The sequence below is a fragment of the Nitrosomonas marina genome (genome assembly GCF_900111605.1).
In the GTDB taxonomy this organism is placed as follows: Bacteria; Pseudomonadota; Gammaproteobacteria; order Burkholderiales; family Nitrosomonadaceae; genus Nitrosomonas; species Nitrosomonas marina_A.
Genome location: NZ_FOIA01000014.1, coordinates 1 through 57,671 on the forward strand (window position 1 = coordinate 1; position 57,671 = coordinate 57,671).

Here is a 57,671-nt window from a genome sequence, read left to right on the forward strand (position 1 = left end):
CATGAAGCGAAAAGCGAATGCGGCATGGCCGATTATCAAGTACGCCGGTGGGATGCATGGCATCATCACATGGCGCTGGTCATGCTGGCAACGCTGTTCTTGGTCAAGCAAAAGATGCTTGGGCGCAAGCAATGGCCGATGTTATCCTTCAATGACCTGGTGACCGCATTAGCGCACATGCTACCGCAAAGACAACTTACCACCGAGGATCTGGCTGATATTATTCATAAGCGACACCGACGACGGCTCAGCGCTAAAAAGTCTTCTGCCAGGCAAAAAGTGGCTTTTGAGTAATCTGACAAAGTAGAATTATGTAATATGTATTCTAAATCTTAGATCAAAAGAGAAAAGGAGAGATTATGTCAGTCAGTGAATTCTGTCACCGCGAAGTCGTTACCATACAAAAAGATGAGTGTGCTCAGGAAGCTGCCAAGTTAATGCGTAAGCACCATGTCGGTAATGTCATTATCGTTGCCGAGGAAAAGGGCATTCAGAAACCCGTTGGCATTGTAACCGACAGAGACCTTGTAGTGGAAATCATGGCGACAGAGCTTGATCCTACCGTTATCACCGTAGGCGACATTATGAAGCCCGATCTTGCCGCAATTAACAAAAATACCGACATACTGGAGGTTATCCGATATATGCGCCGCAAGGCTGTCAGGCGTGTACCGGTAGTCGACGATAATATGCAATTATTTGGTATCGTAACGCTCGATGATCTGTTGCAAGTGTTATCTCAAGAGTTCTCCAGCCTGGTAAAACTAGTTGAACGCGAAATCAGCAAAGAAATCCAACAACGTCCTTAACAGATTTCATTTAGTCAAGCGAGCGACTATCCAAAACGGACTTTCAATGCGCGGATAACAACTTCACAAGTTGATTGATCATTTCTTTTATGTCATAGTCAACAGGCAACAGTTATCCCGACCTATACAAAAGCCGCTGATTTAATATAGTTTTTCAAATAAATTAAACCTTAAAAGGGGAATATTATGAAAAAAAGACTTTACACCATGTTTGCAGTAGCCAGCATTACAGGCTTGGCGTCGGCAATTACGGGTTGCGCCTCTAATGGAGGCGGTCAAAACGCTCTCGGCACAATCGATAGCGGTTTAGCATCGGTAGAACAGTCTGCTCAGTCAGGACGCCAGGCTATTCAAACCGGCACTACGGCCGCGACGGAAATGACAAATCAAGCCAACGCGGCAATTGCATCTGGCGCTGCAGCGGCTTCAGGAATGACTAATATGGCAGGAACTACTGCTGGACAGGCCGGATTGATTAATATGCTCACCCAGCAGCTCGGCGTATCGCAACAGCAGGCCTTGGGCGGTGCCGGTGCGATTTTCCAGGCAGCACAGGCCGGTATGGATCCACAAGCATTCTCTACACTATCTCAATCGGTTCCCGGCATCAACGAAATGCTCAATGCTGCTCCCGTTGCATCGCCTCCCCTTGGAGGCATGGGTAGCGGCGTATCTTCTATGCTCGGCGGTGCTGGCAACACATTAAACAGCGCAGCTTCTCTGGCTGCTTCGTTTCAACAGTTGAATCTGTCACCAGACATGGTCGGCCAGTTTATCCCGATAGTTACAAACTATGTACAAAATACCAGCGGCCAAGTTACAGCGAATCTGCTACGCTCCGCATTAACCGCACCATAAGTATAGCGAGCACAGAGCACAAACTAACGAGAAGACTAATATTACCACTCTCTCGTTAGTTTCCCTGACAAGCATTATTTCAATATAAATTCTACGCGGTGGCCCTCCCCGTTTTCGCTTGCTATATTTTTTTGTATACCCAGAACAAACAAACGATCACCGGAAATATCTCCTTTTTTCATTAACCAGTTTTGTGCTGCCAAAGCTCTATCCTGAGCCAATTCCTGCATATCATCATCACTCGCCTGGATATTCGTGATCAGCAATTGCTCCATATCCTCATCCGGCAGGCTTTTTGTTAAACCCAGGAAGTTAGTTGGTTTTTCAAAATCCGATTCCTTGTAGACAATTTCGAGATATTTACTATACTCTTCCGGCGTCAAAACCACGTCTGTCAGAGAACCGCCTGCTTTTCCCTTTTTGGCATCTGCCGAGAGCTTTCTTGCCTTGATTTGCCGTTGCAGAATGGCTTGTTTCAAACCTTCGCGGTCTTTCACGGGATCAACATGACCAGCAATCTCAAGACGCAGGGCTGGCCGATCCTTAAGTACATCGGATAGAGCCTGAAGACGGCTCTCCGCTTCAGGATTGATTATTGCAAAGCCCGGAGTAAAATCGATTTCAGATAACTCCTCGCCATCTCCGAGCATTGTGCCCAGCAACGCGAACGGCGCTGTGACGGCTCGTGTGATGAGATTTATAAAAGCATCCAGGATGATTCCGCCCAGACTGAACTGTGGATCATCTATGGAGCCTTTGATCGGTAAATGAATGTCAATTTCACCGCGCCGGTTTTTGAGCAGAGCAATTGCCAACTCGAGCGGCGCCGATATAGCTTCCTCGCTGTCAACACGCTTTCCAAGCGTAAACTGATCCAGAAAAACATTATTTTCAGCGGTCAGCGTTCCTTTTTCAACATGATAATGTACATCAACAGACAGTTTTCCCTTTTCAATGGTATACCCTACATACTTGCCTGAATACGGACTAAATGGCGGCAGATCGATTTCTTTTGCTCTTGCGACAATATCGAGCAACAGCTCAGAACCAAGTGGCTCAATATCACCCTGAATCTGCAATGGTGCATTGCCATCAATTCTCCCTTTGATATCAACTGAGCCAGAGCGCTCAGCATGAATCGGGCCGATCTGTCCCGTCAAACCGGTCAAGTTCGCATGGTAGTTAGGCTTTACAAAGCGATCATGGAAATCAACATCACCGTTTTGCAGCATGATTTTACCAATGCGCAATGGCATCGGCTTGCTGTCGTCTTTTTTCTCGGCTGTTGACTGAATTTGTTCATCCCCAGAAACCTGCTTCTTTTCCTGTCGAACGATTTGCTTAAGATTCAATTCTCCATCTGGCAGCAACATCACGCGCGCGAAAAAGTTACCTATCTTTACGGTATCAACATTAATTTTCAACGGATTATTGACGAAGTCCAGATTGTCGATATCGAGATATTTCCAGCGAACCAGATCTCTGGCACTGCCTTGATCAATAACATTGAAATTACCTAATCGGCTCTGTCCGCTAACCACCACCTTGAGTGGTTCGTCTTCAGCCCTGACAACACCCTGAAAGGAAATATCGCCACTGGTCAACAGAACACTTAACGTATCAGCCACCCATCCTTGTAAAGAAACCAAATCCACCATTTGCAAATTCAGATTTAAATCCGCTGTTGGCGGCGACCATGACAGCTGACCTTCAGTCTCGATCACACCATCTTCATTTACTCTGGCAGACAGCTTCAAATCAAGCGGTTTATTCCCCCTGATATCAATATTTTTTGCTGTCAAATTCAAAGGCTCCACCACCATAGGTGCAACATCATCTAACGTCAAATCAGCAAAATATATGGCAGCATTATTTAATCGAAACTGTTCTATTTGTACAGCCCACGAACCGGCCTTTTCTTTCGTTTGTTTGTTTTTACTGTTGCTTTCTTTGGCTGCCTGCCCGGCTAACTCAAGCCATGCTTCATACGCAGGCTTCCTTCCTGGGAACGGCACAGAAATCCCGGCCTGCAGCATTTCATCAGGCCGCATATCTTTCTGGTTTGCCAGCTGCCAGGCTTGATAAGCTTCGTCAGAAGGCTTTTTACGGGGTTTCGGTACAGAAATTTTTTGTTTGTATTCGGATTCATTCGCTGGCGCACTTAGGTCAGCATTTGAGTTTGAAGATTTCAAATAACGCGCCAGGTCAATGCCACCATCAGCTTCACGATGAATACGGCCGCGCAGGCCATCAATTGCCACATTCTTCAACGCTAGCGTTTGGTTAGCTAATTCAACCACGCTGTTCACGGTTATTTTTAGTAACGAAACCGTAGCTTCCGAATTTTTCGATTGCGACGAAACAGGTTGTACCGCAATATCACTTAAACTTAAAACTACAGGAGAAGGGTCTCTGCCTGTCACATCAAACCGGTTCAAATCGAAGTGAAGCGCACCCAGATTCAATTGATACGGAATCTGGACAGATTCATTCTCAACGACAACCTGTCTTAACTCTGTTTGCCCTGATAACGTGATCTCGGGCATACCATCGCCGGATTGCGTAAACGATAACATTAAATCACTGTCGAAATAACCGGATTTCAGACTGATTCCGACAGGCAGTGGAACATATTCATCAATACGCGTTATATCAATATCACCGACTTTAAAGGTCAACGTTGCTTCGCGTTTATTTGCAAAAGGACGCAATTTGCCATCCAGTTTCAATGGCGCGCCATTAACGCTGGCACTGAAATGAGGTTCCACCCAGCTGTCTTTTACCTTGTCCAGATTGGCAACAAAAGGAACGGCAAAATTGACCTCGGTTATTTCCTGATGATTTTGTTTGAAACGATCAACCCATTCAATATGGCCGTTCTTCAATACAATATTACTGATCGAGAAGAGCGCAGCAGATTCTTCCTCATCATCTGGAAGCTGCAGGAATTTCTCGATTAGATCTGAGAAATTAAATAGATGCTCGCCTTCTCTTACCAATCGAACGTGCGGCATATCCAGCATGACTGTACTGATTACAGGTGCCCGTTGTGTGATTGATTTCGAGCTGATGTCAATATGAAGCGTATTAAATGACACGAAAGTTTCAGAAGCATCGACGCTATCCGCTCGTTCACCAATATGCAGACCATGTACAAACAGCTCCAGTGTATAAGGCTTGATTTCTATCGACCGCACGCTGACCGGGCGATCCAGAAGCTCTGCCAGTTGCAGTTCAAGCTTGGATTTTGCATACCCGGGAAGCCAATAATAGCCCAGCACACCAAAAAGTGCGATCGTCCCTATTAAAACAGACAATCCAATGCCCAACCGTTTCCATGTTTTAAAACGGGTGCCCGATGCTTGAATCTGTTGTTGTGCCTGATGGCGCACATTCTTCATGGCAACATCCTAGTTTAATGGATTTTACGGTTCTCTGGCGTTTGCAAAGATATCGTGATTACATAAATCTACCGTGTGCGGTTCTTCTATCAAAAAGACCGGGTATAACTAACTATACAAACCCGGCTTGTTTTTATACCTCCGCCTGACAGGAATCAATAAGGTGATTCTGCCTGAATTCCAACCAGTTCAACATCAAAAATCAATGTGGCATTCGGTGGAATCACCCCACCGGCACCACGCTTACCATAGGCCATGGATGACGGTATGATAAGCGTGCGCTCACCACCGACTGTCATACCTCTTACCCCTTGGTCCCAGCCTTTAATCACTCTGCCGGCTCCTAACATAAAAGAAAAATGCGCTTTTCGGTCATGCGAGCTATCAAATTTTCTTCCTTTTTTGTCTGGTGCGCTTTCATCGTACAGCCAGCCTGTGTAATGAACATTGACAGTGTCACCAACATCCGCTTCTTTACCCTCTCCTATTTTCCGGTCGATTTTTTCAAACTGAGGCTCCGGATTCTCCGTCTGTTCCTGATAGGCGAATAATGTTTGTGATAACAGAAACATCATCAGAAAAACAATACAAACAACGGGAAATAATGATTTTTTAATTACAGACATACGATTCCTCAAAAATTTTTTAAACTTTGATCAGATTGTATACTCTCATGTATCATATACCCTAGCATGAATTTATTCATTTTGACGAATCCTTTTTGGACAGTTTTAATTGACTGAACTATGCAGCTTTCCGAAAAAAATGACATCAATACAAGTAAGCAAACATTGCTTGCTGCTGAGGCGGCCGGTCTTTTGCGCTTGCACCATTCACCGATAATCCGCAGTTTTTATCTCGCTGGAGGCTGTGTCGCACTCATGCTGGGTGGTCTCGGCGTTATATTACCAGTATTGCCGACAACGCCTTTCGTGCTACTGGCAGCCGCCTGTTTTGCTCGCGGATCTGAACGATTTCACACTAAATTGTTGACCAATCGTTATACCGGTCCCGTGATTCTTCAATGGCGCATGCACAAAAGCATACCACGCAAGGCTAAACGGTTGGCCTATATTATGACAGCACTGTCTTTCAGTGTGTCTATACTTATAGTTCCGGAAATGTGGCAAAAGATAATGCTCGCCACCATTGCCTGTATATTGGCATTCTTCTTATCACGCATACCTGTTCGGTAGTTCAATATCACAGCATTTACGCGATCGAAACGCAATTCTGAAAATAAATGGCATTTCCATTCTTTAAAGCACGTAGATCGCCTACAATATAGCCTTTTTGGTATTTAGTCTTCTTCACTGTATGGAACTATCGCTGATTGCGTTAACACCATTTCTGGGCGCAGGTTTTGTTTCAGCCATCTCACGCCTTGGGCGTTTGCATGCTGCCTGGGGAGCAGGAATCGTTACTTTGGTTGCATTACTCATTCTGCTTCCGTTCATCACCGACGCCTTTTCAGGCCACGTGCTGGTGCAAAGCATTCCGTGGATTCCATTGCTGGGTATGGAATTTGCCTTTCGCCTTGATGGGTTGGCTTTGCTATTCGTGCTACTGATACTTTGCATCGGCCTGCTGATCATTTTGTATGCACGATATTATCTATCCGAGCGTGATGATATGGGACGGTTTTACGCCTATTTGCTCATGTTTATGGGTTCCATGCTGGGCATTGCCACCTCGGAAAACATTATCCAGCTTTTAATTTTCTGGGAATTAACCAGCCTGTCATCGTTTTTGTTGATTAGCTACTGGCAAATGCGGCACGAATCCCGCAGCGGTGCCCGTATGGCGCTAGCCGTTACAGGCGGTGGCGGCCTGGCATTACTCGGCGGCTTTCTACTATTGGGTGAAATAGTCGGTAGCTACAATTTGACGGATATACTGGCTTCGGGCTATCTGATACGCAATCACGAACTGTATCTGCCTATGCTGATTCTAGTGCTGTTGGGCGCTTTCACCAAATCTGCCCAATTTCCTTTCCATTTCTGGCTGCCCAATGCAATGGCTGCTCCGACACCTGTTTCTGCCTATCTGCATTCAGCAACCATGGTAAAAGCTGGGGTCTTTCTGCTGGCTCGCCTGTTTCCGGCACTATCAGGTACCTCGGCGTGGTTCTGGCTGGTTTGTTTTACCGGACTCGTTACACTGGTTGTTGCAGCCTATATTGCAATGTTCAAACATGATTTGAAAGGATTGCTTGCCTATTCAACCATCAGTCATCTGGGCCTGATCACGTTATTATTTGGCATTGGCACGCCCATGGCCGCACTGGCAGGTGTTTTTCATATCATCAATCACGCAATTTTCAAAGCTTCGTTATTTATGGCCGCAGGTATTATCCATCACGAAACCGGCACTCGTGATATGCGCATACTCAGAGGCTTATGGAAACATATGCCACACACTGCGCTGCTTGCGATGGTAGCGGCCGCATCAATGGCCGGTGTACCATTATTCAATGGTTTTTTATCCAAGGAAATGTTTTTTGCCGAAACCCTGTTTGTCATAAACCAACCCTGGGGGTGGCTGTTGCCGACTATGGCCACGCTGGCAGGTATATTCGCCGTAGCGTATTCGTTGCGCTTCATACACAATGTATTTTTTGATGGCGAATCAACTGATTTACCCAAGCAACCACATGAGCCACCTCGCTGGATGAAAGTACCGGTCGAAATTCTGGTTGCCTTATGTCTGCTGGTAGGCATCTTTCCCGCACTGACGGTTGAACCCATATTGGCCGCCGCTGCATCCAGTGTTCTACAAGGTCCTGTACCTGACCATGACCTGGCAATATGGCACGGATTCAATACCGCATTATTCATGAGCATGACCGCATTGATTGGCGGAGTCATTGTTTACCTTGCACGCAAGCCCCTGTTTTCACTACAGGAGCGAGTGGAAAGCTTGCTAGATTTCAGAGCGCTTTACGAATTTCTGATAGAAAAACTGTTTGCAGTTGCCGACACTATCACACATTTCCTCAATAAGAATTCACTGCAACGCATGCTGTTTGTGTTTATGCTGTTTGTGTTGACGCTGGGAATCTACGGCGCAATGGCAACCGATAACGATTATGGTCTGACGGGCGAGCGCGACATATTGCCGATTGATGGTGTCAGTCTGTTGATTGCCGCGGTGCTGGTTGTTGCCACAGCAGCCACGGCGGTGATGCACCGGCAGCGGCTAATTTCGCTTATACTACTGGGCACGGTAGGTCTGGGTATATCGCTCATTTTTGTCAAATTCTCTGCGCCTGATCTTGCCTTGACGCAGCTTTCCGTTGAGGTGGTCACAATAGTGCTCATGCTTCTTGCTCTGTATTTTCTACCTCAGCAGTCACCTATTGAATCGGGAAATTGGTTGCGTAGCCGTGATGCCCTTATTGCAGCGACAGCTGGCGGGGGTGTTACGTTGCTTGTATGGGCGGTATTAACGCGGCCTTATGAGAGTATCTCAAACTATTTTCTGGAAAACAGTTTACCAGGTGGCGGTGGTACCAATGTCGTCAACGTGATACTGGTCGATTTCAGGGGATATGATACACTCGGTGAGATTACTGTGCTGGCTCTGGCGGGGCTGGGCATATACGCCATGCTGGAGCATTTGAAAATCGCCGGCGCCAGCCATGACAGCGAAGGGCGCGCCTGGGATGAAGATTTGCACCCAATCATTATGGCGTCTTTTACTCGACTGCTGTTACCGTTAGCACTACTGGTTTCGATGTTTATTCTGCTGCGCGGACACAACTTGCCCGGCGGTGGTTTTATTGCCGGACTGGTCACGGCGGTTGCGCTGGTGATGCAGTATCTGGCCAATGGTGTTATCTGGACACAACAACGCTTACCTATCAACATGCATAAGGTTATTGGCTACGGACTGCTAATCGCTACTTGTACCGGATTGGCCAGCTGGATTTTCAAATATCCTTTCCTGACTTCAGCATTTAGTCACATACACTGGCCAATTATCGGCGAATTCGAACTGGCCTCTGCCATGGCTTTCGATCTGGGTGTTTATTTGGTCGTTGTCGGCGCTACATTACTAATTCTGGTTTATCTCGGTCTGATACATCATCAAAGTCACCAGATGAAACACAGAAAACGGATTCGTTAATGGAACTACTCATTGCAATTATCATTGGTGTACTGACGGCTTGTGGCGTTTACTTATCACTGCGTGGTCGTACTTTTCCAGTAGTGCTTGGCCTGACATTTTTATCATACGCCGTTAATCTGTTTTTGCTGGTCATGGGCCGTCTTACCATCGGCAGCCCACCGATTATCAGTGACAAAGTTGCTAATTATGCCGACCCATTGCCACAGGCGCTGGTATTAACCGCCATAGTCATCAGTTTCGGCATGACTGCTTTTGTGATTATTCTGTCTTTGAAATCCTTTCTGGAAATGGGTAACGATCAAGTCGACGGGAAGCACAGACCATGACAAGTCACATCGTTATTTTTCCAGTTGTTTTACCGCTGCTTGCGGGAATATTATTGTTATTACTGCCGAGGCAGCATCTGCCGTTAAGGCGCACAACCAGCCTGACATCGGTTTTTCTACAGCTTGCAACCGCTGGCTTTCTCCTTAATACAGTCAATAACGGTGAGATTCTGGCATATGCCCTGGGTAACTGGTCGCCACCATTTGGTATTGTTTTGGTAGCAGACCGTCTAGCAGTCTGGATGCTCGTGGTTACTGCACTGGTTGCTGCAAGTGCATTGCTATACGCGCTGCGCGGCACTGACAATAGCGGTGCGCATTTTCATGCGCTGTTCCAGTTACAGCTATTTGGTTTGAATGGTGCGTTCTTAACTGGAGATTTGTTTAATCTATTTGTGTTTTTCGAGATTCTGCTGCTGGCATCCTACAGTCTGCTGCTGCATGGAGGCGGCCGGTTAAAAACCAAGGCCGGATTGCATTTTGTCGTTATCAATCTTGTCGGCTCAACACTCTTCCTGTTTGCTGTGGGCACGCTATATGGTTTGCTTGGTACTCTGAATATGGCCGATCTCGCAGTCAAGGTCACTCAGGCGCCTGCGGAAGATATTGCGCTTATTCATATAGCAGGCCTGCTGCTGTTTGCGGTATTTGCGCTCAAAGCAGCACTGTTACCGCTTTATTTGTGGCTGCCAGCCGCCTATGCTTATACCACGGCAACCGTGGCAGCATTGTTTGCCATCATGACCAAAGTAGGTGCATACAGTATATTACGTGTTTACACACTGATTTTTGGCGCACAGGCAGGTTCTGTATCCAATTTGATTGAATCATGGCTGCTACCTCTGGCTTTACTGACCTTAACAGTTGGCGTGCTTGGCACACTGGCCAGCACACGATTGCGTCAGCAGATAGCGTATCTCGTCATTGCTTCAATCGGAACGTTACTTGCAGCTTTTGGAATGAATACTGAAGCAGGCATTGCTGCAGGGTTGTTTTATTTGCCGCACTCAACATTTGCAGCCGCAGCTTTGTTTCTCCTTGCAGATTGTATTTCCAACCGACGCGATGTGATGGAAGACCAGTTTGAACCAGGGCCTGTCATTCAACAGCAGCGACTACTGGGCGCTCTGTTTTTTATATTTGCAGCATTGATTGCCGGTCTGCCGCCATTATCCGGTTTTATCGGTAAATTTTTAATTCTGAACGCCGCCATGTCTCACTCAGCCCTACCATGGATAATGGGCACTATATTAATTACCGGTCTTTTTACGTTGATCGCGTTGGCACGTGGTGGCAGCATGATGTTTTACCGAGCACAGGCTCCTCATATCTGCCGTATTGATACCAGTAGCGATATGCCACGAAGCGGTATGTCAGTAACAGCTGAATTGACACCAGTTTTGTGTCTGCTTGTATTATGCATTGCCCTTGTAATCTGGGCAGGCACCATTACCGAATTTACTACAGGCACTGCCAGTCAGTTGTTACAACCTGAGCTGTATATCCAGTCAGTTTTAAATCTGGAGGTTAAACCGTAATGACCCGACTGCTACCGCACCCCGTTCTGACACCGGTACTTGTCTTAATCTGGTTGTTACTCAACAACAGCATTAACACCGGACAAATATTGTTGGGCTTGATTTTCGGCTGGGCCATTCCGGTACTCACAATTCATTTCTGGCCGGAAGCAGTATCCATCCGAAAACCACTTGTTTTGCTTCGATATATCACTGTACTGTTTCACGACATCATTATGGCGAATTTTACCGTAGCAAGACTGATACTTGGCAATCCTGATAAACTTCACCCTATTTTTATCAAAGTACCGTTGGATCTGACTTCCGATCTGGCCATCAGTCTACTGGCCAACAGTATCACCTTAACGCCGGGCACGTTATCGGCGCGACTTTCAGATGATCAGAGTTATCTGCTAGTGCATGCACTCAATGAAACAGATCCGGACACACTGGTAGCGACAATCAAACAACGGTATGAAAACCCGCTGAAGGAGATTTTTGAATCATGCTAGCGATTTCAATTCAGATAGCATTTGCATTGGTCACCGCCGCAGTCGCGATGAGTTTCTGGCGGCTGTTACGCGGTCCCGATGCACCCAACCGCATACTGGCGCTGGACACATTGTATATCAACACCATTGCAATACTCGTGTTGCTGGGTATTCACCTGGGCAGCGCGCTTTTTTTTGAAGCAGCGCTGCTGATCGCACTGATGGGTTTCATCGGTACCGTCGCTTTGTGCAAATACCTGTTGCGTGGTGATATTATCGAATAAATTATGCTGGATTTTCTTCTGTCCATACTGGTGCTGACCGGCGCCAGTTTCGCATTCATCGGTTCTTTAGGCCTGATCAGGCTAAAAGACTTATATACCCGCCTGCACGGACCGACCAAGGCAACCACACTTGGCGTAGGCAGTCTGTTGATCGCCTCGGCGATTTATTTCAGCATCTATAGCGAACAGATCAGCCTTCACGAATTTCTAATTACTATTTTCCTGTTTATCACAGCACCAGTAAGTGCACATCTGCTGGCTAAAGCAGCCTTGCACCTGGGTCTGCCTTCACTGGCTGAAATACCGAAAGCGGAAGAAGCCGATCAGACAGAAATGACTGAAACGGTTCAAACCGGTGCAACAGAAGCATTTGAAAAAAATGAACGCATTGGCAGTGATAATGCCAGCCCTGATGAAAAAGCAAGACCGGCAGAATCGAAATCGATCACCAAAACACCAAGAACACCCGATCAAACACAATCATAGACTGCATACAAATATTTATTGCTTTGGTTTTTCAGGCAGTTCGGCAATGCTGTCTGAAGCCATACATTAGCGGAAAAGCGTACGTTAACTGTCATACGTGTCACACTAGCCGCAAAAAAAGTACCGGCTTTTTATAATAATTCCACCAGACGCTATTCGTTTGCTTTATACACCTCGATACGGCTGATCAGACCGTCAGGCTCAAAGTAAATACATTCACGCCCCTGTCTTCTAACAGGTTCATCAGCCGCTGCATCTGTCGCTGTCATGAGAAAATCAAACTCGACGCCATCTGTTCCAATCGGTCGATAATTCGTCACTTCCCAGTGCACATCCGGATAACGCGCAAAAAAACTCAGCATCATTTCATGGATGGCAACACTGCCTTTGTATTCACCAAAATACGCTGAGTGATATGTCGCCTCTCCCAGAAACATCGTTTCAATGCGTCTCAAGTCGTGTTTATTGGATAATTCAATATAATTCTTAGCCAGTTCGATATTTTTTTGAACATTCATTAACAGCTCCCAGTAACAAACCGATTAATTATATAAATTAATTTTTTACAGCTCGGCCAGCAGATTCTTTGCGCATAAATATCCATTCATGATCATTGCTCTCAGCTGCAGCAAATTGATAACCTGCCACATCGAATTGCTTGATATCCTCAGGCGTACTTAATTTATTCATAAAAATGAAGCGACTCATCAATCCACGGGCTTTTTTTGCAAAAAAACTGATGATTTTATATACCCCGTTTTTTTCATCCTTAAAAATCGGTGTAATCACTCTGGCATTCAATTTATCCATTTTAAGCGACTTAAAATACTCTTGGGATGCAAGGTTGATCAATGTGTCTGCTCCCTGCTTTCGTAATTCCTGATTAATGGCGTCTGTCAGAATATCGCCCCAGAATTCATACAGATTGTCGCCGCGTTGATTTTTCAACTGCGTACCCATTTCAAGTCGGTACGGCTGGATGAGATCGAGCGGGCGGAGCATGCCGTACAAGCCAGACAGAATTCTTAAATGGTTCTGCGCAAATTCCACAGTCTGCGCATCCAGCGTTTCCGCATCCAGCCCAGTGTATACATCACCTTTGAATGCATACATTGCCTGTTTGGCGTTATTCCGATTAAATGGGCGCTTCCATTCATAATAGCGATTGGAATTCAGCACAGCCAGCTTTGGGCTGATAGACATCAGTCGACCAATTTCATCGGGTTCCATTGCCTGCAACTGAGTGACCAGCATCTCAGACTCATCAAGAAAATCCGGTAAGGTAAATTTCTCAGTGCGGGCAGGCGTTTCAAAATCAAGTGTTTTGGCGGGCGAAATAACGATAATCATGCATTTTTATCCTGAGAATATCTGAACGGGGTAACATAATTCCGGACAAGTATACTAAAATCTTGCTTGGCCATTTTGCAAGTACGCAGTAAAACTACATTTATTATGACAAAATATGCCAGACAGGCCTTCCTGGGCATCACGATCGGCCTGTTAGGCATGACTTTCTACCTGTCGCCACAAGGCTGGTACCTGGAAGAGAAATACGGTCTGGACTGGTTGTTTCAGTTGCGCGGAGCGTTGCCAGCACCCGACGATGTGATGATTATTACCATCGACAGCCAATCGGCCAACAAGCTGGGTTTAGCGCTTGCTCCGCCAGATTTCTGGCCATGGCCGCGTAACTTACATGCCCAGCTGATTGACCGGCTTCATCAGTCAGGCGCACGTGTCATTGTGTTGGATCTTATTTTCCGCAAAGCTGGCGCAACACCAGAACACGATCTGCAACTGGCACAGGCGATTAAAAATGCTGGCAATGTCATTGTTGTAGAAAGGTTATTCACCAAAGAATACGATCTGGCAGACAGCCCCGACAATCCCTCTGGGTTTAAATTGATCGAGGAAAAAAGCATCCCGCTGCTGAAAGAGATCTCGGCAGCAGTATTGGCGCATGCCCCCTTTCCGCTACCAGATAAATTTCCCATTCCCATCAATGCCTACTGGGCATTTAAACCAGGTATAGGCGACTCTCCAACAATTCCGACCGTGGTGTTACATGCCTATGCACATGAAGTTTATGATCATTTGATCGCTCTATTGCGCAAGATACATCCGTTCAACACCGCACATTTTCAACAATACCAAGATCAGACCAACGATCTGGAATCAGCGATTCTTTTCTTGCGGCAATTATTCATCAATCACCCTGAAATCAAGCCCAAAATAATGTCTGAATTACGTCACAACACTACATTCAATACCCGGCAGAAACAATTGATTCAGGCACTGGTCAATCTTTACGCCGGTCAGGAGGCATATTATTTAAATTTTTATGGGCCGCCACGCACGATCCAAACTATTCCTTATTATCAATTTTTGCAACCGGTAGCAAAAGAAAAAAAACAACCCGACGCATTGCTCGATCAGGTCCGCGGTAAAGCGGTTTTTGTAGGATTGTCTCAGTTAACACATGCTGAGTACGAAATTACACGAGATGCATATGACACTGTTTTTACCGATTCGAAAGGTGTAAAAATAAGCGGCGTCGAGATTGCCGCCACAGCATTCGCCAATCTGCTTGAAAACAGACCGGTCAGGCCTTTTCCCGATGCAGGCAGTCTCGTATTAATATTTGCCATGGGCTTGACACTTGGCTTTGTTTTTCCGGTGTTATCCAATCAAGCTCTGTCAGCAGCCAGTATCATCACGGCAGTCGCCTATACTGCTATTGCCTGGTTGATGTTTAAACAAGCCGGTATCTGGCTGCCGCTGATTATTCCACTATTCATTATCATCCCCGGTGCAATTTTTGGTTCTGTCCTGCTCAATTACTTCACGGCCAGACAAGAACGCGATCAGCTTTTGGAATTGTTCGGCCAGTTTACGCCTGATCGTGTAGTGGGTGATTTAACCAGGAATATCGATGCCAGTCTGAGCAAAGATCAACTCGTTTTTGGCGCCTGCATGTTCACCGATATACAAGGTTATACAACGCTGGCGGAAAAAATGGATGTCCGCGAACTAAGACGGCTGATAGACGACTATTTTCAGGTCCTGTCCCGTTCGGTGAGACAAAACAATGGTGTTGTCTCTGAAAAAATCGGCGATGCCATGCTGGCGATATGGGAAACCACCTCTGTTAGCAAAACACTTCGGGAAGAAGCTTGCGAAGCAGGTCTGGCTATCGTCAACAATCTTGACAGCTTCAACCGGGAGAGTAACCATCCAGCATTGCCAACGCGTATTGGTATCCACTTTGGCAAACTGCTGGTCAGCAAGCTGGGAGCTATGGACAACTATATCTACCGCGTCATCGGCGATCTTGTCAACACAACCAGTCGTATCGAAAATGCCAACAAATTTCTGGGTACCCATTTACTGGTCACCGGCGAAGTGATTGCCGGCATAGACCGTTTCTTGACACGTCCATTGGGCAGCTTTCAGCTTGCCGGCAGATTAAAACCAGTCTGTCTGTTTGAATTGATTGATTATCAGCAAACTGCCAGTGACAAGCAACGGCTGTTATGCGCGCTGTTTTCAAATGCGCTTGATGCCTATAGCCAGCAGCATGAAAACGCGGTCCGGCAATGGACTGAAATTCTTGAACTATTCCCGGATGATGGTGCTACAAAATTCTATCTGCGTCTTTGCGCGCAATCGTCACCCGATCAATGGGAGCCTGTAATAAAATTTACCAAAAAATAATTCATATACTTCTGAAGCTGATGTGTAGATTATTTCAACTGTAACTCAGGAAACAAGATGTTATATGTAGTTTCTGCCTGGCATCATCCTTGAAAAAATACTATTCACAACAAATTCTCTTACAAGAGGAAGAGCAAGCACTATCCCTGCTTAATCTGCCCTTCTTCCAGAATAAATTCAGGATGATTTTGTGCACCTAAATCCGGTGGCAATCGGAAAACACAGCATTTTGCATCAGACTGTCGTATAACCGCCTTATATGTGTTTCCCCCTAATGAGACTTCACCATTACTATCACTGATTACTGTTTCACTGCCATTACTTCCTATTTCTATAATTTGACATTGGTTATTAATTTTTTTAACAGTATAAGCTGCCATTGTTACCCCCTGATTAATAGTTTAAAGTGAGTCTTGCAAAAAACGTTCTTTCCGGAATAAATCTTGGGCTGATTGCTTCAGCCTGTTCGAAATTAATATTTCTGTAATAAAAATGCTGATCTAGCAGATTTCTGGCTTCCAGGCTCAATATACCTATGCGTTTGGGTAACCTGAAACCAATAAATGCATCCATCAAGAAAAAAGAATCAATCCCGGAATTGGTAGATGCAGGGCTTCTTTTTTGCATGCTGATTATGTCTTGTTTTCGTGTTAGGTCTTGCCTGACAAAAGTACCTGTTATACCTGAAAATAAACCGGAAGGATGAAAATATTTGACGCTTACCGGAGCAATCAGTCTGTGAATACGTACCGGTTCTCGGTCTAAAAATATTGTGTCATCTGTTTTGCGGCTAAATTGTTCATATTGGAATTCTCCTTTGATGGCCCAATATTTGTGCGGTGTCCAGTACAAATAAGCACGATACATGTTTTCATTTTGCTTCTGAGAAACCTCATCGTTCTCAAAATTTATCTTTGGAACACGCAATCTACGCTTAGAGGCTTCGAGTCCACTATATAGTGTGTGGCCCAGATAATAATCCAATCCAACACCCATGCGCTCTGATCGTGTTCCGTTAAAATCATCAAAAAACTGATTAAATCCAGCCACCTGTGTCGGTTCAAGTGTTTGTTGCGCAATCAGATGCGATTTGGTTGTCTTAAACCATGCGGCCCGTAATCGCAGATTATCAAATAAATTCCACTGCACGCCGACCTTGGGATTGGTCTTGTTTGTCCGTTTTCCGGATAATGTGCTTGTAAATGTGTCATAACTCAAACCAAGTGTTAAATTAACGTCGCGCAGGTAGTTGATGTTGGTATATGCGTATACATTCTCACGGTCCATATGCCTGAAAGGCAGGTCTCTACGTTTGTTATCTGTTTTATCAATCCAGCTAAACCGATACATGCTTCCGCCAGCAACCGTATTGAAATATTCGTGACGTAATTGATGCTGTGTTTCAAACTGAAAACCTTCATTCTTCAGTGTGTCCATATTAACTTTTTCAAAACGGTCTATATATTTTCCAGAAACAATCAAACTTTGGTCTGGAGAAATTTCATACCTGGCACCCATACGTGCTATATCCTCTTGAATATTGCGCAGATAATTTTTTCTAAACTCATAGGCATCAAAGTCGAGCAAAAGATCTCCATGCTTGGTGTTACGCGTGCGTATTTCAGCCTGAACATTGAGTTTGGGCGTAAAGGCATGCTGAATAAACGCATTCAGTACATCGTGATTCTGATTGTTGTTGGGACGGAATCCATCGCTTTGATAGTGAAACTGCCCCAGACTGATCGAGGTCTTGTCGTAAAGTTGTGAATAGACAATTTCATCTCCGAAGGTGCTCTTGCTGCCTGCAATAGTAGATGCAACGAATTGAGGACGGTTTCGTTCCATCAAGGGGGTGAATTCATTAAAGCCAATCGCAGCGGGTCCGGTATTAGTAATGATATTCAAATCGGCTATTGCTAAATGCGGCTGTACCGGGTTGGTGTTGATCGGTTGCAGCAGTTGTGCTTGCAGTAATTCGCTGACGCGTGCGATTTCATGACGCGGAATATTGACATAGATATCTGACAAAAATCGGTGCGCCGAATGATTCGAAGGATCAAGGCTTAAGGACTGTGCTGTCTGCATAATGGCGCGTTTCTCAAAACCCAGATTGTCGTAAATTCTTGACAAACTGGAGCCGCGCGCGGCCTCGTCCTGATCGAGTAGTAACCGTGAGCGGTAGATGGCGCGGTTGTCATTCAATTCGATGGATTTTTGGATAGCATGCAGCGCCTCGATCGGCTGATTCTGCGTTTGTTTCTGAATGGCGTCGTAAAACCAGGGTGTCGGATCATTCGGGTCGCGTTCTTTGGCCAGTTCAAACTGTGTTTCGGCCGTTGCGTAACGTTTTTCCTCAAAATAGGCTTTGCCAAGATAACTGCGGACCAAAGAACTACCCGGATCAAGACTGGCTGCAATTTCCAGTTCGATGCGTCCGGTTTCCAGCTCTCCTTCTCGGATCAGGGCCAGCCCCAGTCCAAGGCGTGGTACCGGGTCAGTTTGATCCAGATGAATAGCCCTGAAAAAAAAACATTTTGCTTTTTTCGTATTAATTTTGGATAAATACGCAAACCCCAGCACGGATTGTGTACGGGCAATGGCGGGATTCAATCTGACAGCTTCGGTGGCCGTATCCAACGCCAAATCGAGTTCGTTCTCTGCCATCTGCAGCTCCGCCATTCGCGCCCAGATTAAAGCGTTTTGCGGATCAAGTTCGAGCGCCCTCCGCACACTTACAAGTGCTGCTTCAATATCAAAATATGCCTGCTGCACATAGGACAACGCAAGCCTTGCAGTCGCCGAATCCTCAGCCAATGAAACCGCGTTATTTGCAAGTTCGAGCGCCAGTGATTTATCGTTTTGCGTCAGTGCGATGATTGCGCTCAATGCGTAAGCGTTGCTGTTGGCAGGATCAGATACACGTATCTGATCGATGATTGCTTTGGCTTCGGCAACACTGCCCAGTGCGAGCATACGCGTCGATTCGGCAATTTGAGCAGCGAAATCCTGATTATCGTCACTGTCCAGCCAGTATTCAATGATCGTCGGGTAATGCAGCGCCCACTGAACCGCATCAATCGGGTTAAGGATGATGTCCTTGCGCGGCGGCTGGTTATCGTATGCAATGACCTGCTCGTGTCCTTTAAGCAACACTTCACCATACATATTGGTCGCGGAAACCCGGCCCTCAAATACAACAATCCGTGTTCGATGCTCGTCGACACGAACTAAAAATTCAGTGCCTTCGACACCCGCATTCATGAATGGCGTATGGACCTTAAACGGTTTTGGCGTGCGTGTCATGATATGGATCGCACCATTGATCAAGTCCATCAATGATGCAGATTTGTTGTTATTGGCCGCGGGAAATGTGATGGTGGTTCTCTGATCAAGTGTCAGGTTACTTTCATTCATCAACCGCAACGTTGCTTTACTACGCTTGCGGGTGCGTAATTGATCTCCGGCACAGAGTTCGGCCCCTTTCTCAACCGGTTGCCAGGCCGTCTCCCGCATTCGGCGCAGCTCAACCACGCCTTGTGCTGTAACAACGCGTGCCGCGGCCTGTACACAGACCTCGGCACTATGCGGGATTCGTATAAAAACAAATTGCGTCAGCATTAAAAGCAATGCCACAGGAATAGTTGAAGATCTGGTTATCCTGTATTGCTTATTGCGAGCCATAAACAGATTCTGCCTGTACTGTATTTGCCAATGCGATTCTGATTACAATTATATTCAAAACATAGCCAAGTCTGTTTATTAATATAAAACAACTACCAGCTAAAGTTGGCAGATTAATGACAATGACTAAAGCAGGATATAAATCTCAAGGCCCGTGTAGCTTGCAGCGCTGAATAGCATCACCTCTTGGCTCAAAATAATGCACCAAATAGTTTTGCAGCATCCTTCTGTCACTCCCCTGATGTTGCACAAACGTAAAAATATCCTCATCCACAAAATACTCCCCTGTAGCGCTTTCTTAGTCAGGAAAACTATCAGCGACTTCGCAGATGCTTTTTATCTCATATCCCTTATTATTTCGCTTGACGCTGTGCTCGGCTGGTGTGCGTTCAATATGTTTGTGGCTCGAATTTGATTCTAACCGAATAACCCAGAACGCGTGCGTAATCCTCGACAGTCGCCAATCTCGGTGAAATACTTGAATTCAGGCTTTCCAGCCGGGAGATATTGCTTTTTTTAGTGCCCAGCAGATCTGCCATCTGTTCCTGGGTTACGCCCGAACTTTTACGCAAGGCGATCATCTGACGCTTCATGCAGAAAGAGGTAGGCAGTGCATCATGCCCGGCTTTGACCACAGTGTCTTCCAACCCCGTTTGCTTGAACTTTTCAAATGTTGGCCGTTTATACGCCATCCCTTTACACCTCTTTCAGTATTTTTGCGCCGCCTTCATCCGACGCTTGTAAATATTGTTCTCCTTTTTATTCACGTTCATGAGAAAACGATTTCTTTTGTGACGGTGCAAATACCGACCGGGAAATGTAATCGCATTCTTTGGCCTAAATTCAAACAATCCAAGACCCAGCGATGCAATGTCAGCCCCCAATCAAAACCGGAAACCGAATTCCTAAATCAATTCCGCAGTACAGTGAAAATCGGCGAGAATTCTCGACAGCAGCGCCAGAATATTCACCCGATCTTCTCATTAAAAAATCAGATCGCCTCTATTTCAATCGAAGTTATCGAATATGATAACAACTGTCAAGCTCGTTAATGCCTAACAGATAGAAATAAACAAAAGAAAAAATTTCCAAGAAAAGAAACGGATACCGCTGCTTCTTGCTCCTATTGTGCGCAAGCGTCATTGCCGTCAATTTACAAAATTCGTGAAATGGCATGTTATATAGAAACAAAAAAGAGTGGGCGTTAATGCTGCCAACTCTTTGATTTTGGTGGGTCTGGTTGGACTCGAACCAACGACCAAGGGATTATGAGTCCCCTGCTCTAACCAACTGAGCTACAGACCCGAATCACGTTATTTTATCAGCTACTTGTATCCAGAAAACTACGTAATCTCTCAGAACGCGCAGGATGACGCAATTTACGCAAAGCTTTGGCTTCAATTTGACGTATCCGTTCACGCGTTACATCAAATTGTTTACCTACCTCTTCGAGCGTATGATCAGTATTCATTTCAATACCGAAACGCATTCGTAACACTTTGGCCTCGCGCGGTGTTAAGGAATCAAGTATATCCTTAGTTACCCCTCTCAGGCTAGCATAAACTGCTGCATCGGATGGGGCCATTGTAGCCGCATCTTCGATGAAGTCACCGAGATGGGAATCTTCGTCATCCCCAATTGGCGTTTCCATGGAAATGGGTTCCTTGGAAATTTTCAGTATCTTGCGGATTTTTTCTTCCGGCATTTCCATTTTTTCAGCAAGAACTGCAGGTTCGGGCTCTTGCCCTGTTTCTTGCAGTATCTGTCGAGAAATACGATTCATTTTGTTAATGGTTTCTATCATATGAACCGGAATCCGGATAGTCCGCGCCTGGTCCGCAATGGAACGTGTAATAGCCTGGCGTATCCACCAGGTAGCATAGGTAGAAAATTTATAACCGCGGCGATATTCAAATTTATCGACCGCCTTCATCAGACCGATATTGCCTTCCTGGATCAAATCGAGAAATTGCAAACCACGGTTGGTGTACTTCTTGGCGATAGAAATAACCAAGCGTAGATTAGCTTCTGTCATCTCCCGTTTAGCACGACGCGCCTTGGCTTCCCCGGTTGACATTTTCCTGTTGATTTCTCTAAGATCTTTTATTGAAATCCCTATCGTTTCTTTAAGCGACAGCAATTTTTGCTGCTGTTCAATAATTTCCGGCTTGTAATGCCCCAAAGCCTGGCTATATGATTTGGCGGCACTGATTTCCTTGTCAATCCAGTCAAAGTTTGTTTCATTACCAGGAAACGTTTTAATGAAATGACTACGTGGCATTTTCGACCTGGATACACAAAGTTCCATTATCTTACGTTCGTAACTGCGCACATCCCGCACCAAGCTGCGCTGTGTATCACACAGTTTCTCAACCAATTTTGCTGAAAAACGGATGCACATCAACTCATTGGAAATTTTCTCCTGCAAATCCCGGTATTTTCGGCTTGTAGGGCCTTCTTCTTTGAGAACTGTTTGCATATCCGTATAAAGTTCACGAACTATCCCAAAATGCTCTAAAGCCCCGGCTCTTAGTTTCATCAAGTCAGCACTGTCGATTGTGCTGCCATCCTCGGATTCATCATCTGAGTCGTCATCATCGATGTCGTCGGAATCCAGATCGGAACCCAATGACTCGCCCACCATTTCCTCGTTAACAATCTCAGAATCATCGGCGTCAACCAGTCCATCAACCACTTCATCAACGCGCAACCTGTCATTTTCAACCTCTGACGCGAGTTTGATAATCTCCGCAATAATTGGCGGGCAAGCAGAGATGGCTTGAATCATGTGTCGCAATCCACCTTCGATTCGTTTGGCGATCTCAATTTCGCTTTCTCGGGTCAGCAATCCGACCGAACCCATTTCCCGCATATACATGCGTACCGGATCGGTTGTTCGTCCAAATTCCGAATCTACAGAAGACAGCGCAGCTTCAGCCTCTTCCGCAACGTCTTCATCAGCTACAGTAGTTGCCGCATCTGACATTAACAATGTTTCAGCGTCAGGTGCTTCATCATGAACAGAAATGCCCATATCGTTAATCATGCTGATAATGCCTTCTATCTGTTCGGCATCCAGCATATCATCGGGCAAATGATCATTAATTTCTGCATATGTCAGATACCCGCGTTCTTTACCCAGCACAATCAATCTTTTCAAGCGCATGCGCCGCGCTTCTATGTCTTGCGCCTGCAAATTATTTTCAGGTGACACAGCTGCAGATTCGAGACTGTTAAGCTGCTCTGTTATTGCGGCAGCTTTAGATTTCTTACTGACTCTTGTTTTTGTTTTTTTCAGGGTCTTGGACATTATGTCTTGTGTAACGGTCTTGGATTCTATATTTTCTACTGAATTACTGGCTTTTTTTCTCGCTTTTTTCGCTGCTGATGATTGAGCTTTCTCTGTAGAATCTTGGGCTTGATCATCAACCAAAACGTTTTCTCCTTCATCAGCTTCAACAACAGAATTTTTTGTCGCTGTTCCACTCGTTTTATCCGGTTTTGTCTTTGACATATACATTACCAAAATTGGATGAATTAATTAAAAGTATAAAAGCCGAAAGCGTCGGATTATATCAAATTTCTCACTTACGGGCATTTTGACGATACATCTATGCCACTAATCTTTCGGTATTTTGTATACCGCTTATGCCTAGAATACAAATCACCATCAATGCAATAGCATATCAATCATATCATGTAATCTTTAGTGTGCAGTCAGGCGCTGGAGTTCGCGCTTTTCTTCATCAGTTAGCAATCCTAAAGGTTTGTTATGTAATTCTTTCATGCGATTTTTTCGTTGTATTTCCCGCAGTTTTTGGATTACCCCGTTAAGTTCTGCTTCAAGATCCATTCCGTCGTCCCAATCCAGTATCTCGCTCTCGATTTTTTCTAAAAATACACGATAGGGATTATCCGTTAAATATGAAAGTATCGACATTGCCGAGGGGCTGTCTACAATATCGGGGCGATTGGTTAAAAAATCAACCAGATATTTTAAAGCGCCCAGCTCCTCATTATTTTCATTAGCCAACACCAGTGATTCTTTTTGCAGATTATGGAAAAATCCAGGATTATACAATAACAATAACATCAACCGGCGATAGGGGGAAGCAGGCTGTTTTCGCGGAGTGTTCCTCGACACACGAGCAGAGGGAATTTGCTTTATCTGTAGCAGCGACGCCAGCTCATTCTGATCCAGACCACTCAATTCCGATAATCGCTTTAACAACAACAGCACCAACGCCGGTGCTTTGATTCGCTGCAACAGCGGCTTTGCTTCATGAATTAATCTTGCCCGGTTTTCATTTGCTTGCAAATTTTGCCCGCGTAGCAATGTCTGCAGCAAAAATTCAGACAATGGCGTTGCTTGCGCAACATGGTGTTCAAAAATTTCTTTTCCGTTCTGTCTTACAAAACTGTCTGGATCCTGGCCATCAGGCAGAAATAAAAATTGTATGGTTTTACCATCGGTTAACAGATCAAGGCTATTTTCAAGCGCGCGCCAGGCAGCTTTTTTACCGGCACCGTCTCCATCAAAACAAAAAACAATGTTATCGGACTGGCGCAACAGTTTCTGAATATGAACGCTTGTAGTCGAAGTACCCAATGTCGCGACAGCATTTTTAATATCATACTGTGACAATGCGACAACATCCATGTATCCTTCAACAACAATGACATAACCCGCCTCGCGAATTGCTTTGCGTGCCGAGAACAGGTTATATATCTCCTGCCCTTTTACGAACAGATTTGTCTCAGGCGAATTAAGATACTTCGGCTCCCCCTGTCCGATAGCGCGCCCACCAAAAGCAACAACTTGGCCTTTCTGATTAAGGATTGGAAACATTATTCGGTCTCTAAAACGATCATACCGATTTCCATCTTGACCCGAAATTACCAACCCTGCTTTTATCAGCTTCTTTTTTGTGTTCTCAGATCTGTAATCGGTAAACAAGAGCGACAGGCCATGCCAGTCATCGGGCGCATAACCCAATCCAAATCGCGCGGCTGTTTTTCCGCTAACTCCACGGTTTTTGAGATATTCGACAGCCTTTTCTGACTGCTTCAGTTGTTCCCGGTAAAACTGGGTCACCGAACGCATAGTCTGAAGCATATCTTGCAGGTCAGATTGTTCGGCAGTATCGAGCTGCTCATTAGAGGGAGCACTTAACTGATCAGCCCGTCTTTCCTGCTGAACAGGCACCTGCATACCAACGGAGAAAGCCAGTTCACGAACAGCTTCAACGAAGCTGATTCCACGATATTCAATCAGAAAACTTATGGCGTTACCATGAGCACCGCAACCAAAACAATGGTAAAATTGTTTGACCGGACTGACTGTGAATGACGGTGTTTTTTCACTGTGAAAGGGGCAGCAGGCGACGTAATTTGCGCCGGCTTTTTTGAGTGAGATATGGCGGTCGATTGCATCTATGATATTGACGCGGTTTAGTAAATCATGGATAAATGTCTGCGGTATCATCTCTTTATCTATCGGTCAAGGTCGTCCGGTAAAAACGAGAAAAGCAAACTGACAGATTTACTATAATACAAGGATAAATACCTAGCTATCCTAGCCGGATATTTTTGCTTTCACAATTGCCGATACTTTTCCCATATCGGCACGGCCTGCAACATTGGATTTCAGTATTGCCATGACTTTTCCCATATCCTGCATGCCTTTTGCATCAACTGCTGATATAGCCTCAGCAACCAGCGCTTCTATTTCTTCATCCGCCAATCCCTTGGGCATATATACGCTGAGTATGTTTACTTCTTCTTTTTCCGCAGCAGCCAGATCGCGGCGCTCGGCAGCTTCATATTGATCAATGGAATCCCGGCGCTGTTTTAACATTTTCTCAATCACAGCTATGATCGCCGCATCATCCAGTTCCTGGCGATCATCGACTTCCTTTTGCTTGATAGCCGCCTGTAAAAGTCGAATAGTATCACGCTGCCGTGTATCGCCTGTCCGCATTGCTGCTTTCATATCATCGGTAATTTTCTGTTTAAGACTCATGTTCCATGCTGTTTGCAGTATATATTAAGCGTAAATTCAAATTAGATATATTGACAAAGTCCCATAAGAATTCTGAATAATAAACCTTGATCAACTATAAAGCTTTTATTTTAAGCTACAGCAGACTAAAGCGACTAAACTACAAAACTTTAATAAAGCTTAGGCGGCAAAAGCTGGCTACGAAGTCGTTTATAATTACGTTTGACAGCAGCTGCTAATTTACGCTTGCGTTCCGCTGTTGGTTTTTCATAGAATTCACGAGCACGTAATTCAGTCAACAAACCGGTTTTTTCAATTGTTCGCTTGAAACGACGCATTGCTACTTCAAAAGGCTCGTTTTCTTTGACTTTGATGGTTGTCATAAATCTTCAGTTTTCTCCTATCTTTTGTTAATAACTATCAATATATCCACCCGGACACACCAAAAAGCCTTATATACTATCACAATCCAACAAAAAAAACATTTCTCATGATTATCCTGGGCATAGAAACATCATGCGACGAAACCGGTGTCGCACTATACGACACAGATCGCGGTCTTTTAAATCACACATTATTTTCACAAATCAGCATGCACAGTGAATATGGCGGCGTCGTGCCGGAACTTGCCTCCCGGGATCACATAAGGCGCATACTGCCGCTTATTAGACAGGTACTGAACAAAGCACAACGAGAACTCGACGACATTAATGCAATTGCCTACACGAAAGGACCGGGATTGGCTGGCGCCCTATTGGTGGGCGCCAGCGTGGCGGCAGCACTGGGTTATGCGTTAAATATTCCTGTTCTAGGCATTCATCATCTTGAAGGGCATCTGCTCTCACCACTGCTGTCAACACCCGCACCACAATTTCCTTTTATTGCACTGCTGGTTTCTGGCGGCCACACACAACTCATGCAGGTCAATGGCGTGGGACAATACCGATTGTTAGGCGAAACCGTAGATGATGCCGCCGGAGAAGCTTTCGATAAAACAGCAAAGCTGTTGGGGCTTGGCTATCCCGGTGGCGCAGCCTTATCCGAACTTGCCGGGCAAGGTCGATCCGGCAAATTTAAATTACCCAGGCCCATGCTCAATAGCGGTGATCTTAATTTCAGTTTCAGCGGCCTCAAAACCGCTGTACTGACTTTGATTAACAAACAAAGTATGGATCAGCAGGTCCGGGCCGATATTGCATTGGCTTTTCAGGAAGCTGTCGTTACCGTTCTTACCGAAAAAGCGCTTGCCGCGCTATCGCTTACCAAATCAAATCGGCTGGTTGTTGCTGGCGGCGTCGGAGCCAATTATCACTTGCGCAAACACCTTACGCAAAAAGCCGCACAGACTGGCGCAACGGTCTTTTATCCTCAGTTGGAATTCTGCACTGATAATGGCGCCATGATCGCATTGGCCGGTGCGATGCGTATGCAGGCAAATGACACAACCCCAAATGATTCAACAGGCAGTTTCACGGTACGCGCACGCTGGAGTCTATCTCAGTCCAAGAACGATACTTTCAACAACTAAATCAATATGTTAATTTATTTTTTGGAGATCAGCGCTTCATATTTTGCGCGCAACTGCGATTTGCTCTCAACTACGTCCGGATTGGGAATGATGCAATCAACCGGACAGACTTCTACGCATTGCGGCACATCGTAGTGGCCGACACATTCGGTACATTTCCTGGAATCAATCAAGTAAATCTCTTCGCCTTGTGAAATAGCGTCATTGGGACATTCCGGCTCACAGACATCACAATTAATACATTCGTCCGTTATGATTAATGCCATTTCTACCTCTAATAAACAGTTATTGTCTTACGATTTTATCGTGCAGTCGTTGCGCAACAATCGGGTGCACAAATTTATCAGCTTTGCCTCCAAGTAACGCAATCTCCCGGACAATTGTTGCTGATACAAACATAAACTGCTCACTTGGCGTCATAAATAACGTTTCTACATCAGGATACATGCTGCGGTTCATACCCGCCATTTGAAATTCATATTCAAAATCTGAAGCAGCGCGCAATCCGCGCAAAATAATTCGACAGTCATGTTGTCGCAAAAAGTCCATTAACAATCCTGAGAACGGAATCACCGCCACATTATTACAATCAGAAAAAACCTGCGTGGCCATATCCACGCGTTCATCCAAAGAAAAAAACGGATTCTTTCCACTACTGTCAGCAACAGCCACAATCACCTCATCAAATAGATGGGAAGCGCGCCTGACAAGGCCTTCATGCCCCCGCGTTACCGGATCGAAAGTTCCAGGATAAACGACTTTATCCATAATTATTCAACATTCCCGACAGTTCCAGTAACTGATAATTCACCTTGCCTGCTTTTCCTTTACGCCATATATGCCACAGTTCATCGGACATAATGCATTGATCACCTTCGAGATATACCATTCCACCCTGTTCTAGTCGTTGCGGCAGCTGTGACAATATACAGGACTGCAATTCCAACCGATAAGGAGGATCAATAAATACAAGGTCGAATCGCCGCCTGTCTGCTGCCAGGAAATTCAGTGCATCCATTTGCATCAATTCGACATGATCCGCTTTTAATGCTTTTTTGTTCCTTTGCAGCGCCTGAAATACGACATTATCCGATTCTACCATCACCACCTTTGTAGCACCACGTGAGGCCGCTTCAAAGCCTAACGCACCACTGCCGGAAAAAAGATCAAGACAACGTAGCCCGTTTAATTCCTGACCAAGCCAGTTAAACAACGTTTCGCGCACTCTGTCGGGCGTTGGGCGCAAATCGGATCGAACAGGAAAGGCGATTACACGGCTACGCCAGCTGCCACCGATGATACGCACCTTACCCTGACCTAACCCCATAGCATAACTGCATTATTAATCAATAGCCCCAACGATCACAGTCACCATATTCTCCGGATGAATACGTCGAGAAAACGCGTCTTTTATTTGATCTGTAGTCACTGCTTCTACCGCTATTAAATAATCATCAAGATACGTCAGTGGTAGATTATAAAAGCCAATCATTGCAAGATAGCCCAGAATTTTTGAATTGCTGTCCAGCCTCAATGGAAAACCACCAATCAAATTCTGTTTGGCCGCGATCAATTCCTGTTCGTTCGGTCCCTCGGTAATAAAATTTTTTAAAACTGATTGCGTCAATGCAAGCGCATCTTCCGATTGCTCTTTTTTCGTTTGCAGACCGATTTGGAACGGTCCTTTCTCGCGCAGCGGAGAAAAGAAGCTGTATACACTGTACGCCAATCCTCTTTGCTGCCGTATTTCTTCCATTAAACGCGATACGAAGCCGCCGCCACCTAAAATGTAGTTACCAACGAGTAGCGGGAAATAATCCGGATCACTTCTGCGCATGCCCGGATAAGCGATCTGAATATGACTTTGCGATGCCGGATGGGCAATTCGTTTTATCTTCCCATCCGGGTCCTTAACAGGTGGTATCGGCTTGCTATCAGCCTTATCCGGCAGATGTGCCGTTAATGATTCAGCAATACGAGTCGCTTCCTGCTTTCTTATATCACCAATAATAGCTATTACAGCATTGGAAGCCGCGTAGTTAGATTGATAGAATCCGGATAAATCCTCCTGTTGCAATGTAGCTATGGTTTCTACCTCCCCCGCCCCATTTAATCCGTAAGGATGCTCCCCATACAGCATTTCCATGAGCGTGCGACCCGCCATGTAATCCGGCTTGGTACTCGATTCTTTGATACTTGCAATGATTCTGGTCTTCTCGCGCCGAAGAACATCCTGCGGAAATTCAGGATGTTGAATTACCCGGGAAAAAATATCCAACGCCTGTTTTCGCTCGCGCGCATGACTTAATGTTCGTAGCGAGATTCCCGCGCGGTCGGCATCAAAATTTGCGCTCAATTGAGCGCCCACATCAGCGAGTGCGTTAGCGATTTCGTCTTCGGACATACCACCGGCACCTAGCTTTAACATCCGTCGCGTCAAATTTGCCAAACCTGATTTCTCAGGCGTGTCTTTGCTGCTTCCAGCGGCAAATTCAACGCTGATATCAACAATCGGCAAGGCATTGTTTTCAACAAAATATACACGTGCACCAGTAGAAGTCTGCCAGAACTGAATTGCAAGCGAAGCCAATACATTTTGCGAGTAAATACTGATCAATAAAACAAAGATATACTTTTTCATACGCATAGTTAGTTCAGTAGCGTGTTGACAAGGATCAGCCGCTGTTTCGCAGCCCTGAAGTCACACCATTAATTGTCAGATGAATTGAGCGTTTTACCTCATCGCTGTCTTCACCGGACCGATACCGTCTTAGCAATTCCACCTGCAAATGATTTAACGGATCAATATAGGGTGTACGATTATCAATACTGCGTGCCAGCGTTGGATTATCCTGCAACAGTTCGGTATTGCCGGTAATGGCGAAAAGCCATTTAATGCTGCGATCCCACTCTTGCCGGATACGCCCAAAAACATGATCGCGCAAAGCCGGATCGGAAACCAGTTCCGAATAACGGGAAGCAATACCCATATCTGTTTTGGCCAATACCATATCCATGTTCGATAGCAGTGTTTGCATAAACGGCCACGTTTGATACATCTCCTGCAATAACGCCAGACCATTTCCGGTTTTATCTTCCTGCAGGAAAGCTTCGACAGCTTCCCCAAAACCATACCATCCGGGAATCATGGCACGATTCAATCCCCAACTGAAGACCCATGGAATAGCGCGCAAATCCTCAATCTCATCTGAGGCCTTGCGGGATGAAGGTCTGCTGCCGACATGCAGTCCGGAAATTTCGCGAATTGGCGTTGATTCCTGAAAATACTGTTTAAAACCGGGTGTCTCAAATACCAGGCTCCGATAGGCCTTGAATGAGTGTGCTGCAAGACTTTCCATAGCCTGGTAATAGCGCTCCGCATTCTCTCCGATGGGATCATTTCCCAATAGGGTCGATTCGATAGTAGCGGCAACCAGTGTCTCAAGATTACGCCGACCGATTTCCGGCTCAGCATATTTACTACTGATAACCTCGCCCTGCTCTGTAACACGAATCTGACCATTCACGCTGCCTGGCGGTTGTGCCATGATACCCTGATAGCTCGGGCCGCCACCCCGGCCAACCGTTCCGCCACGCCCATGAAATAGTCTTAATTCGATTTGATGCCTGGCAAACACTTTGGCCAGCTCAATTTCAGCTTTGTAGATCTCCCAGTTGGAAGTAATGAAACCACCATCTTTATTACTGTCCGAGTATCCCAGCATGACCTCCTGCACATTGCCGCGCGAAAAAAGAAGCTTTTTGTAGTATGGCAAAGAAAACAGCTGATCCATAATATTACTGCAACTGCGCAAATCCGCTATGGTTTCGAATAAAGGAATAATATTTAAACCCATGTGCGGATTCTCACCGGCCTGCAGCAAGCCGACTTCTTTTAGAAGCAACGCCACTTCCAATACATTAATAATATGCGTGGTCATGGAAATGATGTAATTGGGAATAGCTGCATGACCGAAACGTTGATGAATTTCTGCGGCCATTTGCAGGATACGCAACTCATTCTGGGTAGATTCAGAGTATTCCAAATACGGCGAAAGCAATGGACGCGGGCTACTGATTTCATCAAGCAGCCAGCTAACGCGCTCATCCTCTGACATAGCGAAATAATCCTCTCCATGTGTCGCCTGCTCATACAGTTCGGCCACGACCTGTTCATGTACTTTACTGTGCTGACGCATGTCCAGCGGTGCCAGGTGAAAGCCAAAAACATCCGCTGCCCGTCTCAAGTTACGCAAAGCACCTCGTGCTATCCAGTTTGCCTGATGATATTTGAGCGATTTAATAATCGTATCGAGATCATGTACAAATTCGGCACAATCTGCATATGGAGCAGCACCATCTACCAGTTCTTTACGCCAAACGGTATGGCCCAGCTGCTGACTGGTTGCCGCCAGGCGTGCGCTAATACCAATAAATGCACGGCGATACGGCTCATCTATACGGCAGGCAGGCACTTCCGGGCATGCGGCTGCCAGTTCCTCCAGTTCATCGGTTATATTGATCAACCGCTCGGCCAGGCTCATGGTATGGCCGATTCTTTCCACTTCCTCGAGATAATAATCGAGCGCCAGCGCTGACTGCTGTTCAATCGCGTACAACATCACCTGATGCGTAACAAAAGGATTGCCGTCTCTATCGCCGCCAATCCAGCTGCCGATGCGCAGAAATGAATTTACCCGGGGAGCTTTGTCACCCATATGGCGTTCCAGAAGATTCTCAATCTTCGCATAGATATAGGGCACCTGCGACAAAAAGGTGTAGCTGTAATACGCCAGGCCATTATCAATTTCATCATGCACCGATAAACGTACAGAACGTAACATGCGTGTCAGCCATAAAATCTGAATCATGGTGCGCAAATTTTCTTCATTCTGGCGCATTTCATTCGGTGTTAACTGCGTCAGTGCACGCTCTTTCAATAGACGCTCTATTGTCAGCTGACAGTCCAGGATACTTCTACGCTGCACTTCAGTGGGATGCGCAGTCAGCACCGGAGAAACAACCGCCTTTGAAAAAAACTTAGCCAGCGATACGCTATCGATACCGCTTTCCAATACCCGCTCCAACGCCAGCGTTACGCTGCCGGCCTGAGGCGGAGAGCCCGCACAAAGATGGGCGCGACGGCGGCGATTATGGTGTACATCCTCAGCAATATTTGAAAGCTGAGAAAAATAACTGAATGCCCTTACGACAACAACAGTTGCTCTGTTACTGAGTTTTGTAAGTATCTGATCCAGTTCCTGTCGTGCCTGTGGATCCTGTTCTCGGTGAAAACGTATAGCAGTTTGCCGGATTTTTTCAACCAGATCGAAAGACGCATCTCCTTCCTGCTCCCGCAAAATTTCTCCCAATATGCGGCCCAATAAGCGAATATCTTCTCGAAGTGGCAAATCCTTATCATCTGTGGATTCGTTTAAAGGATGATTTTCAAAACCTACAATATGCATACTGTTTCTTCGCCCTTACATTAAAATTTTTCAGATAATGCTTTTAATCAGTTTTGGAACGGTTTGTGTTTGTCCAAGCGATCGTGGCTCATGCTAAAATGACTGCCGATCAATCAAGAAAATTTTCATTTTTATTATTTTTTTACTGCATGTCCAGCTCATTCTCCATCCCAAAACGCATTACTATCGCGTCCCGTGAAAGTCTGCTTGCTATGTGGCAAGCCAAACACATACGACAATGTTTGAACCAATTATACCCGCAAACCGAAGTTAACATACTCGGCATGACAACCAAAGGGGATCAGATACTTGACAAGTCCTTATCAAAAATTGGCGGGAAAGGTCTTTTTATCAAAGAGTTAGAGCAGGCCCTGGAAGACGGGCGCGCCGATATTGCTGTACACTCCATGAAGGACATGCCTATGAATGTACCCGAAGGGTTCATTCTGGCGGCTATTACTGAGCGTGAAGACCCTCGCGATGCGTTCGTTTCCAATCAGTATGAAAATCTTGAGGAACTGCCCTCGGGTAGTATAGTAGGCACTTCCAGCCTGCGGCGAGAAAGCCAGCTACGCGCACAATTTCCCCATTTGAATGTTAATCCACTGCGGGGAAATGTGCAGACCCGTCTGCGCAAATTGGATGAAGGTCAGTATGCTGCAATTATTCTTGCCGCCGCTGGGCTGAAACGGCTGGAATTGTCAGACCGCATCACAGCATTGCTAAATCCCGAACAAAGCCTGCCCGCAGTTGGACAGGGCGCTCTAGGTATCGAATGCCGTCATGACCGGCCCGATCTTGTTGCGCTATTGCAACCCCTGCATCATCAGAAAACAGCTTATTGCGTAAAGGCGGAGCGCGCGATGAGCCGTGTATTGGGCGGCAGCTGTCAGATTCCACTGGGCGCATTCGCAGAAATAGAGAATAATCAGCTGAAACTACGTGGCTTTGTAGCCAGCCCGGACGGCACACAATTTGTACGTGATACGGTGAGCGGAAATCTGGAAAGCGGGGAAGACATGGGTAAAAACATGGCGCAGAATTTGATTGCACAGGGTGCCGATAAAATTCTTGCAGCCATCGAAACACAACACAGCTGGTAACAATGAATCAGGCATTCAGGCCGCTGCACAAAATCAATGTACTGGTAACCCGGCCTGAGCATCAGTGTGCTTTTTTGGCTGAAAATATCCACAAAATGGGTGGCAATGCCGTCATTTTCCCGGTATTGGAGATAACCGATACCAAAAATAAAAAACCATTACTTGACCTCATCCAGCGACTGGATACGTTTGAATTGGCAATTTTTGTCAGCCCCAATGCTGTCCACAAAGCCATGCCATTGATTCAATCATACTACAAGACGCCGGGACCGTTGCCAGCACATATAAAAATTGCCGCTGTCGGCAAAAGTACTGCACTCGCACTAAAAGAATATGGTGTTGATCATGTCATCGCACCAACAAAGCGTTTCGACAGCGAAGCATTACTTGAACAAGATGCATTACTAAACGTGTCCGGAAAACGTGTGATTATTTTTCGTGGCAATGACGGACGGCCGTTACTTGGCGAAACGCTGATTAAGCGTGGCGCATTGCTGGAATATGCCGAATGTTACCGACGCAGCAAACCGGATATCGACCCCAGCGAGCTTATCTCAAACTGGTCTCGAGGAAAAATAAATGCTGTAATTATCACAAGCTCGGAAGGATTACAAAATTTATTTGACATAATTGGCACCCATGGCCAACAATTGCTGAAAATAACACCTGTGTTTACTGCACACGAACGTATTGCCAGTATTGCACGAAAAGCCGGTCTCAAGACAGTGGTACAGACTACGGAAAGCGGAGATAAAGGTATACTGCAGGGAATGCAGGAATATTTTTGTGTTAATAAAAAATAACATTTGTTTTTCTGTAACAATGTTGTTCACATGAAACAGGGCTGGAATGCTTCATGCGAACACACCGGGGAGCATCAAACGTTGTGATTGATTGAGATAGTATTTAGTAATGAAAAACCTGGACCTTGAACTGCATTGCTTCGAAGATTGAACAAATGGATATCACGACAACTGCACCAGGCACGTTAGTCATATCCAGCAAATCTGCGCACAATCTGATTTTAGGTGCCAGCAATAACAAGGAGAAGATATGAGACTGATACTTTGGGTGTTAGTACTGTTTGCTGCTGCAGTTGCCGTTGCACTGGCCATCGAAGAGTATGGAACAGGTCATCTTGTCGTGGAAGTACCACAATTTGAAAAAATTGAAGTGTCCCTTGATTACGCCTTAGCTGGTTTAATTGCGGCATTTATTGTTTTTTACATTCTGGTTCGAATTTTGAACGGATTACTGAATCGCCGGGATATCAGAGCAGAATCTTTGATGCAGACTGGTATAAAAGCTTTTTTTGAGGGTGATTACGATTATGCCAAAAAATGCGGTGCAAAAGGCTTTAAACTGGCAAAAACACCGCTCGTTAAAGCTATTAATTCGGTAATCGCAATACGTTCGGCCCAACAGACAGCGGATATTTCGACACGTAACAAACTACTGGAAAAAACAGCGAAAACCTTACAGGATGAAAGAGCCCTGCACCTGGTAACCAAAGCCGAAATGCAGCTCAATGACGGCAATTATCAGGATGCTTTGAATACTCTGCAGGAGTTATATTCTACTGGCGGCCTGCAACCCACAGCCGTTCTGGAATTAGAGATGGAAGCACAACGGCAGTCCTGCAACTGGGATGCTGTGCTGGAAATCAGTCGCATTCTGATTCATCGCCACCCGTTGAACAAAAAACATTATGAAGCCATTCAGCATCATGCGCACCTTGAAAATTTTAAAATCAAGACGACTGATCTCGGTGCACTGAACAAATACTGGAACAGTTTATCTGAAACCGAGCAAAAAAGCAGTCGTGTGGCAGCGGCCGCAACTCGCGCTTATATCGCTTTGGGCGACTGCGCTACTGCACATAAAATTGTGGAACAAAATGTGAAAACGGACTGGGACCCGGAATTAATTGCTTTGTACTCAGAATGTCTGAATTATCATGTCAACAGACAAATTGAATGCGCAGAAGTCTGGCTGAAATCACAGCCAAACAATGCTGGCCTGCTGTTAACACTTGGCAAATTATGCACACATTGCGAGCTTTGGGGAAAAGCGCAGAATTATCTGGAAGCCAGCCTGTCTGTCGAACCAACACCAATTGCACACTTTGCTTTGGCGCAACTGAATGAAAAACTGGGCAAACATGAGCAGGCTATGGATCAGTATAACAAAGCTCTTGAATTGACTCTTAAACGGAGCTGTTCAAGCTAACCAGATCGCCAAAACAACAACAGTTAACATACTGCTGATTTGTATCGGATACTGATTTAATAAACAGCTATGATTGGCTGGTTGATGGCGTGAATACATCAGAAAAAAAGCCGTCTCTGGGAAGTTTACGCAAAGCGGTAAAATCCTGATAGGCGGCTTTAACCATTACCGGGGAACCACAGGCATACACCTGATGGCGCTCAAGTGTAGAAAAATCTTCCATAACTGCTTGATGTACAAAACCAGTTCTGCCCTTCCAATTATCTTCGGGTAGCGCATCAGACAATACGGGAATAAATGTGAAATTGTCATGTTGCTGTTGCCATTGCTCAGCCAGCTCTGCCATATAAAGATCGGCTTTGGTGCGCACACCCCAGTAGAGTCTCATCGTGCGTTTGTGATCTTTGCCGGACTCCTGATAAAAAACATGCTCAAGAATACTTTTTATCGGCGCAAAACCTGTACCACCAGCAATGAAAATAATCGGCACATCGTCGACAGTGTCTCGCAGAAAAAATGAGCCAAGCGGCCCTTCGAAGCGAAGAATGTCCTTCACCTTCATTTTGGTAAATACATGCTCTGCAAATACCCCCCCCGGATAATTGCGTGCATGCAATTGCAACACATCATCATCATGTGGTGCATTTGCAAGTGAAAAGCTACGCCGCTTACCGTCTTTAAGCAGGATATCAATATACTGACCTGCAAGAAACTGAAGACGCTGGTTGGCGGGCAATTTAAGAGAAATAATCATCACATCCGGTGCAACTCGTTCAAGCTTTTCAACACGGGTCGGCAATGTTTTAATCTCGATATCCTTAATTGCGCCAATTTCATGACATTCGATGACCAGATCGGATAGTGGTGACGCACAACAAAACAATGCGAGGCCGGTCCGTTTTTCGTCTTCTGTCAGTGTTTCCTCATCATAGTTTCCGTAATCGACAGAACCGCTTAGAATTCTGCCTTTACAGATTCCACAGGAACCGTTACGGCATCCATAGGGCAATGAAAAACCTTCCCGCAAAGCGGATTGCAAAATAGTTTCACCTCGTGCAACATGCAAAACATGCTCACTGGGCTTTATAATAATTCGACGCGACATGTGATTGTTGAGCAAAGAACTAAAAATAAACAGGAAGAAAACATTCAATGAAAAAAACAGTGCTCATTGTTGGGTGCGGCGATATTGCGCTACGCACCGTACGGTTATTGCGAACTCACTACCGGTTGTTCGGCTTATTTCGTAACCCGGAAAAAGCTGAGCCCTTTCGTCTGTTGGGTGTCATGCCCGTCATAGGCGATCTGGACCAACCTGACAGCCTCGGTCGGATCGCAGGCATTGCACAAATTGTGATACATCTGGCACCCCCCCCACATCGCGGCACCCGGGATACACGCACAGCGAATTTGCTCTCTGCACTATCAAGACAGACAAAATCCAAACATATGATTCTACCACAACGGTTTATCTATATCAGTACCAGCGGTGTATATGGAGATTGCCAAGGTGCCTTGATAGACGAAACCAGGCCGCTGAATCCTCTGAGTGACCGCGCCATGCGCAGGAAGAATGCTGAAACCCAAATCCGCAAATGGAGCATCCGCAATCACGTACCTGTTTCGATATTGCGCGTACCGGGGATTTACGCCGAAAGCCGTCTGCCCTTGAAGCGTATCCGGGAAAGTCTGCCGGCTTTTGTCGACAAAGATGACGGCTATACCAACCATATTCATGCCGATGATCTTGCGCATATCATCTGTGCAACGATACACCGTGCAAGACCCGGCAGAACTTACAACACAACTGACGACACAGAAATGAAAATGGGGGACTATTTCGACCTCGTTGCTGATCGATTCGGCCTTCCCCGTCCTCCACGCATTCCGCGTGATCAGGCTAATGGTCGCATCTCGCCAGCCATGCTGTCTTTTATGAATGAATCCAGACGTATCAGCAACTCCCGCATGAAGAAAGAGTTACGCATCAAACTGCAGTACCCAACGGTCATAGAGGGAATTCAGGGTGCACTCTCATCTATAGCAAAGTAAATCGACAACTCAATCTTTAGAAATACAGTTGATCGAAAAAACTGCGGCTGATAATTGACGATCTCTATAGAGAATTAAACCCAGATTTTCCATTAGCGATTTCCCAATAACGAAAAACCAATCAAATAAACAACTTGTGTCAAAATCTCCAGGAAGGAAAACTGGCAGATTTAAGCAATTCAAATTTATAGAAACAACCTTATATTCAACAGATTTCTCTAATGGCTTCCATTAGAAATTTTCCGAACGGGAAATCTGGGTTAAATATCAATAGCCAGAGTTTGGTCGACAATGGGAGCATCTCGAAACAATTACACAAAGGTTCATGTGAAATTCTTCTCTGAGGAAACTGCGAGCGTGCTTTTCCCGGGTAAAATCACAAAACAATTTAGATATGGCTAACAATTCCTCAAACACCAGCACGGCATAAGGCAACAAAGATTTCTTGCATTTTATCGCCGTCCCGAAAATTCCCAGACAAATTCTTCAATGTCTCGTTGTAATGAATTGAAAAGGCAAATACACAAATTCCCAGGCACCTTGTCGAATTAAAGTTTCAATTGATTAAGTCGTAGAAAGAATTTTCTAACCAAGAATGTTGGGCTCGACATTATGAAAATAAGCGTAAATTATAAATCTGGACAACGACAAACATTTATTGTGCCAAAAACGATGCTAGCAACGGATTTTCGAAACCTGGCGGAGGAAATTGGAGGAAAAATAGAAAATATTGAATTCTCATTGGAAGACCAGCATATAAGTCTTCGTAACACTGAATTACAAGAATCGCTGCACTTAACCGAATAAAAAAGAATATATTGCTTGCCTGACAGACACAAGCATGACATGTTCATAAACTCAGCCACTCATGAAATGGAGTTAGACTCGGTTATCATATGTTCTAAAACGGTATGTCGTCTTCCATATCATCAAATCCATTACTACCCCTGTTGTATGTCGACTGGTCAGATCTTGGTTCATTAGTATTGTCCGCGGATGAATCAAAACTATCGCTGCCCGTCCGACCACCCAACATTTTCATGTCCGTGGCAATAATCTCGGTGGTATAACGGTCTACACCGTTTTTATCAGTCCATTTTCTGGTTTCCAGCCTGCCTTCGACGTAAACCGAACGTCCCTTCTTCAGATACTCTCCCGCAATTTCAGCCAGCTTTCGGTAAAAAGTAACGCGATGCCACTCTGTTTTTTCCTGCTTCTCGCCGTTTTTGTCTTTCCAGTTTTCTGTAGTCGCTACGGAAATATTCGTCACAGCATCGCCACTAGACATATAGCGCGTTTCAGGATCTCTTCCGAGATTACCGATGAGTATAACTTTATTGACTGAAGCCATTAGCTTCCCCCTCCTTATCTTCCAGCAACTTATTCACACTTTCTTCATCAAAACCCGCCATGTCAACCTTCAGGTAAGCAACTCTCTCGTTCGCCAGAACCAGCGCCTCGCGGACGCCGGATAATGCAGCGAGTTGCTCAGACAGTTGTTGTGACTTGCCCTTATCCATCTCCTGCACATGATACATCTTCGATCGAACCGCTGCTGGCGCTTTCATAGTGTATGCGAGTATGAACCATAATGCTAATAACCCACTGCAAAATGCATATAGCCCAAGATTACCGTGGTGTTCCATTAAATATCCCCCCACAGCGGCACCGGCAAAAGCCCCGAGAAACTGGGTGCTGCTATAGACACCTATTGCCGTACCTTTTGCTCCGACAGGTGCAATTTTGGAAATCAGCGAAGGCAGACTGGCTTCGAGCAAGTTGAATGCGGCAAAAAATATCAGCAATGCAAACATTGTTCCCTGAATCGTGTCAACAGTCATCGCCAGGAATATTTGGCCACATAGCAACAGCGCGATTGCGGCCACGAACACTTGTTTTAATCTGGCTTTCTTTTCTCCATAAATGATAGCCGGTATAACTAGCACCATGGAAAAAAACAAAACTGGCAAATAAATTTGCCAGTGATCTTCGACTGCCATGCCAGCCTCTCTTAATGTCAATGGCACGAGAAGCCAAAGCGCCATCAATGTAGCATGAAGCGCAAAAATGCCGTAGTTCAAACGTAACAGCTGCGCATTACGTAGTACACTGCCTAAACTGTCCGTTGACGCTTCTGTATCTGAGTGAAAGCGACTGATGTGCGGGTCGGGGACGAACAGTTTAACGATCAAAATTGCGGCCAGCGCCAGAATGCCTGTCATCGCAAAAATTCCCGGAACACCAATCCATTGATTCAGCGCAGGTGCAACGGCCAGTGACAAGGCAAAAACTGCCCCGATCGTCATACCAATGACAGCCATCGCTTTGGTACGGTGTTCTTCCCGAGTCAAATCGGCGGCCAGCGCCATTATCGCGGCTGAAATCGCACCCGCTCCCTGTATGATGCGTCCGAATATCACCCAGTAAATATCGTCTGCTAAAGCAGCAACAAAGCTTCCAACGGCAAAAAGCAGCAAACCAAAATAAATAACCGGTTTTCGCCCTATTCGATCAGACAGCCAGCCCATCGGTATTTGCAGTATTGCCTGTGTAAGGCCATAAGCACCCAGTGCAATGCCAACTAATGTATAGTTATCCCCCCCGGGCAAGTGTTCCGCGTAGAACGCAAAAACAGGCAAAATAACGAACAATCCAAACATGCGCAAACCATAGATACTGGCTAATCCGGATGTAGCACGCCACTCTGTTCGCGACATTTTTTCAGATGATATTGAGGCAGACATAAATCAGGTTATGTGTTTTCTAAAAAGTTGGGTATATTATCAGGTTGACTCGTTCATAGATAGCCAATGGAATTGATTAGAATTCGTGGTGCGCGCACCCATAATCTGAAAAATATCAATCTCGATCTGCCGCGTAACAAACTTATCGTAATAACCGGGCTTTCCGGATCTGGAAAGTCCTCGCTTGCATTCGATACACTTTATGCAGAAGGACAACGGCGCTACGTGGAATCGCTTTCCGCCTATGCCAGACAGTTTCTGCAACTGATGGAAAAACCCGATGTCGATTCGATCGAGGGTCTTTCGCCTGCCATTGCCATTGAACAAAAAGCCACATCGCACAATCCACGCTCCACAGTAGGCACCGTAACTGAAATTCACGACTATCTGCGCTTGCTGTTTGCGCGCGTGGGTGATCCGCAATGCCCAACGCATCATATCACGCTAACCGCGCAAAGCGTCTCGCAAATGGTCGATCATGTGCTTGAACTGCCCGTCGATACACGACTGATGATTCTGTCGCCACTGATTGTTGGACGCAAAGGAGAACAGGCCGATTTATTTGACGAATTGCGCGCTCAAGGATTTATCCGTTTACGTATCGACGGCGATATACACGACATCGACGATTTACCGAAACTCCAGAAAAACAAAAAACATACCGTTGAGATTGTTGTTGATCGTTTGAAAATTTCACCAGATGCCAAACAACGACTGGCTGAATCATTCGAAACAGCCTTGCGTCATGCTGGCGGACGCGCGCTCGCGGTAGAGATGGACAGCGGCGAGACACATCTTTTTTCCGCAAAATTCAGCTGTCCAGTGTGTAGTTATTCGCTTTCAGAACTTGAACCCAGGCTATTTTCCTTCAACAACCCAGTGGGAGCTTGCCAGCGGTGTGACGGCCTTGGCCAGATCACTTTTTTTGATCCGGCCCGCGTTGTGGCATTTCCACACTTATCATTGGCATCCGGCGCAGTTAAAAACTGGGACCGACGCAATCAGTTTTATTTTCAATTGCTGACAAATCTTGCAGCACATTATGGCTTTGATATTGAAACGCCTTTTGAAAAGCTGGATACGGCAATTCAGGAAATTATCCTGCATGGTTCAAGACAGGAAAAAATACAATTCACTTACTTGAACGAAGGTGGCAAGAAAAACAGTCAGAAACACACATTCGAAGGCATCATCCCCAACCTTACCCGGCGCTATCACGAAACCGAATCGCAGACTGTGCGTGAAGAACTCGGCAAATATCTGAATGCCAAGACATGCCCGGACTGCCAGGGCACCCGGCTTTGCACAGCCGCGCGCCATGTTTTGGTCGATAACAAAGCCATCTATGAAATCAGCGCGTTACCCCTACAACAGACTAAAACATTCTTTGACCAATTGATTTTGCCCGGACACAAGCAATCCATTGCAGAGAGAATTGTCAAGGAAATCTCCAGCCGCTTGCAATTTCTGAATAACGTGGGACTGGATTACTTATCGCTGGATCGTTCCGCGGATACGTTATCAGGCGGAGAATCGCAGCGTATCCGGCTGGCCAGTCAGATCGGTTCGGGCCTTACGGGTGTGATGTACGTTCTCGACGAACCTTCTATCGGATTACATCAGCGTGACAACGATCGCCTGCTCAATACACTCGAACATTTGCGCGATCTGGGAAACAGTGTCATTGTCGTTGAGCATGATGAAGATGCCATCAAGTTGGCCGATTATGTCGTTGATATGGGGCCGGGCGCAGGCGAACATGGCGGCAAGGTGGTAGCCCATGGCGAACCAGAATTTATTCAAACACACCATGAATCCTTGACAGGGGCATACCTTGCCGGCAGATTGTCTATCAAAGTTCCTGAGCATCGAACAAATCCGAATCGGAACAGAATGCTATGCATCAACGGCGCTACCGGTAATAACCTGAAGAGTCTGCATTTACAATTACCCATTGGCCTGTTTGTCTGCGTAACGGGCGTTTCCGGATCCGGAAAATCAACACTGATCAATGAAACGCTGTATCGCGCCGTCTCCCAGCATCTCTACGCGAGCACTACCGGGCCGGCTCCTTATGAGAATATTGAAGGACTGGAGTTTTTCGATAAAGTCATCAATATGGACCAAAGTCCGATCGGACGCACGCCACGGTCAAATCCAGCGACCTATACCGGTTTATTTACACCAATTCGCGAATTGTTTGCAGGTGTGCCGCAAGCACGAGAACGTGGCTATGCACCAGGTCGTTTTTCATTCAATGTAAAGGGCGGACGCTGCGAAGCATGTCAGGGCGATGGCGTAATCAAGGTTGAAATGCATTTTTTGCCGGATATTTACGTGACTTGTGACGTTTGTCATGGCAAACGGTATAACCGTGAAACGCTGGAAATACAGTACAAAGGCAAGAACATCAGTGACATTCTGCAAATGACTGTGAAAAGCGCGTTTGATTTTTTTAACCCCGTACCTGTCGTTGCTCGCAAGCTGCAAACGCTGTTGGATGTCGGATTGGGCTATATCACCCTGGGACAATCCGCTACAACGCTTTCCGGCGGTGAGGCGCAGCGCGTCAAGCTATCGCTGGAACTATCCAAGCGCGATACCGGCCGCACGCTGTATATACTCGATGAACCCACGACAGGTTTGCATTTCCAGGACATCGACATGCTACTCAATGTACTGCACAGGTTGCGTGATCATGGCAATACGGTAGTTGTCATCGAACATAATCTCGATGTCATTAAAACGGCCGACTGGATAATTGATCTGGGTCCCGAAGGCGGCGATGGCGGTGGATACATAGTGGCCGAGGGCACCCCCGAAGAAATAGCCATGCATCGTCACAGTTATACTGGCCGCTATTTGCAGGATATTTTGAAACGATGAATCTGCGCACCTGCTTGATGGACAGTTTTCATGCGGCTGTCGAGACAGCCAACCCGGCACACACCGTGCCACGCCATCTTCCCAATCCGGCCCATGTGCCCGGGCGCATGTTTGTTATCGGAGCTGGTAAGGCCTCTGCAGCAATGGCCTTGGCGGTAGAGAGAAGCTGGCCTGAAAACAAGGTACTGGAAGGAATGGTGGTAACACGGTATGGCTATAATCAACCCACTCGAAGAATCGAAGTTGTAGAAGCCGGTCATCCTGTACCGGATTATAACGGCATGCAGGCCGCACAAATCATATTAAAGCAGGTTAAGCGCCTAACCAAACATGATTTTCTGCTGTGCTTATTCAGTGGCGGCGGCTCCAGTTTGCTGCCCCTACCACCGGAGGGCGTAACATTGGCGGATCTTCAGGAACTCACTGAGCAACTTCTTCGTTGTGGCGCGAGCATTCAGGAAATTAATACCATCCGCAAACATCTGTCCTGCATTCAAGGAGGCCGGCTCGCCGCCGTCTGTCGCGCTCCAGTTCGTGCGTTAATGATATCAGATGTTACCGGGGACGATCCCGCCCATATTGCTTCCGGTCCCTGTGCGCCAGACCCAACGCGTTCCTCCGATGCACTGGCAATACTGTCACGTTACCAGCTTAACGTGCCATCCAGCATCAGAAATCGACTGATTGCCGGAGATCGGCAGCAACTGAATGAAACGCCTAAACCCGGCGCTTCGATATTTAAACACGTCGAAAATATCGTAATAGCCAGTGCTCACCAATCGCTCGCTGCCGCCAGAAATTATTTCCAAAAACAGCATTTTAACACGTTGATACTGGGAGACACGGTAACCGGTGAGGCGCGCGAAGTCGCAAAAGTTTTCGCAGCATTCATTAAAGAAATTCGCCGCTATCCGGATATTCTAAAGCCGCCAGCAGCATTACTGTCGGGCGGCGAAACGACGGTTACGGTCAAAGGTAACGGAAGTGGCGGTCGTAACACTGAGTTTTTACTGTCACTGTTGATAGAGCTGGATGGGCTGGATGGTGTTTATGCGCTGGCTTGCGATACGGATGGCATAGATGGCTCTGAAGACAATGCCGGCGCCCTGATAACACCCGATACTTTAGCGAGGGCACATAAGAAAGAAATTCAGGCCGGTGAATTGCTGGCCAACAACGATGCGTACCGATTTTTTGAACAACTGGGTGATTTGGTAATCACAGGCCCTACCTATACCAACGTGAATGATTATCGGGCGATGTTGATTGTTTAGAGATCGGATAGCCGTTTGCTTAACCCTGCACGATTTCAATTTGATCGACCTGTATGGAAGATACCAGATAGCCTGACTCATACCATCGATGGATTATATATTCATAAAAAGCCTGGTTCCGCCGAATATCCTGTGCTGATACCAGTGATTTTCCGCGTTCCGTCAAAATAACACAGCCAAGGTCAAGCTGATTATCCATCTCGTTCGGAAAACCAATTTTGGTCGGTTTTCCGCAATAAAACAGCCGGGTATGCTTGCCAAATTTCTTTTTAACGAATCCGTCCGGCTCATAGCTGATCAGCCCGCATGCCTCAAGTTGCTTGAGTGTATGCTCAGTAATGCCCTGATCGGTATAGACTGTTGCATTGACATCCAGAATAAGCGGCAGTGGTCCACCCTGTACCCAAATGAACTGATGCAGTACTTTAAACAGTCGTCTATTTTTCTCGCTCAATTCATAACCCGGTTGCGGCTGTGCACCCAGAGAGGATTCTATCATTGGCAATTAACTTCTAATGTTAGAAGAATACTGTTGTAAAAAACATTTTCCCGTCAGTTTCTCAATCATTGTTTCATCGCACATAAGATTGATTTTTTGCTTATTTATCATTTTTGTGACTGTTGACATCGATAGCGTTTGAATCGACATTTGTTTCTTGTGAATCACTTTGAGCGGTCTGGTCTGTTTGAATCTGTTTTTTACTTTTTTCAATCCCCTCATTTTTTGTTTTTGGTTTTTCTGCCCTTTTCGCGCGATGCTTCAATTCACTATTGATTTCATTGAGGAAATTAATGTTGTCCTGGCGGCGTTTCTCGCCCTTATACCAGGCGAGACAAGTCAACGATCCCATAACGATCAGTAATACATTAAGTACATCGACGCCATCAAAAAATATAAAAGCAATACCGGTCGAAACAGCGAAAGCACCGAGAAACGCAGTAAAATGCCACATTTTATTTCCCGCTTTTTGGTAACGCTTGCTCAGCTCCTCTAGCTTGTCGCGTGTTGAAATCAGCTCTTGATCTGTCCATTTTTTCATGCTCATAGTGAGTAAATCTCCCATATAATCTTTTTTGGCTTGACCGGATCTGCACATAGTACTCTATCAATATGATATTGCCGGGTTCAGTGAGCTTGTCAGTGTTCATGGCAAGGCGTGTCTTGCAGGAAATAGTTGTTCTATTACCAAAAGACACAACACAGTCCATGGATGCTGACAAGCTCATCCACAGGGCGTTACCGTGGTGTCCTGCAGCCGTGTTACAGTACTTGAAAAGGGAACAACCCTTTCCCGCGTACTGTGCCTGCTCCATAACACCACGGCAACGCTGTACCTGGCAATATCATATTGATAGAGTAATAGTATACCGATACGATACTGAATATTCTGTTTTCAATTTCGAAAATATTTTAATTCACTTCCAGATTTCTGTAATTCTAATTGCTTGCTGCACCATTTGAGCAAAGATAATATCTGAACGGAACAATCCCAGTGTATCAATTAGTTGCTGAGGTAACGAAGGAGGATGCCGAAATGATCAGAATACTTCGGTTCCAGAAGCTATTTTTCATAAGAAACAAAAAAGGCACCTTTTAGGTGCCTTTTTTGTTTAAAACAATTTGTTCTTAGAAGTTGTGGCGTACACCGACTGTATATACGTTGCTGTCTCTAAAACCGGTAGCAACGTTGTTGTTATCAATCATGTTACGTTGGTAGCCACCGAAAAGGCTTGAGCGTTTGCTCAGATTGTGAATTGCACCTACTGTAAAGGTGCTGATTTCACGTTTTGAAGCAGCTGTAGTTGCTTCGGCCTCACCCATACCACCTTGTGCCAGCAAACGGGTATTGCCGATTTCATACTCGCCACCCACAAACCAGAGGTGTCCGTCACCGTTCACGTTCATGGCTGAGTTACATTGTCCGCGTCCACCATTGTTTGCGCCTCCCAATGCTGTGCTACCCAATGCAGCTGCAGTTGTACAAGAAGCAGCACCGTTTATGCTAGCGTTATTGATATTTTCATACTGACCACTCAAACGGAAACCCATGAAGCTCCAGGTAGCACCACCACGCCAGACTTCTTCGTCGTCAGCACCGATACCTTGAAAAGCTCTTTGGTTTGTGCTGATATTATCCCGTGAGTAACCACCAAATACACCAACGTTATGATCAGCTATGTTCGCTTCATATTTACCAGCGATCTGGAAATCCCATTCGCCATCTTCACCACCACTAGTGCTGCTAGGTGTAAAGTTGCTGGAATTAGCAACACCGCCACCCAGTATAGGATCGAGATTGTTAGAATCGCCCGGCATCAACAAAGCTGCAAATGAAAAACCCTCAACGGTAGGGGAATCATAACGGGCCGCACTGTTTACGAAACCTTGCGCGCCTGATCCCATACCATTTGCCGATGCAGTCATGGTACCACCGCTACCTGCTGCCTGAAGCGTTGTGTAAGCGAATGGGTCAATTGTTTGACCACCGGCAAAATCCTTGAATGGAGATTGAACACGACCGAATTTAACTTCACCCCAGGCGTCATTAGCCAGAGCAACCCAGCGTTCACGGGCAATGCCTATATCACCATTGCCGGTATTGAAACCAAACTCTAAATGGGCTTTTGCCTTCAGTCCACCACCTAGTTGTTCAACAACATGTACACCCCATCTTGAACGACCTGCTTCATCTCCAATCTGCGCCTGGCTGGTCAAACCGTCGAAATCAATTGTAGAATATTCTGCCTGGACGCTACCGAACATAGTAACATTGGTTCCTTGTGCTGACGCAACCATTGGTGTTGCAAGCGCACCGGCAACTGCTAACGAAATAAGCTTCTTCTTCATAGGGAAGTTCTCCTTTAATGTTAAAACGACTGGGGGTCAACAATAAACCCAACTTTGTTCCGGTGGAATGCACCCCGCTTTTTTCTGACCTCCCAATCTGGGAAGGTATGGATGGATTTTGCACAACACATTGCATTCCTGCAAGAAAAACAAATCTTTTTTTTGCAAAAAACAGACTAAATGTTGCTTTTGTGCAACACAATTGTTGTTTTTTCGCCTATAAAGACGTTGCACTAAAATCGCAATCCATCCAGACAAGCAAAAAAATGATGTTTGTTTATGATTTTATTCGTGAAATTACTTGTTCAAGGAATGTGCAAACGTTTTTGCACATCACGTATTACACAAAATTTCAATGAGCTGGTCACCATATTTATCGAGCTTATGCGCGCCGACACCGGCAACGCGAAGCAGTTCATCCCTGCTTTGCGGATTCAAACGCACCAACTCTTTCAATGTCGTATCATGAAAAATGACATATGCGGGTACGCCATGTTCCCGGGCTGTTTTAGCGCGCCAATCGCGCAACTGATCCAGAAGTTTTTGCGCACCTTGATCGAGGATTGAAATGTTACTGACAGACTGTTTTTTTTTGCAGAGACTTTTTATGTTCGCGCTGTTGACGCAAAAAAACTTTTTGCCGACCTTTCAAAACAGCACGACTCGCGTTTGTCAGACACAAAGCGCCATAACCATCATTGTCTGTTGTTAACAGGCCCAGTGCAATCAACTGCCTGAATATTGCGCGCCAGGTTTTAACCGGCAAATCCTTTCCTATCCCGAATGTGCTAATACAATCATGCTTCCAGTGCGTAACTTGCATTGTTTGATTGCCGCGCAGAACATCAATTAAATACCCGGCGCCAAATTGTTGCCCGGTACGATAAACGCAGGATAATGCCTTTTGAACAGCAATAGTGGCATCCCAGGAATCCGGCGGATTCAAACAAACATCACAGTTGCCGCAAGCCGCGAATGTAACCGATTCACCAAAATAATCCAGTAAATAAACGCGACGACAGGCTGTTGTTTCACATAATGCCAGCATCGCTTCCAGTTTTTTGGTTGCAATCTGCTTGAATTGAGCCTGCGCCTCAGACTCTTCGATCATTCGTCGTTGCTGGATAACATCATTCAGCCCATACACCATCCAGGCGTTGGCTTTTTGCCCATCCCGCCCGGCCCGCCCTGTTTCCTGATAATAACCTTCGATACTTTTAGGCATATCCAGATGTGCAACAAAGCGGACATCCGGCTTATCAATACCCATACCAAAAGCTATGGTTGCAACCATGACAATATTGTCTTCACGTAAAAATATCTCCTGGTTCAGCGCGCGTTGATGCGGACTCATTCCCGCATGATAGGCCAAAGCAGTTATACCATGTGCGCTTAACCATGCAGCGGTGTCTTCTGTTTTTTTTCGCGACAGGCAATATACGATACCTGCATCATGCAAATGCTCGGCTCGTATAAACGACAGCAACTGCTGCTTGCTGTTGACTTTATCAACTATCTGATAACGGATATTGGGTCGGTCAAAACTGGATAGAAAGATTTCCGCATCATCCAGCGCCAATCGCTCGATGATTTCTTTGCGTGTAACGTCGTCAGCCGTCGCCGTCAGGGCGATACGCGGCACATCGGGAAAACGTGCGTGAAGAACATTCAACTGCCGGTACTCGGGACGAAAATCATGCCCCCACTGCGAAACGCAATGAGCTTCATCAATCGCAAACAATGCGAGCTGAGTTCTGGCAATCAGGTCAAGAAAACGCCGGGTTAGCAGACGTTCCGGTGCGACATAAAGCAAATCATAATCACCCGCCAGCAACTTTTGTTCGACGGCTTGCGCTTCTTCTACAGGAAGCGCCGAGTTCAGTACGGCAGCATCGATTCCTACCTCATTGAGCGCGGCCACCTGATTCTGCATCAATGAAATCAATGGAGAAACTACAATTGCAACACCTTTGCGCATTAACGCGGGTATCTGATAGCAAAGCGATTTGCCTCCTCCCGTCGGCATCAATACCAGACAGTCATTGCCATTGACCAGATGCTCGATAACATCGGCCTGCTGTCCCCGAAATGCCGGATATCCAAAGACTTCTTTCAGGATATTCAATGCATGCGACATATATTGACGTAATTCGTGATTCGTGATTCTTGCGATTCGTGATTCTTGCGCCCGACTCTTTGAGTCGTCATTTACCTGTACGATATAGAAAGCGTTATCCAAATACCAACGGAATCAATGTATATGACAACCCCGTCACCACAAGAATTGCTATAAGGTTAAGTTTAAAACCTGCCCGAGCCATTTGGGCAATTGTTACCTGGCCCGTTGAATACACGACTGCATTTGGGGCAGTCGCAACCGGCAGCATAAAGGCACAGCTTGCAGCCATTGCTGTGGGGGCAAACAATAGCATGGGATCAATACCGCTGGAAACAGCCAAAACGCCCAGTATCGGTAACAACGTAGCGGTTGTAGCAGTATTGCTGGTCAGTTCTGTTAAGAAAATAACCAGTGTTACGAGTACCAGCATCATCAGTATCAAATCGAGATGCGGCAGTCCTGAAAGGTTTTCGCCAATCCAGACGGCGAGACCGGTATTCTTGATAGCTGCGGCAAGGCTTAATCCGCCGCCGAATAACAACAACACACCCCAGGGTATTTGACTGGCACTCTCCCAGTCCATAAGTGCGGTTTGCTTTTCCCGAACCGGCAACATATCCTGGCCGGCAGGAATAATAAATAACAGTACGGCACCGCCAACCGCAATTATGGCATCATTCAGCCACAACACAATCCCAAACTGCTCTTGTATAGGCACCCGCAATATCCATGCTGATGCTATCAGAACAAACACGTACGAAAGACGCTTCTCCGGCTGACTCAGTTTACCCAGTTTTCTAAGTTCGTCATAAACTGCTGACAATGAGATACGTTCATCCTGCAAATCGAAAGCGAAAACCCAACGAGTCAAAACCCACCAAGCTGCAGCTGTCATGATGATAACAACAGGAACGCCAAAAATCATCCAGTCTACAAAGCTGATATCGATACCATAATTTTGTTTCATAAAACTGACTACGAACAGATTCGGAGGCGTGCCAATGATGGTACCCAATCCGCCGATACTGGCCGAATAGGCAATTCCTAAAACCAGGCAGAGGATAAATTTGTGATGCTGGTCGATTTTGTTTTTAACAAGTTCTCCCGCAAGGGATAAAGCGATCGGAATCATCATTAATGTGCTGGCAGTATTGCTGATCCACATTGACAACAAAGCGGTTGTGCTCATAAATCCAGCAATGAGTGCAGCCGGACTGTCTCCTACACGCACCAGAATATTCAACGCGATCCGGCGATGCAAATTCCACTTGGCTAGGCCGGTTGCAATAATAAACCCGCCCATCAGCAAAAAAATTGCCGGGGCCGCATAGGGCGCGGTACTGTCTTCGATGGGCATGATACCCAGCGCGGGAAACAATATAATCGGCAGCAGCGAAGTTACCGGGATCGGCAAAACTTCGGTGGACCACCACAGCGCCAGCAACAAAGCCACTCCACTGGTACGCCACGCAGCTTCTGTCATTGCTGCAGGCGCCGGTAATACGATCGTCAACACTAAAAGCCCGACACCAGCGATCAGGCCGATTTTTTTTGGCTTTGTGAAAGGCAGCATTATTTTTCCAGAGTCGCAAGATTCATATTGAAGTTAGCCTAGTACTCTATCAATATCATATTGAAAGAACACTAGCATTATAGTTATATAAGCGGATGTGAGATAATCGCATTATCTCAAAATAAATTCCGACTATAATCAGTAAACCTCCTCATCTTTTCTGTGTATCAAACCGGCATCAAAAGATTTATCAACCGGTTTGGTATAATACTGTCTAATGATTTAATATTTTTTTATAACGATGTTTGCCTGGAGAAAATAATGGCTGTATCTGATGTTTTGAAATTGATTCAAGACAGTAAAGTTAAGTTTGTCGATTTGCGCTTTACCGACACCAATGGAAAAGAGCAGCATGTCACTATCCCATCACATAATTTTGACGCAGACAAATTCGAAGATGGCCTTCCTTTTGATGGTTCATCGATTGCTGGGTGGAAAAGCATACAGGCCTCCGATATGTTGCTGATTCCAGATCCAGACACAGCCAATCTGGATCCGTTTATGGACGATCTCACACTGATTATGACTTGCGACGTCGTTGAACCGGCTGACGGCAAGGGCTATAGCCGTGACCCTCGATCACTGGCAAAACGTGGTGAAATTTATCTCAAGTCAACCGGTATTGGGGATATTGCCTACTTTGGACCCGAACCGGAATTTTTTATTTTCGATTCCGTATACTGGCATACCGACATGTCCGGATGTTCGGTCAAAATCGAATCCGAAGAAGCAGCATGGAGCTCGGTGATCAAATATGACAGTGGCAATATTGGTCATCGTCCCGCAATCAAGGGGGGATATTTTCCGGTTCCACCGGTTGATTCATTGCAAAACATCCGTTCGACCATGTGCCAGACGCTGGAGCAGCTTGGCATTCCCGTTGAAGTACACCATCATGAAGTCGCGACAGCGGGTCAGTGCGAAATCGGAACGCGTTTTAACAGTCTGGTTAAACGTGCTGACTGGAATCAGTTACTCAAATACGTCGTGCATAATGTTGCACACTCGTATGGCAAAACAGCGACATTTATGCCCAAACCGATCGTGGGAGACAATGGTTCCGGTATGCATGTACACCAATCAATCTGGAAAGATGGCGAAAACCTGTTTTCCGGTAACGGTTACGCAGGATTATCGGAAACTGCGCTGTTTTATATCGGCGGGATTTTGAAACATGCCAAAGCGCTCAATGCTATCACCAATCCGGGAACAAATTCCTATAAACGACTGGTCGCGGGGTTTGAAGCGCCCGTAAACATGGCTTATTCGGCAAGCAACCGTTCTGCTGCAATCCGCATACCACACTCGAACAGTCCTAAAGGCCGACGGATTGAAGTGCGCTTCCCGGACCCGACCGCCAATCCTTATCTTGCTTTTACTGCCCTGATGATGGCCGGTCTGGATGGTATTCAAAACAAAATCCATCCAGGTGATCCAATGGACAAAAATCTCTATGACCTCCCTCCTGAGGAAGCGGCCAAAGTACCTAGTACCTGCGCTTCACTCGATGAAGCGCTGGCTAGTCTTGATCAGGACCGTGATTTTCTGATTCGCGGCGGCGTGTTTACGCACGACATGATTGATGCATATATACATCTAAAAATGGAAGAAGTCAGACTGTTGCGCACGACTACCCACCCAGTCGAATTTGACATGTACTATAGTTTATAGCCTCCCAGTGCGGAAGATACCCGCCAGCCTGCGCAGTTCACATTCAAAGGAAATAAACTATTGACATCTGCTTTATCAAAAGGGCCCGGCAACTGACACCACCCCGACTGGTACCGACACGGTAAAACAATCAAAAAGAAGAGATTATCGTTCTTTTTTTTGCTTTACCGCGCAATCTTAATTGATAAACTGTTGACTGTTTAATCAATTTATCGCAACTCGATTTGTTTTCTTGAACAATACTATGAGTAAGCCAGGTATAGTCATTATTTTGATGTGCATGGGTCTGAATAGTCTACCAGAGCTGGTTGCCGGTTCCACTATTTACAAATATGTTGATCAGGACGGGAATATCACATTTACCAATCGCCCGATAAAAGGCGGAGAAAAACTGCAATCATCGCAGCAGCCGCCGCAGTCATCCCGTAAGGCTGTACTCCACATACCCAAACAATCTCACAACAATACCGTTCAGATACAAAGCAAACGCGAACTCAAACGGCGGGAGATTCTCGAACATGAACTGGCCACTGAAATGGTGTTATTCACTGACACTCGAAGAAATCTGTCTTTACTGAATAATGAGGCAGAGCATCAGCTCCAAAAAGAAAAAATCAAGCAATTACGCAGCAAAATGCTACGTCATAAAAATAATATTACCGCCTTAAAAAAGGAACTTACAAAACTGTAGTATACAAATCAGGTAAACGATTATGAAATCAAGTCATCCCCTCCTGCTGGCAATAATGCTATTGAGCTATTCCGGACAATCTTTCTCGGGTGTTTATAAGCAAGTCGATGAACACGGCAATGTTACCTACTCAAATGTCCAATCCAGAGATGCCGAAAAAATCGATCTGCCACCACTCGTTGTCGTTCCTTCAGTTAATAGTGACGGTGTGGACTCCAGAATCAGAAATAGACGAGAAAACAAAATTTTAAAAGGACAACGCCAAGAACTCGAGCAGCAAATTGCTGAACAGGCACAACAGCTTGACAAGCTTAAAAATGAATACAAAGATGGCCAACCAGATCGTTTGGGCAGCGAACGCAATTACCAGAGATATCTGGACCGGGTCGATCGATTGAAAAAAGAAATCGGCTTTCGCGAAGCCAATTTACAGACTTTGCAGCGCCAACTGGAAGAATTACCGAAACCTAATTAAGCACGAAAAGCCACTTTTTGTTAGCTGAGCAGCCGAGATGCTCCTATCCCCTGCATCAACATTCACAAACCAGCATTCAGTAAATCATTTGATTTTCTTAGTAAAATACAGCACCATCTGATATGTAAAGAAAAAATACTGTTACCTGTTACGTTTACGGTAGTGATACTGCATGTCCATTCATTCCATTAATCCTGCGACTGGCGAAACTATACATTCATTTCCTGTTCTGCAGAACCACGCGATTGAGTCGATCCTGAAAAGTGCCGCAACAGCTCAGTTTCACTGGAAAGCACTGGATTTCAATCAACGATCTGCATATTTCAACAAGCTTGCCCAGATTCTGCGCCAGTCCCGAGACAAATATGCACATCTGATCACAGAGGAAATGGGCAAATTACTGAAAGAAGCCAGATCAGAAGTGGAAAAATGTGCGCTGGCTTGTGAATATTATGCTGAACACGCTGCTGCATTTCTGGCTGATGAACCAATTGTATCCGATGCAGGCCGAAGCTACGTTTCATACCAGCCTTTAGGTGTTGTGTTCTGCATAATGCCCTGGAATTTTCCGTTCTGGCAAGTATTGCGTGCCGCTGCTCCGGCAATGATGGCAGGAAACACTGTTGTTCTGAAGCATGCATCAAATGTACCGCGTTGTTCGCTGGCACTGGAAGCGATATTTCGCGAAGCCGATTTTCCTGAAAACACGTTCCGCAGTGTATTAATCACATCTGCTCAGGTTGAACAGGTCATTGCAAGCGAGCATATCGCTGCGGTCACCTTAACTGGTAGTAAAACCGCGGGACGCAAAGTTGCTGCAGTGGCAGGTCATCATCTGAAAAAGTGCGTACTTGAGCTCGGCGGTTCAGACCCCTTCGTCATACTTGCAGATGCGGATATTACATTTACAGCGAAACAGGCAGTCATTGGCCGATTTCAAAATATGGGGCAAAGCTGTATTGCTGCTAAACGTTTCATTATTGTTGAAACAATTGCCGATGAATTCATTTCATCTTTCAAAGATCTGGTCAGCCAGCTACGGTATGGTGATCCCAAAAATGACGCAACAGATATTGCACCGATGGCCCGCACCGACCTGCGTGCTGACCTGCACAAACAGGTTAAACGCAGCTTATCCATGGGCGCGAAATTAATTGCGGGCGGCACTTTCATGCAAACGCAGGGAGCCTATTATGTACCAACAATTCTGGACCAGGTGCGCCCAGGAATGCCTGCATTTGATGAAGAAATGTTTGGTCCTGTCGCGGCGTTCGTTCGCGCGCGTGATGTTGAGGACGCTGTCGCATTAGCCAACCAGACTCAATTTGGTCTGGGCGCCAGTATATGGACACAAAACATCACTCAGGGCGAGACAGCGGCAAATGAAATACAGGCAGGCTGTACGTTTATCAACGGTATCGTCAAGAGCGATCCCCGTCTGCCATTCGGTGGCATCAAACATTCCGGTTTCGGGCGAGAACTGTCCTACCACGGCATTCGGGAATTCGTGAACGTCAAAACGACCTGGATCAAATAACATCGAATTCTATCCGTATCCTTGATCTGATTCGGTGCTGTTAGAGCAGTCATTGCCATCTATTATCATCACATGCCATTAGTAAAATAAAAAATACGTTTTTCCTCAAGCTGTCAGTGGCTGCTCATAATTTCCTGATTTTGGATCGTGAAATAAAAATCGTCTGAAATAGAAGCTGCCGCCAATGCAGATAAAGAAACACAGGAATTTTTTCTGCTACTATTAGCACACAATTCGATAAACATGATTGATGAATGAATCGCATAATGTTTTGCGCTGCGCAAACGCGATATTACCGACGTGACCAACCGTCCTGCTTTGAAACATTCCTCCCATACTCTAACTTTTTTTCGTAACCTCGCTGCAGGTGCAGGGCGTGACGTGCCCGATGCGACTATAGAGAACGCTCTCAGGACCAGTCTCTCGCCGGCTCTTTTTGACGGCTCGACAGACCTGAATATAACCCGGCACCTCGGAACACTCTGTCACAGGCTCGGACTCACAATCAATCATATCCTGGTCCATCCTGAGGAGGCAGTCAGTCTCGTTTCAACCCACCGGCCTGTCCTGTTAGTGATTCAACGGACACATGGCCGGGAACTGATGATGATGCGAGGAGGTAATGAACCGACAATAAAAGTGGATATACTCGACGCCAATCAGCAGCACGAGCTGCATCTGCCACGTATCAATGTCATCAGGGAACTTGAATTGTCCGATGGCAGGTTACTGGCCGCATTCAGCATCGAGGCAATGGCATGGACTGCCGGGCCACCATCTACAACCACTAAACAGCATCCACTTGCGCGGCTCTGGCAATTCGTCGAGCCGGACCGTACCGAAATTCTGATTGTTGTCGGGTTTGCGATAGGCCTTGGCATACTCACACTGGCCATACCGATTGCAGTCCAGGCAATGGTCAATTTCGTTGCATTCGGAGGCCTGATGCAGCCATTGATTGTAGTTGGCCTTTTACTGTTATTTTTTCTGGCATTCGCAGGTGCGATCCGTATTTTCAAGTTTTATACCGTCGAGATTCTGCAAAGGCGGTTATTTGTCCGAGTAGTTTCTGAACTTTCTGCGCGGCTGCCGCGTGTACGTCGCGAAGCGCTCGATCACAATCAGGGACCGGTACTTGTCAATCGGTTTTTCGAGGTAATAACGATTCAGAAGGCTGGTTCAGCACTGCTGATCGACGGACTTGACATCGTGCTGCAGGCAAGCATTGGATTGCTTGTACTTGGATTCTATCATCCCCTGCTGTTGCTGTTCGACGTATTACTGATCTCTTCAATCGTCTTTATACTGTTTGTCATGGGACGTGGCGCTATACGGACCGCAGTATCGGAATCCACCGCAAAACATGCGGTTGCAGGTGCGCTGGAAGAATTACTTCGAATCCCGATTACCTATAAACTCGCCGGTGCATCTGAGTTTGCACGTGCTCGCCTGGCAGAACTTTCCGGCAATTACATCCATGCGAGACGCAATCATTTTCGTGTTGTATTTCGCCAGCAATGGGGTGCGGTGATCTTGCATACCGTGGCTGCAACCACGCTGCTTACACTCGGCGGTTGGCTGGTGATCGAGGGACAGCTCACACTGGGACAGCTTGTTGCCGCCGAGCTGATCGTATCTGTCGCACTGCTGTCATTTGTCAAGTTTGGCAAGCGTCTTGAGGCGTTCTATGATGTTGCAGCTGCAGCTGACAAGCTGGCCACACTGATGGACCTGCCACTGGAAAAAGACGGCGGCGAGTCGGTCATTCCGA

The 57,671-nt window shown here is 45.9% G+C and carries 48 protein-coding genes, 1 tRNA gene and 1 pseudogene (1 of these 50 running past the window's edge); 24 read left to right on the top strand and 26 right to left on the bottom strand.

Annotated elements, in window-relative coordinates:
- The 3 genes and pseudogenes from BMY62_RS07700 to BMY62_RS07710 form a co-directional block, all read left to right on the top strand.
- Nucleotides 1–294, top strand: a pseudogene (locus tag BMY62_RS07700) (hypothetical protein); the annotation flags it as partial.
- 65 nt (nucleotides 295–359) lie between these two features.
- Nucleotides 360–809: a CBS domain-containing protein gene (locus BMY62_RS07705; RefSeq protein ID WP_090658328.1), complete on the top strand. Its 450-nt coding sequence runs from the start codon at nucleotides 360–362 to the stop codon at nucleotides 807–809.
- 186 nt (nucleotides 810–995) lie between these two features.
- On the top strand, nucleotides 996–1,667 hold the full coding sequence (locus BMY62_RS07710) for a DUF2780 domain-containing protein (protein ID WP_090658330.1): 672 nt from the start codon (nucleotides 996–998) through the stop codon (nucleotides 1,665–1,667).
- A 74-nt stretch (nucleotides 1,668–1,741) separates the two neighbouring features.
- Here the strand turns inward: BMY62_RS07710 and BMY62_RS07715 are convergent, their stop codons facing one another.
- Nucleotides 1,742–5,068 (bottom strand): DUF748 domain-containing protein, encoded by a 3,327-nt coding sequence (locus BMY62_RS07715; protein ID WP_090658332.1) that lies wholly within the window; start codon nucleotides 5,066–5,068, stop codon nucleotides 1,742–1,744.
- A gap of 155 nt (nucleotides 5,069–5,223) precedes the next feature.
- A complete protein-coding gene (locus tag BMY62_RS07720; RefSeq protein WP_218142953.1) occupies nucleotides 5,224–5,694 on the bottom strand; it encodes an FKBP-type peptidyl-prolyl cis-trans isomerase in 471 nt (156 codons plus the stop codon).
- A 120-nt stretch (nucleotides 5,695–5,814) separates the two neighbouring features.
- Here BMY62_RS07720 and BMY62_RS07725 point away from each other — a divergent pair, with 120 nt between their 5' ends.
- The 7 genes from BMY62_RS07725 (at nucleotide 5,815) to BMY62_RS07755 (ending at nucleotide 12,303) form a co-directional block, all read left to right on the top strand.
- Nucleotides 5,815–6,264, top strand: coding sequence for a YbaN family protein (locus tag BMY62_RS07725; RefSeq protein ID WP_090658334.1), 450 nt, complete (start codon nucleotides 5,815–5,817; stop codon nucleotides 6,262–6,264).
- Between the two features lie 121 nt (nucleotides 6,265–6,385).
- A complete protein-coding gene (locus BMY62_RS07730; RefSeq protein ID WP_090658336.1) occupies nucleotides 6,386–9,196 on the top strand; it encodes a monovalent cation/H+ antiporter subunit A in 2,811 nt (936 codons plus the stop codon).
- Nucleotides 9,196–9,525 carry a Na+/H+ antiporter subunit C gene (locus tag BMY62_RS07735; protein ID WP_090658338.1) on the top strand — a complete coding sequence of 110 codons (330 nt, stop codon included), beginning with the start codon at nucleotides 9,196–9,198 and terminating at the stop codon, nucleotides 9,523–9,525. Before BMY62_RS07730 ends, BMY62_RS07735 begins: the two co-directional genes overlap by 1 nt.
- Nucleotides 9,522–11,063, top strand: coding sequence for a monovalent cation/H+ antiporter subunit D (locus BMY62_RS07740; RefSeq protein ID WP_090658340.1), 1,542 nt, complete (start codon nucleotides 9,522–9,524; stop codon nucleotides 11,061–11,063). Before BMY62_RS07735 ends, BMY62_RS07740 begins: the two co-directional genes overlap by 4 nt.
- Nucleotides 11,063–11,554 carry a Na+/H+ antiporter subunit E gene (locus BMY62_RS07745; protein ID WP_090658342.1) on the top strand — a complete coding sequence of 164 codons (492 nt, stop codon included), beginning with the start codon at nucleotides 11,063–11,065 and terminating at the stop codon, nucleotides 11,552–11,554. The genes BMY62_RS07740 and BMY62_RS07745 overlap by 1 nt, the downstream gene beginning before the upstream one ends.
- Nucleotides 11,548–11,817, top strand: a complete 270-nt coding sequence (locus tag BMY62_RS07750) for a K+/H+ antiporter subunit F (RefSeq protein WP_090658344.1) — start codon at nucleotides 11,548–11,550, stop codon at nucleotides 11,815–11,817. The genes BMY62_RS07745 and BMY62_RS07750 overlap by 7 nt, the downstream gene beginning before the upstream one ends.
- Before the next feature lie 3 nt (nucleotides 11,818–11,820).
- Complete coding sequence (locus BMY62_RS07755; protein ID WP_090658346.1) at nucleotides 11,821–12,303, top strand: Na+/H+ antiporter subunit G; 483 nt, start codon at nucleotides 11,821–11,823, stop codon at nucleotides 12,301–12,303.
- A gap of 152 nt (nucleotides 12,304–12,455) precedes the next feature.
- Here the strand turns inward: BMY62_RS07755 and BMY62_RS07760 are convergent, their stop codons facing one another.
- On the bottom strand, nucleotides 12,456–12,821 hold the full coding sequence (locus tag BMY62_RS07760) for a nuclear transport factor 2 family protein (protein ID WP_090658348.1): 366 nt from the start codon (nucleotides 12,819–12,821) through the stop codon (nucleotides 12,456–12,458).
- Between the two features lie 37 nt (nucleotides 12,822–12,858).
- The gene (yaaA, locus tag BMY62_RS07765) at nucleotides 12,859–13,653 is read right to left on the bottom strand and encodes a peroxide stress protein YaaA (RefSeq protein ID WP_090658350.1); all 795 of its coding nucleotides are present in this window, start codon (nucleotides 13,651–13,653) and stop codon (nucleotides 12,859–12,861) included.
- Between the two features lie 105 nt (nucleotides 13,654–13,758).
- Between yaaA and BMY62_RS07770 the strand changes: the two genes are divergently transcribed.
- Complete coding sequence (locus tag BMY62_RS07770; protein WP_090658352.1) at nucleotides 13,759–16,020, top strand: CHASE2 domain-containing protein; 2,262 nt, start codon at nucleotides 13,759–13,761, stop codon at nucleotides 16,018–16,020.
- Nucleotides 16,021–16,160: 140 nt separating this feature from the next.
- On the opposite strand, the gene BMY62_RS07775 is transcribed toward BMY62_RS07770, so the two are convergent.
- The 8 genes from BMY62_RS07775 to rpsU form a co-directional block, all read right to left on the bottom strand.
- The gene (locus tag BMY62_RS07775; protein ID WP_090658353.1) at nucleotides 16,161–16,400 is read right to left on the bottom strand and encodes a hypothetical protein; all 240 of its coding nucleotides are present in this window, start codon (nucleotides 16,398–16,400) and stop codon (nucleotides 16,161–16,163) included.
- Nucleotides 16,401–16,413: 13 nt separating this feature from the next.
- Entirely contained in the window at nucleotides 16,414–19,701 is a 3,288-nt protein-coding gene (locus BMY62_RS07780) for a TonB-dependent receptor domain-containing protein (RefSeq protein ID WP_256207490.1), read from the bottom strand.
- Between the two features lie 389 nt (nucleotides 19,702–20,090).
- On the bottom strand, nucleotides 20,091–20,393 hold the full coding sequence (locus BMY62_RS07785) for a helix-turn-helix domain-containing protein (protein WP_090658355.1): 303 nt from the start codon (nucleotides 20,391–20,393) through the stop codon (nucleotides 20,091–20,093).
- 536 nt (nucleotides 20,394–20,929) lie between these two features.
- Nucleotides 20,930–21,006, bottom strand: a tRNA-Ile gene (locus tag BMY62_RS07790).
- 16 nt (nucleotides 21,007–21,022) lie between these two features.
- Nucleotides 21,023–23,011, bottom strand: coding sequence for an RNA polymerase sigma factor RpoD (gene rpoD, locus BMY62_RS07795; RefSeq protein WP_090658469.1), 1,989 nt, complete (start codon nucleotides 23,009–23,011; stop codon nucleotides 21,023–21,025).
- Nucleotides 23,012–23,407: 396 nt separating this feature from the next.
- A complete protein-coding gene (dnaG, locus tag BMY62_RS07800) occupies nucleotides 23,408–25,186 on the bottom strand; it encodes a DNA primase (protein WP_090658357.1) in 1,779 nt (592 codons plus the stop codon).
- A 90-nt stretch (nucleotides 25,187–25,276) separates the two neighbouring features.
- Nucleotides 25,277–25,723, bottom strand: coding sequence for a GatB/YqeY domain-containing protein (locus tag BMY62_RS07805; RefSeq protein WP_090658359.1), 447 nt, complete (start codon nucleotides 25,721–25,723; stop codon nucleotides 25,277–25,279).
- A gap of 149 nt (nucleotides 25,724–25,872) precedes the next feature.
- Nucleotides 25,873–26,085 (bottom strand): 30S ribosomal protein S21, encoded by a 213-nt coding sequence (gene rpsU, locus BMY62_RS07810; RefSeq protein ID WP_090632742.1) that lies wholly within the window; start codon nucleotides 26,083–26,085, stop codon nucleotides 25,873–25,875.
- A gap of 107 nt (nucleotides 26,086–26,192) precedes the next feature.
- Between rpsU and tsaD the strand changes: the two genes are divergently transcribed.
- Nucleotides 26,193–27,230 carry a tRNA (adenosine(37)-N6)-threonylcarbamoyltransferase complex transferase subunit TsaD gene (gene tsaD, locus BMY62_RS07815; RefSeq protein ID WP_090658361.1) on the top strand — a complete coding sequence of 346 codons (1,038 nt, stop codon included), beginning with the start codon at nucleotides 26,193–26,195 and terminating at the stop codon, nucleotides 27,228–27,230.
- A 14-nt stretch (nucleotides 27,231–27,244) separates the two neighbouring features.
- On the opposite strand, the gene BMY62_RS07820 is transcribed toward tsaD, so the two are convergent.
- Genes BMY62_RS07820 through ppc form a run of 5 tightly spaced genes read right to left on the bottom strand, consistent with a single transcriptional unit; the run spans nucleotide 27,245 to nucleotide 32,698 of the window.
- A complete protein-coding gene (locus tag BMY62_RS07820) occupies nucleotides 27,245–27,496 on the bottom strand; it encodes a YfhL family 4Fe-4S dicluster ferredoxin (protein WP_090658363.1) in 252 nt (83 codons plus the stop codon).
- A gap of 19 nt (nucleotides 27,497–27,515) precedes the next feature.
- Nucleotides 27,516–27,998: a pantetheine-phosphate adenylyltransferase gene (coaD, locus tag BMY62_RS07825; protein ID WP_090658365.1), complete on the bottom strand. Its 483-nt coding sequence runs from the start codon at nucleotides 27,996–27,998 to the stop codon at nucleotides 27,516–27,518.
- Nucleotides 27,991–28,557, bottom strand: coding sequence for a 16S rRNA (guanine(966)-N(2))-methyltransferase RsmD (rsmD, locus tag BMY62_RS07830; RefSeq protein WP_090658367.1), 567 nt, complete (start codon nucleotides 28,555–28,557; stop codon nucleotides 27,991–27,993). Before rsmD ends, coaD begins: the two co-directional genes overlap by 8 nt.
- A gap of 15 nt (nucleotides 28,558–28,572) precedes the next feature.
- Nucleotides 28,573–29,877, bottom strand: coding sequence for a M16 family metallopeptidase (locus BMY62_RS07835; protein ID WP_090658369.1), 1,305 nt, complete (start codon nucleotides 29,875–29,877; stop codon nucleotides 28,573–28,575).
- 28 nt (nucleotides 29,878–29,905) lie between these two features.
- Entirely contained in the window at nucleotides 29,906–32,698 is a 2,793-nt protein-coding gene (ppc, locus tag BMY62_RS07840) for a phosphoenolpyruvate carboxylase (RefSeq protein WP_090658371.1), read from the bottom strand.
- A 149-nt stretch (nucleotides 32,699–32,847) separates the two neighbouring features.
- Between ppc and hemC the strand changes: the two genes are divergently transcribed.
- The 3 genes from hemC to BMY62_RS07855 all read left to right on the top strand — a co-directional run bounded on the left by hemC (nucleotide 32,848) and on the right by BMY62_RS07855 (nucleotide 36,030).
- A complete protein-coding gene (gene hemC / locus BMY62_RS07845) occupies nucleotides 32,848–33,801 on the top strand; it encodes a hydroxymethylbilane synthase (RefSeq protein ID WP_090658471.1) in 954 nt (317 codons plus the stop codon).
- Between the two features lie 2 nt (nucleotides 33,802–33,803).
- Nucleotides 33,804–34,604, top strand: a complete 801-nt coding sequence (locus tag BMY62_RS07850) for a uroporphyrinogen-III synthase (protein WP_090658373.1) — start codon at nucleotides 33,804–33,806, stop codon at nucleotides 34,602–34,604.
- Nucleotides 34,605–34,854: 250 nt separating this feature from the next.
- Entirely contained in the window at nucleotides 34,855–36,030 is a 1,176-nt protein-coding gene (locus BMY62_RS07855) for a heme biosynthesis HemY N-terminal domain-containing protein (RefSeq protein ID WP_090658374.1), read from the top strand.
- 67 nt (nucleotides 36,031–36,097) lie between these two features.
- Here the strand turns inward: BMY62_RS07855 and BMY62_RS07860 are convergent, their stop codons facing one another.
- Nucleotides 36,098–37,135, bottom strand: a complete 1,038-nt coding sequence (locus BMY62_RS07860; RefSeq protein ID WP_090658473.1) for a CDP-6-deoxy-delta-3,4-glucoseen reductase — start codon at nucleotides 37,133–37,135, stop codon at nucleotides 36,098–36,100.
- Nucleotides 37,136–37,182: 47 nt separating this feature from the next.
- Here BMY62_RS07860 and BMY62_RS07865 point away from each other — a divergent pair, with 47 nt between their 5' ends.
- Both BMY62_RS07865 and BMY62_RS16340 read left to right on the top strand, forming a co-directional pair.
- Nucleotides 37,183–38,082 carry an SDR family oxidoreductase gene (locus tag BMY62_RS07865; RefSeq protein ID WP_090658375.1) on the top strand — a complete coding sequence of 300 codons (900 nt, stop codon included), beginning with the start codon at nucleotides 37,183–37,185 and terminating at the stop codon, nucleotides 38,080–38,082.
- A gap of 612 nt (nucleotides 38,083–38,694) precedes the next feature.
- The gene (locus tag BMY62_RS16340) at nucleotides 38,695–38,889 is read left to right on the top strand and encodes a hypothetical protein (protein WP_090658377.1); all 195 of its coding nucleotides are present in this window, start codon (nucleotides 38,695–38,697) and stop codon (nucleotides 38,887–38,889) included.
- A 94-nt stretch (nucleotides 38,890–38,983) separates the two neighbouring features.
- On the opposite strand, the gene ssb is transcribed toward BMY62_RS16340, so the two are convergent.
- Both ssb and BMY62_RS07880 read right to left on the bottom strand, forming a co-directional pair.
- Entirely contained in the window at nucleotides 38,984–39,433 is a 450-nt protein-coding gene (ssb, locus tag BMY62_RS07875) for a single-stranded DNA-binding protein (protein ID WP_090658379.1), read from the bottom strand.
- Nucleotides 39,417–40,799, bottom strand: a complete 1,383-nt coding sequence (locus tag BMY62_RS07880) for an MFS transporter (RefSeq protein ID WP_090658477.1) — start codon at nucleotides 40,797–40,799, stop codon at nucleotides 39,417–39,419. Before BMY62_RS07880 ends, ssb begins: the two co-directional genes overlap by 17 nt.
- Before the next feature lie 93 nt (nucleotides 40,800–40,892).
- Between BMY62_RS07880 and uvrA the strand changes: the two genes are divergently transcribed.
- Both uvrA and BMY62_RS07890 read left to right on the top strand, forming a co-directional pair.
- On the top strand, nucleotides 40,893–43,712 hold the full coding sequence (uvrA, locus tag BMY62_RS07885; RefSeq protein ID WP_090658381.1) for an excinuclease ABC subunit UvrA: 2,820 nt from the start codon (nucleotides 40,893–40,895) through the stop codon (nucleotides 43,710–43,712).
- Entirely contained in the window at nucleotides 43,709–44,986 is a 1,278-nt protein-coding gene (locus BMY62_RS07890; RefSeq protein WP_090658384.1) for a glycerate kinase type-2 family protein, read from the top strand. The genes uvrA and BMY62_RS07890 overlap by 4 nt, the downstream gene beginning before the upstream one ends.
- Nucleotides 44,987–45,005: 19 nt before the next feature.
- Here the strand turns inward: BMY62_RS07890 and BMY62_RS07895 are convergent, their stop codons facing one another.
- The 6 genes from BMY62_RS07895 to BMY62_RS07920 form a co-directional block, all read right to left on the bottom strand.
- Nucleotides 45,006–45,485 (bottom strand): hypothetical protein, encoded by a 480-nt coding sequence (locus tag BMY62_RS07895; RefSeq protein WP_090658386.1) that lies wholly within the window; start codon nucleotides 45,483–45,485, stop codon nucleotides 45,006–45,008.
- 100 nt (nucleotides 45,486–45,585) lie between these two features.
- The gene (locus BMY62_RS07900) at nucleotides 45,586–46,050 is read right to left on the bottom strand and encodes a hypothetical protein (protein WP_143058772.1); all 465 of its coding nucleotides are present in this window, start codon (nucleotides 46,048–46,050) and stop codon (nucleotides 45,586–45,588) included.
- 563 nt (nucleotides 46,051–46,613) lie between these two features.
- Nucleotides 46,614–47,834 carry a porin gene (locus BMY62_RS07905; RefSeq protein ID WP_090658390.1) on the bottom strand — a complete coding sequence of 407 codons (1,221 nt, stop codon included), beginning with the start codon at nucleotides 47,832–47,834 and terminating at the stop codon, nucleotides 46,614–46,616.
- 333 nt (nucleotides 47,835–48,167) lie between these two features.
- The gene (locus BMY62_RS16695) at nucleotides 48,168–48,362 is read right to left on the bottom strand and encodes an HRDC domain-containing protein (RefSeq protein WP_371264080.1); all 195 of its coding nucleotides are present in this window, start codon (nucleotides 48,360–48,362) and stop codon (nucleotides 48,168–48,170) included.
- 43 nt (nucleotides 48,363–48,405) lie between these two features.
- The gene (gene recQ, locus BMY62_RS07915; RefSeq protein WP_371264081.1) at nucleotides 48,406–49,971 is read right to left on the bottom strand and encodes a DNA helicase RecQ; all 1,566 of its coding nucleotides are present in this window, start codon (nucleotides 49,969–49,971) and stop codon (nucleotides 48,406–48,408) included.
- Nucleotides 49,972–50,065: 94 nt separating this feature from the next.
- On the bottom strand, nucleotides 50,066–51,526 hold the full coding sequence (locus BMY62_RS07920) for an SLC13 family permease (RefSeq protein WP_090658394.1): 1,461 nt from the start codon (nucleotides 51,524–51,526) through the stop codon (nucleotides 50,066–50,068).
- A 261-nt stretch (nucleotides 51,527–51,787) separates the two neighbouring features.
- On the opposite strand from BMY62_RS07920, the gene glnA reads away from it, so the two are divergent.
- The 5 genes from glnA to BMY62_RS07950 form a co-directional block, all read left to right on the top strand.
- Nucleotides 51,788–53,197 (top strand): type I glutamate--ammonia ligase, encoded by a 1,410-nt coding sequence (gene glnA / locus BMY62_RS07925; protein WP_090658479.1) that lies wholly within the window; start codon nucleotides 51,788–51,790, stop codon nucleotides 53,195–53,197.
- A 244-nt stretch (nucleotides 53,198–53,441) separates the two neighbouring features.
- Nucleotides 53,442–53,888, top strand: coding sequence for a DUF4124 domain-containing protein (locus BMY62_RS07930; RefSeq protein WP_090658396.1), 447 nt, complete (start codon nucleotides 53,442–53,444; stop codon nucleotides 53,886–53,888).
- Nucleotides 53,889–53,910: 22 nt separating this feature from the next.
- The gene (locus BMY62_RS07935) at nucleotides 53,911–54,363 is read left to right on the top strand and encodes a DUF4124 domain-containing protein (protein WP_090658398.1); all 453 of its coding nucleotides are present in this window, start codon (nucleotides 53,911–53,913) and stop codon (nucleotides 54,361–54,363) included.
- A 172-nt stretch (nucleotides 54,364–54,535) separates the two neighbouring features.
- The gene (locus tag BMY62_RS07940) at nucleotides 54,536–55,900 is read left to right on the top strand and encodes an NAD-dependent succinate-semialdehyde dehydrogenase (protein WP_090658400.1); all 1,365 of its coding nucleotides are present in this window, start codon (nucleotides 54,536–54,538) and stop codon (nucleotides 55,898–55,900) included.
- Nucleotides 55,901–56,200: 300 nt separating this feature from the next.
- Nucleotides 56,201–57,671, top strand: the 5' portion of a protein-coding gene (locus tag BMY62_RS07950) for a peptidase domain-containing ABC transporter (protein ID WP_143058773.1). Its footprint extends 701 nt past the window's final position; the window shows 1,471 of its 2,172 coding nt (coding positions 1–1,471); the start codon lies at nucleotides 56,201–56,203; the stop codon falls past the right edge of the window.

Bases quoted from the DNA above. Each gene is read 5' to 3' on its own strand.
- BMY62_RS07705 (WP_090658328.1), top strand. From the start codon at position 360: ATGTCAGTCAGTGAATTCTGTCACCGCGAAGTCGTTACCATACAAAAA.
- BMY62_RS07710 (WP_090658330.1), top strand. From the start codon at position 996: ATGAAAAAAAGACTTTACACCATGTTTGCAGTAGCCAGCATTACAGGC.
- BMY62_RS07715 (WP_090658332.1), bottom strand. From the start codon at position 5,068: ATGAAGAATGTGCGCCATCAGGCACAACAACAGATTCAAGCATCGGGC.
- BMY62_RS07720 (WP_218142953.1), bottom strand. From the start codon at position 5,694: ATGTCTGTAATTAAAAAATCATTATTTCCCGTTGTTTGTATTGTTTTT.
- BMY62_RS07725 (WP_090658334.1), top strand. From the start codon at position 5,815: ATGCAGCTTTCCGAAAAAAATGACATCAATACAAGTAAGCAAACATTG.
- BMY62_RS07730 (WP_090658336.1), top strand. From the start codon at position 6,386: ATGGAACTATCGCTGATTGCGTTAACACCATTTCTGGGCGCAGGTTTT.
- BMY62_RS07735 (WP_090658338.1), top strand. From the start codon at position 9,196: ATGGAACTACTCATTGCAATTATCATTGGTGTACTGACGGCTTGTGGC.
- BMY62_RS07740 (WP_090658340.1), top strand. From the start codon at position 9,522: ATGACAAGTCACATCGTTATTTTTCCAGTTGTTTTACCGCTGCTTGCG.
- BMY62_RS07745 (WP_090658342.1), top strand. From the start codon at position 11,063: ATGACCCGACTGCTACCGCACCCCGTTCTGACACCGGTACTTGTCTTA.
- BMY62_RS07750 (WP_090658344.1), top strand. From the start codon at position 11,548: ATGCTAGCGATTTCAATTCAGATAGCATTTGCATTGGTCACCGCCGCA.
- BMY62_RS07755 (WP_090658346.1), top strand. From the start codon at position 11,821: ATGCTGGATTTTCTTCTGTCCATACTGGTGCTGACCGGCGCCAGTTTC.
- BMY62_RS07760 (WP_090658348.1), bottom strand. From the start codon at position 12,821: ATGAATGTTCAAAAAAATATCGAACTGGCTAAGAATTATATTGAATTA.
- yaaA (WP_090658350.1), bottom strand. From the start codon at position 13,653: ATGATTATCGTTATTTCGCCCGCCAAAACACTTGATTTTGAAACGCCT.
- BMY62_RS07770 (WP_090658352.1), top strand. From the start codon at position 13,759: ATGACAAAATATGCCAGACAGGCCTTCCTGGGCATCACGATCGGCCTG.
- BMY62_RS07775 (WP_090658353.1), bottom strand. From the start codon at position 16,400: ATGGCAGCTTATACTGTTAAAAAAATTAATAACCAATGTCAAATTATA.
- BMY62_RS07780 (WP_256207490.1), bottom strand. From the start codon at position 19,701: ATGGCTCGCAATAAGCAATACAGGATAACCAGATCTTCAACTATTCCT.
- BMY62_RS07785 (WP_090658355.1), bottom strand. From the start codon at position 20,393: ATGGCGTATAAACGGCCAACATTTGAAAAGTTCAAGCAAACGGGGTTG.
- rpoD (WP_090658469.1), bottom strand. From the start codon at position 23,011: ATGTCCAAGACCCTGAAAAAAACAAAAACAAGAGTCAGTAAGAAATCT.
- dnaG (WP_090658357.1), bottom strand. From the start codon at position 25,186: ATGATACCGCAGACATTTATCCATGATTTACTAAACCGCGTCAATATC.
- BMY62_RS07805 (WP_090658359.1), bottom strand. From the start codon at position 25,723: ATGAGTCTTAAACAGAAAATTACCGATGATATGAAAGCAGCAATGCGG.
- rpsU (WP_090632742.1), bottom strand. From the start codon at position 26,085: ATGACAACCATCAAAGTCAAAGAAAACGAGCCTTTTGAAGTAGCAATG.
- tsaD (WP_090658361.1), top strand. From the start codon at position 26,193: ATGATTATCCTGGGCATAGAAACATCATGCGACGAAACCGGTGTCGCA.
- BMY62_RS07820 (WP_090658363.1), bottom strand. From the start codon at position 27,496: ATGGCATTAATCATAACGGACGAATGTATTAATTGTGATGTCTGTGAG.
- coaD (WP_090658365.1), bottom strand. From the start codon at position 27,998: ATGGATAAAGTCGTTTATCCTGGAACTTTCGATCCGGTAACGCGGGGG.
- rsmD (WP_090658367.1), bottom strand. From the start codon at position 28,557: ATGGGGTTAGGTCAGGGTAAGGTGCGTATCATCGGTGGCAGCTGGCGT.
- BMY62_RS07835 (WP_090658369.1), bottom strand. From the start codon at position 29,877: ATGCGTATGAAAAAGTATATCTTTGTTTTATTGATCAGTATTTACTCG.
- ppc (WP_090658371.1), bottom strand. From the start codon at position 32,698: ATGCATATTGTAGGTTTTGAAAATCATCCTTTAAACGAATCCACAGAT.
- hemC (WP_090658471.1), top strand. From the start codon at position 32,848: ATGTCCAGCTCATTCTCCATCCCAAAACGCATTACTATCGCGTCCCGT.
- BMY62_RS07850 (WP_090658373.1), top strand. From the start codon at position 33,804: ATGAATCAGGCATTCAGGCCGCTGCACAAAATCAATGTACTGGTAACC.
- BMY62_RS07855 (WP_090658374.1), top strand. From the start codon at position 34,855: ATGAGACTGATACTTTGGGTGTTAGTACTGTTTGCTGCTGCAGTTGCC.
- BMY62_RS07860 (WP_090658473.1), bottom strand. From the start codon at position 37,135: ATGTCGCGTCGAATTATTATAAAGCCCAGTGAGCATGTTTTGCATGTT.
- BMY62_RS07865 (WP_090658375.1), top strand. From the start codon at position 37,183: ATGAAAAAAACAGTGCTCATTGTTGGGTGCGGCGATATTGCGCTACGC.
- BMY62_RS16340 (WP_090658377.1), top strand. From the start codon at position 38,695: ATGAAAATAAGCGTAAATTATAAATCTGGACAACGACAAACATTTATT.
- ssb (WP_090658379.1), bottom strand. From the start codon at position 39,433: ATGGCTTCAGTCAATAAAGTTATACTCATCGGTAATCTCGGAAGAGAT.
- BMY62_RS07880 (WP_090658477.1), bottom strand. From the start codon at position 40,799: ATGTCGCGAACAGAGTGGCGTGCTACATCCGGATTAGCCAGTATCTAT.
- uvrA (WP_090658381.1), top strand. From the start codon at position 40,893: ATGGAATTGATTAGAATTCGTGGTGCGCGCACCCATAATCTGAAAAAT.
- BMY62_RS07890 (WP_090658384.1), top strand. From the start codon at position 43,709: ATGAATCTGCGCACCTGCTTGATGGACAGTTTTCATGCGGCTGTCGAG.
- BMY62_RS07895 (WP_090658386.1), bottom strand. From the start codon at position 45,485: ATGATAGAATCCTCTCTGGGTGCACAGCCGCAACCGGGTTATGAATTG.
- BMY62_RS07900 (WP_143058772.1), bottom strand. From the start codon at position 46,050: ATGGGAGATTTACTCACTATGAGCATGAAAAAATGGACAGATCAAGAG.
- BMY62_RS07905 (WP_090658390.1), bottom strand. From the start codon at position 47,834: ATGAAGAAGAAGCTTATTTCGTTAGCAGTTGCCGGTGCGCTTGCAACA.
- recQ (WP_371264081.1), bottom strand. From the start codon at position 49,971: ATGTCGCATGCATTGAATATCCTGAAAGAAGTCTTTGGATATCCGGCA.
- BMY62_RS07920 (WP_090658394.1), bottom strand. From the start codon at position 51,526: ATGCTGCCTTTCACAAAGCCAAAAAAAATCGGCCTGATCGCTGGTGTC.
- glnA (WP_090658479.1), top strand. From the start codon at position 51,788: ATGGCTGTATCTGATGTTTTGAAATTGATTCAAGACAGTAAAGTTAAG.
- BMY62_RS07930 (WP_090658396.1), top strand. From the start codon at position 53,442: ATGAGTAAGCCAGGTATAGTCATTATTTTGATGTGCATGGGTCTGAAT.
- BMY62_RS07935 (WP_090658398.1), top strand. From the start codon at position 53,911: ATGAAATCAAGTCATCCCCTCCTGCTGGCAATAATGCTATTGAGCTAT.
- BMY62_RS07940 (WP_090658400.1), top strand. From the start codon at position 54,536: ATGTCCATTCATTCCATTAATCCTGCGACTGGCGAAACTATACATTCA.